Origin of the sequence: Streptomyces sp. NPDC008001 (assembly GCF_042958085.1) — a bacterium.
Classification (GTDB): domain Bacteria; phylum Actinomycetota; class Actinomycetes; order Streptomycetales; family Streptomycetaceae; genus Streptomyces.
This window is the reverse complement of the sequence record NZ_JBIBIZ010000002.1, coordinates 587,884-645,399: the sequence shown is the minus strand read 5'-3', so window position 1 is coordinate 645,399 and position 57,516 is coordinate 587,884. Positions and strand designations below refer to the sequence as shown.

The window sequence follows — 57,516 nt, the reverse complement described above, 5'->3', positions numbered from 1 at the left end:
CAGCGTGGGGTCGAAGCGGTCCCGCAGGCCGTCGCCCAGGAGGTTGAGCCCGAGGACCGCGGCGGCGATGGCGAGGCCCGGCCACAGGCACAGCTCGGGCTTGGAGAACAGCAGCTCCTGGGAGTCGAGCAGCATCCGCCCCCAGGAGGGGGTGGGCGGCGGCGTCCCGAGGCCCAGGTAGGACAGCGCGGCCTCGGCGAGCACGGCTGTCGCGAAGGCCACCGACACCTGCACGATGACGACGTCCCGGATGTTCGGCAGGACGTGCCGCACGGCGATGGCCGCGCGGGTGCGCCGGGCGAGCCGCGCGGCGTCGACGTACTCGGCGGCCATGACGCGCAGCGTCGCGGCGCGGGCCACGCGCGCGAAGCCGGGGGCGGAGGCGATGCCGATGGCCACCATGGCGGTGAGGGTGCTCGTGCCGTAGACGGCCGCCAGCATGATGGCGAGCAGCAGGGCCGGGAAGGCCAGCAGGAAATCGCTCACTCTCATCAGCAGCGCACTGAGCGGGCCTCCCGACATGCCCGCGGCGATGCCCATCGGCACGCCGATGACGACGGCGAAGCCGACGGCCACGACCCCGACGAAGACGGTCGTCCGGGCCCCCGTCATCAGCCGGCTGGTGACGTCCCGGCCGAACTGGTCGGTGCCCAGGAGGTGTCCGCCGCCGGGTGGCAGCAGGCGCTGTGCCGCGTCCACATGGGTGGGGTCGTAGGGCGTCCAGAGGAGGGACAGCAGAGCGAGCGCGAGGACGAGAGTGACGAGGATTCCGCCGGCGGTGAGGGCGGGGCGGCGGGCGAGCCTACGGACTGAGGTCATCAACGGCTCCGCAGGCGCGGGTCGAGCAGGTGGTAGAGCAGGTCCGTGACCACGTTGACGACGAGCACGGCCACGACCAGGACGATCACCACGCCCTGGACGACCAGCAGGTCGCGGTCGGCCACGGACTGCAGCAGCAGGTCACCGAGGCCCGGGATGACGAAGACCCGCTCGACGACGACCGCCCCGACGAGCACGGTCGACAGCTGCAGCCCCAGGACGGTCAGGACGGGGACGGCGGCGTTGGGCAGACCGTGCCGCCACAGGGCGGGCCACCGGCGGCGGCCCTTGGCCCGTGCCGTGCGCAGGAAGTCCTGGTGCAGGACGGTCAGGACGGCGGAGCGCACGTAGCGGGTGAGGACCGCGCCCTGCACGAGGCCGAGGGACAGGCAGGGCAGGACGAGCTGCCGCGCCCAGGCCGCGGGGTCCTCGGCGAGCGGGGTGTAGCCCCCCGCGGGCAGCGCCCCCGCCCGGACCGCGAAGACGTAGACGAGCAGGATGCCGGCGAGGAAGGCGGGGACCGCGATCCCCGCCTGGCTGACCGCCGACAGCAGGGCGCCCGCGGGCCTGCGGTGCCAGGCCGCGGCGAGCACGCCGGCGGGCAGCGCGAAGAGGACGGCCACGAGCATGCCGCCGAGCGCCAGCCAGCAGGTGACGCCGAGCCGGTCGGCGATGCGGGGCCCGATGAGGTCGCGGCTGACGTACGAGGTGCCGAAGTCGCCGTGCAGCAGGCCCTGCGCCCAGTCCGCGTACTGGACGACGAGCGGCCGGTCGGTGCCGAAGGAGTGGCGCAGCGAGGCCAGCTCCGCCGGGCTTGCGTTCGTGCCGAGGGCGACCTCGGCCGGGTCACCGGGCAGCACGGACAGGAAGGCGAACACGACGAAGCTGGCGATCAAGGCGCTGACCAGCAGCGATGCCGTCCTGCGCAGGAACACCCGCATACCGGACCGCTTCCTACTTCTTCGCCCGGCGGACGTTCGTGAGGTCGAAGCCCTCGCCGACCTGGTTGACCGGCAGACCGGTGATGTTCTTGCCGGCCACCATCAGGTTGGGCATGAGGTAGAGCCAGTCGGCGGCGGCGTCGTCGGAGAGCAGGCGGGCGGCGTCGCGGTAGCGGGCGGCCTCGTCCTCGGGCTTGCCCGCGTCGGCCTCCTTGAGCAGCTTCGCGTACTCCGGGTTGTCGTAGCGGAAGTAGTAGCCGGGGTCGGCGAACGTCCACAGGTCGCGCGGCTCGGTGTGGGCGATGACGGAGAGGTCGTAGTCGGCCTTGTTGTAGACCTCGGACAGCCAGCGCGCGGGGAACTCCAGGGGTTCGATCTCCGCCTTCAGCCCGACCTGTTCGAGCTGGGACTTCACGACCTGCGCCGCGGACATCGCGTACGGCATGTTGGGCACCCGGAACTTCAGGGTGCGGCCCTCGGCGCCCGCGTCCTTCAGCAGCTGCCTGGCCTTCGCCGGGTCGTAGGGGTAGCGGCCGGTCAGGTCCTCGTACCAGGGGTCGGTGGGGGTGGCCATGGTGCCGATGAGCTTGCCGTGGCCGGCCCGGGTGGTGTCCACGAGCGCCTTGTGGTCGATGGCGTGGCGGACGGCCTGGCGGACCCGCTTGTCCTTGAACGGCTCGCGGGAGTTGTTCATCGACAGGACGACCTCGCCGGTGGAGGAGCCCTCGATGATCTGGAAGCGGTTCTTGTCGGAGAAGCGGGAGAGCGACTCGGGGGCCTGGACCGTGCCGATGACGTCGATGCCCTCGGTGAGCAGGGCGTTGTTCATCGCCCCGGCGTCCTTGAAGTACTTCAGGGTGACCTTCGACAGCTCCGGCTTCGTCCCCCAGTAGGAGGCGTTGCGGTCGAGGACGATCCGGTCGCCGCGGCGGCGCTCGGCCAGCTTGAAGGGCCCGGTGCCGACGGGGTGGTTGGCGAGGTCGCCGGTGCCCGTACGGCTGAACATGGCGCCGATGCGGGTGGTCATGGCGTAGAGCCAGCCGTTGCTCGCGCGGTTCAGGGTGATCTTGACCGTGTGGTCGTCGGTCTTCTCGGCCTTGTCGACCACGTCCATCTGGCGGGCCGTCTTCAGCTTCCACTCCTTCTTCACCCGGTCGATGGAGAAGACGGCGTCGTCGGCGGTGAACTCGGCGCCGTTGGTGAACTTGACGCCCTTGCGGAGGCGGAAGGTGTACGTGCGGCCGTCGTCGGAGCGCTCGTAGCGCTCGGCGAGCAGGGGCTGGATCTTCCCCTGCTGGTCGACGCGGACCAGGCCCTCGTAGATGCTGCCGAGCGTGGCCTGCGGGACGGCCGCGCCGTCGGTGGTGGTGAAGTCGAGGCTGGCGGGCTCGGCGATGAGGCCGACGGAGAGCGAGTCGGAGGTGCCGGAGCCGGAGGTGCCGCCGCCGGAGCCGCACGCGGCCGCAAGGGTCCCGGCCAAGAGGGCGCAGCCCGCCGCGCGGGCGGAACGTCGGAGTGCCGGTCCTGGCCCGGCAGTTGACTTGGCCACTGTGTCTCCGTGTCTCTGCGTCCCTGTGTCGCCGTGTCCTCCCGGAAACTAACCACCGGCGCGCGTTCCACACCATGGAGGAGGGCGCGAAGGTGATCGAGTTCACGCGCAATCACGACACTCCGCCCCTGCCGTCGCTCCGTTCCCAACTCCATTGACCGCCGGTGGACTTCGAATCATGATCGGTGTGCCGCGCAACTGCCGCATGCTCAGCGAATACCGAGTGGAGTCCGTATGCCTGCACCGTCCGACGGCACCATCCTCACCGAGCCCGTCTCCGGGCCGTCCGCCTGGACGGCCGCCGACTTCACCGGGGAAAGCGACTGGGTGGTCGTCCTCACCCCGGAAGAAATCGACGATCTGGAAACGGCTCTCGCGGCGGTGAAAGCACGCGGGCTCGCGCTCGGACAGCTCACGGTCGCCGACTTCCCGCTGCCCGTCCTCGGCAAGACTTTCGAAGCAGCCGTCCAGGACCTGGAGTTCGGCCGCGGCTTCACCGTCCTGCGCGGCCTTCCCGTGGAGCGGTGGAGCCTGGAGGACGCGCGCCTGGCGTACTGGGGCATCGCGCTGCACCTGGGCACCCCCGTCTCCCAGAACGCGGCGGGCGAGCTGATCGCCCACGTCAAGGACTACGGGGAGGGCGAGGTCACCGAATCCGCCATCCGCGCCTACCGCACCCGCTCCGAGCTGCCCTTCCACACCGACAGCTCCGACATCGTGGGCCTGCTCTGCCTGCGCCAGGCGGGCGAGGGCGGCGTCAGCACCCTCGCCAGCTCCATGACCGTCCACAACCACCTCCTCGCCCACCACCGCGAGCTGCTCGGCCTGTACTACCGGGGATTCGTCTACGACCGGCGCACGGAGGAGGGCTCGGACGAGCTGCCGTACTACCGCAACGCGGTGTACGGCTATTTCGGCGGACAGCTCAGCTGCCGCTTCTACATGACGCACTACATCGACTCGGCCGTCCCGAAGTCCGGAATCCCGCTGAGCGACGTCGAGAAGCACGCGCTGCAGCTCTTCCAGGACGTCGCGGGAATGCCCGGGCACCGCATCGAGATGACCCTGCGCGCCGGCGACCTCCAGCTGCTGAACAACAACGTCGTCGTCCACGGCCGCTCCGCCTTCCGCGACGAGCCGGACCGCCGCCGCGACCTGCTGCGCCTGTGGCTCAACACCCGCTACGCGCGCGAGCTGCCCGAGGACTTCGCCGCGTTCAGGCGCGGGATGCCGCGGACCCGCTGACGGACGGGCCGCCCGGGGCGCCGGGAGGGGGCACGACGGACGGCGCGGTGGCCGAGGCGGCGGGCGGTGCGGTGGACGGTACGGCGGCCGGGAGGGCGATGGCCGTCACCACCAGGCCGCTGCCCACGGCCCACCGCCCGGCGAACCCGTCCAGGCGGACGCCGCCCACGACCGGGCCGGGGACGAGGAGCCGGGCGGAGAACGTGCGGGCGCCGGGGTCGACCTCCAGCTCCGCCTCCTCGAAGTCCAGCTCCTGCCCGGTCAGCGGATACCAGGTCTTGAAGACGCTCTCCTTGGCGCTGAACAGCAGGCGCCCCCAGTGGACTTCGGGGCGGAGCGCGGTGAGCGAGCGGATCCACGCGCGCTCCCCGGGCAGCGAGACGACGTCGAGGACGCCGTCCGGCAGCGGGCCGTTCGGCTCGGCGTCGATGCCGACCGACGCCAGGGTGCCGGATCGGGCCACGACGGCCGCCCGGTAGCCGTCGCAGTGCGTCATGCTGCCGACCACTCCGGCTGGCCACTGCGGGGCCCCGCGCCGGTTGGGCAGGAGCGGGACGGGCGGCAGCCCCAGCCGCCCCAGCGCCGCCCGCGCGCAGACCCGCACGGCCGCGAACTCTTCCTTCCGCTTGGGCACGGCGCGGGCGACGACCGCGGCTTCCTCGGGGAAGACGGGATGCAGGGAGGCCGCTGCCGGCGACGGGCTGCCGAAGCCCTCCTCCGCCACGGCCTCCGGGGGCAGGAGCTCCTCGATCACCACGCACTCCCCTGCGGGCCCTCGCCGGCCGGCCGGGGCAGGATCTGCCGCAGCGGCTCGCGCGGCGGCCGCGGCTGCCACTCGCGCGGATAGCCGACGGAGACCTCCTCGAACCGCACGCCGTCGTGCCAGGTGACGCGCGGGATGTGCAGGTGGCCGTAGACGGCGGCCGCGGCCCGGAAGCGGGTGTGCCAGTCGGCGGTCAGCTCCGTACCGCACCACTGGGCGAAGTCGGGGTACCGCAGGATCCTGGTGGGCTCGCGGACCAGCGGGAAGTGGTTGACCAGGACCGTCCGGTGCGCGGGGTCGACCGCGGCGAGGCGGCGCTCCGTGTACTCCACGCGCGCGTGGCACCAGGCGTCGCGGCCGGGGTACGGGTCCGGGTGCAGGAAGTGCTCGTCGGCGCAGACGATGCCGGCGTCGTAGGCGCGGCGCAGCGACTCCTCCTTCGTGTGCGCGCCGGGCACGCGGAAGGTGTAGTCGTAGAGCACGAAGAGCGGTGCCACGGCGACCGGGCCGCCCTCGCCGCGCCAGACGGGGTAGGGGTCCTCGGGGGTGGCGACGCCGAGGCTGCGGCACAGCTCCACGAGGTGCAGGTAGCGCTTTTCGCCGCGCAGGTCGACCGGGTCCTGGGGGTGGGTCCACAGCTCGTGGTTGCCGGGCGCCCAGATCACCTTGGCGAATCGCTCGGCGAGCAGGCGCAGCGTCCATTCGATGTCCGCGAACTGCTCGCCGACGTCGCCGGCCACGATGAGCCAGTCGGCGTCGCTCCCGGGCCGCAGCCTTTCGGCGAGCGCGCGGTTTTCTTTGTACGCGACGTGCAGATCGCTGACGGCCAGCAATTTCCCGCCGGTGACCGCGTCGGGCCCGGTGCCGGGCAGTGTGTGGGGCACTGTGTGTCCTTCTCGCCGATTCTCGCCGTTTCCCTGGAATTCCCCGGGCTCCCCCGAGAATCCCCCTTTCAAACCGGAACAGCCGTGTGTTCCGGCGCACTTCGAGCCGGCGCCACGCATTCCGCCCCCTGCGAGGAACCTAATACGGGCGGGGCGCCGGAAGGAACCCCCGGCCGTATCACCCCCCTCCGGCGTATGCCCCGACGTATGCTGCCCGGGACCCGAATGGCGTCAACTGCACGGCACCGAAGGGAAACCGGGACGATGGACGACAAGAAGTGGATTCGCCGATTCCATCCGGCGGAGCAGGCACCGGTGCGCCTGGTCTGCCTGCCGCACGCCGGAGGTTCGGCCAGCTATTTCTTCCCGCTGTCGAAGGCCCTCTCACCCTCGGTGGACGTCCTCTCGGTCCAGTACCCCGGCCGCCAGGACCGGCGGGCGGACCCCTGCATCGACAGCATCGCCGGCCTCGCGGACCGCACCGCCGAGATCCTGGCCCCGGCGGCCGACCGCCCCCTGGCCCTCTTCGGCCACAGCATGGGCGCGGCCCTCGCCTTCGAGGTCGCCCTGCGCCTGGAGGAGCGGGGCACGGTCCCGGTCGCCCTCTTCGTCTCCGGCCGCCGCGCCCCCTCGCGGCACCGCGCCGAGACGGTGCACCTGCGCAGCGACGAGGAGCTGGTCGAGGAGCTCCGCAGGCTGAGCGGCACGGACGCCGGGATGCTGGACAACCCGGAGGTCCTCGAGATGGTCCTGCCGGCCCTCCGCGCCGACTACCGGGCCATCGAGACCTACCGCGCCCGCCCCGGCCTCCGCGTCGGCTGCCCCGTCCACGCCCTGACCGGCGACGCCGACCCCAAGGCCACCACCGACGAGGTCCGGGACTGGGAGCACCACACCACCGGCGCCTTCACGATCAGCGTCTTCCCGGGCGGCCACTTCTACCTCAACGATCACCAGCAGGAGATCGCCAAGATCATCGCCTCGGCGGTCGAGTACGGAGCACCCCTCGGGAGTGTGTAGACTTAGCCGCGCTGCTGAAGCCGGTCAGGACCAGGCAGCATTGCCGCCTTAGCTCAGTTGGCCAGAGCAACGCACTCGTAATGCGTAGGTCTCGGGTTCGAATCCCGAAGGCGGCTCCGAAGAGGCCCGGCCCGGACATTGTCCGAGCCGGGCTTTTCGGTGTGATACCGCTCACTCGCGCCACCTGCGACCGGGGCCTTTCGTGGATGTCGCCGGCGTGGAGCCGGTTGCGGGCGCCGAGGCTGTTCATGATCGAGGCGATGTACCGACGCCCTGCCGTTCGAACGAGGACCTCTTGTGATGCGTATCGCCGTCATAGACGACTACAACGACGCCGCGGCCGGCCTGACCTGCTGGTCGGGCCTTCCCGACGGTGCGGAGGCGGACTTCTTCGCCGACCACCTGGCCGACCCGCAGGACGTCGTCGAGCGGCTCGCCCCGTACGACGCCGTCATCGCCATGCGGGAGCGGACCCCCTTCCCCGCCGCCGTCCTCTCCCGGCTGCCCCGGCTGAAGCTCCTCGTCACCTCGGGCATGCGCAACGACGCGATCGACCTCGCCGCCGCGGCGGAGTACGGCGTCACGGTGAGCGGCACCCGCATGACCCCCTACCCGGCGGCGGAGCTGACCTGGGCGCTCATCCTGGAACTGACCCGCGGGGCCGCCGCCCAGGACGCGCGGCTGCGGGCCGGCGGCTGGCAGGGCGGCGTCGGCACGGGCCTGGCCGGGACCACCCTCGGCGTGCTGGGGCTGGGCAAGCTCGGCAAGCGGGTGGCCGACGTGGGCATCGCGTTCGGGATGGACGTGGTCACCTGGAGCCCCCGCATGACGCCGGAGCGGGCCGAGGAGGCGGGGGTGCGCGCGGTCGGCAAGGACGAACTGTTCGCCGCGTCCGACGTGGTGAGCGTCCACATGAGGCTGGCCGACGCGACCCGGGGTCTCGTGGGCGAGGACGAGCTGCGGCGGATGCGCCCCACCGCGTACCTGGTCAACACCTCCCGCGCCCAGCTCGTCGACGAGACGGCACTGGTCAAGGCCCTCCACGGCGGCTGGATCGCGGGCGCGGGGCTCGACGTGCACGAAACGGAGCCGCTGCCCGCCGGACACCGGCTGCTCGACGCTCCCCGTACGGTGCTGACCCCGCACATCGGTTACGTGACCGAGGACAACTTCGCGCTGTGCTACGGCGATTCGGTCGAGGCGGTCGGCGCCTACGCGGCGGGGGCACCGGTCCGGGTCCTCAACGAGGCCTGACGGGCTGACGTACGGGGACCGGGCCGGCGTACGGGATGGCCGCGCCGGCCCTCTTACGCTTCCCCGTTTCCGGGCGCTCTCAGGAACAGCGCTGCCCCGCCGGGGGCGCGGCCGAGGTCAGCAGGTAGGTGTTGACGGCCTTGTCGACGCAGGCGCTGCCGCGGGTGTAGGCGGTGTGGCCGTCGCCCTCGTAGGTCAGGAGGCGTCCGGAGGAGAGCTGCGAGGCCAGGGAGCGGGCCCAGCCGTAGGGGGTGGCCGGGTCGCGGGTGGTGCCGACGACGAGGATCGGCGCGGCGCCCGCGGCGGGGATGCGGTGCGGGGTGCCGGTGGCGGGGACGGTCCAGTACCCGCAGGTCAGGGCCGCCCAGGCGAGGGATGTGCCGAAGACCGGCGAGGCCTTCCGGAAGGCGGGCTCGGCCGCGCGGACCTCGGTCGGGGAACGGAAGGCCGGGGGGAGGTCCAGGCAGTTCACGGCGGCGTTGGCGGCCATGAGGTTCGCGTAGGCGCCGTGGCCGTCGCGCTCGTAGTAGGCGTCGGACAGCTTCAGCAGGGGCCCGCCGTCGCCCGCGAAGGCGGCCTTCAGCGCAGTGCGCAGCATTCCCCATGCCGCCTCGTCGTACATGGCGGAGATCACGCCCGTGGTGGCGAGGCTCTCGGTCAGCTTGCGGGGCTTGCCGGTGGCGACGGGCGCCGCGTCCGCCTTCTTGAAGAAGGCGGAGAGCCGCTCGCCCGCCCCGGCGGGGTCCGTGCCGAGCGGGCAGTCCTTGCGGCGGGCGCAGTCCCCGGCGAAGGACGCGAAGGCCGTCTGGAAACCGGCGGTCTGATCGCGGTTGACCTGCTCGGCGTTGAGGGCGGGGTCGAGGGCCCCGTCGAGGACGAGGCGGCCGACGCGGGAGGGATAGAGACCGGCGTAGGTCGCGCCGAGGAAGGTGCCGTACGAGGCGCCCACGTACGTCAGCTTGTCGTCGTCCAGGGCCGCGCGGAGGACGTCCATGTCGCGGGCGGCCTCGATGGTGGAGACGTGGTTCAGGAGCTTGCCCGAGCGGGAGGCGCAGCCCTGGGCGAACTTCGTGTACGAGGCGACGAGTTCCGCGGTTTCGGTGGGGTCGTCGGGCGTCTGGTCGACCTCCGTGTAGTGGTCCATCTCGGGGTCGGAGAGGCACGTGACCGGTTCGCTGCCGGCGACGCCGCGGGGGTCCATGGCGACCATGTCGTAGTGGGCGCGGACGGCGGCGGGGTAGCCGATGGCCGCGTAGTGCTGGAGATAGCCGACCGCAGAGCCGCCCGGCCCGCCCGGGTTGACCATGAGGGAGCCGAGGCGCTTGGCGTGGTCGGCGCCGGTGGCCTTCTTGCGGGAGACGGCGAGCTTGAGGTCGTCCGCCTCGCGGGGGTGGTCGTAGTCCAGCGGGGCCTTGAGGGTGGCGCACTCGAAGCCGCTGGTGCCGCAGGGGCGCCAGGCGAGCTTCTGGGCGTAGTAGCGCTGCAGGGCCGGGGGGATGGCCGCCGGGAGGGGGGCGAGGGTGCCGTTACTCGTACCGCCCGCACCGCCCGTATCGCTCGCGTCGTCCGCCTTGCTCGCCTCGTACGCTCTCGCCGCTGCCGTCGCCCGGGGCGAGGTGTTCCCGAGCGCACAGCCCGAGATCAGCAGCGCCGCGGTCGCGATGACAGTGCCGGAGGTACGGAGCAGGCGGCTGGAATCCATACGGCTGGTCCCTCTGCGTGAAGGCGTGGAGCTGCGCGGATGCGTGAGCGAGGTGCGGGGCGGCGACGCGTGGAGTGCAGGGTGGGGCAGGGCGGAGAAGGCAGTGCAGGGCAGGGCGGCGAAGAGCCCGGCATGACGCGGCGTTACGGGAATCGCCATGCCCCGACGGAGCGTATCCGCACTTCCGCGGGCCGCCGCCAGCCGCCGGGCCCAGGAAACCTCATATGAGTGAGAGTGCGTAACCGGCCATGCGCCCGCCTTGCCCATCTGCTCGCCGGCTTCGCACCGGCACCTCGGCTCAGCCCGCCCGCAGCGCCATCGTCATCGCCTCGACCGCCAGCAGCGGCGCCACGTTCCGGTCCAGGGCGCGGCGGCAGTCGATGATCGCCTCGATGCGGCGCAGCGTCCGCTCCGGGCCCGACGCCGCCGCGACGCGCTCCAGGGCGTCCTGCGCGTCCGCGTTGGCGATCTCCACGCGCGAGCCGAGCTGCAGGGCCAGGACGTCGCGGTAGAAGCCGGTCAGGTCGACCAGGGCCAGGTCCAGGCTGTCGCGCTGGGTGCGGGTGCTGCGGCGCTTCTGGCGGTCCTGGAGCTCCTTCATGGCGCCGGCCGTGCCGCGCGGGAGACGGCTGCCCGTGCCGGCCGCGGCGCCGAGCGCCGCCCGCAGCTCCTCGGTCTCCTTGGTGTCGACCTCCTCGGCCACCTGCTTGGCGTCCTCGGCGGCCGCGTCGATGAGCTCCTGGGCCGCCTTCAGGCAGCCGCCGACGTCGTCGACGCGCAGCGGCAGCTTGAGCACGGCCGCCCGGCGGGCGCGGGCCCGCTCGTCGGTGGCCAGGCGGCGGGCCCGGCCGATGTGGCCCTGCGTGGCGCGGGCCACGCGCGCGGCCAGCTCCGGCTCGATGCCGTCGCGCCGGGCCAGGATGCCGGCCACGGCGGCCACCGGCGGCGTGCGCAGGGTGAGCAGGCGGCAGCGGGAGCGGATGGTGGGCAGCACGTCCTCCAGGGAGGGTGCGCACAGGAGCCAGACCGTACGGGGCGCGGGCTCCTCGACGGCCTTCAGCAGGACGTTGCCCGCGCCCTCGGTGAGCCGGTCGGCGTCCTCCAGGACGATCACCTGCCAGCGGCCTCCGGCCGGGGAGAGCTGGGCGCGGCGGACCAAGTCACGGGTCTCCTTGACGCCGATCGACAGCTGGTCGGTGCGGACGATCTCCACGTCGGCGTGCGTGCCCACGAGCGTGGTGTGACAGCCGTCGCAGAAACCGCAGCCGGGGACCGCGCCGGCGGCCCGGTCGGGGCTCAGGCACTGCAGCGCTGCGGCGAACGCGCGGGCCGCGGTGGCCCGGCCGGAGCCGGGGGGCCCGGTGAAGAGCCAGGCATGGGTCATCGACCCGCCACCGGCAGCGGTACCGGCCGCCGCGACCGGCACCGGCCCGGACGGCGACGCCGCGGCAGTGACCAGCGCATCGGCATCCCGCGCGGCCGCGGAAAGCTGCTCCGTCACCCGCTCCTGCCCGACCAGGTCGTCCCACACCGCCATGGCTGTCCTCCGCACTGGTTGCCCTGCGCTCCCCATTGTGGGCCACGGCACCGACAACGAACGCCGACCGTCGGTGCCGGCGGCTGCGGGGCCGGCTGCCGGGGCCGGTGCGGGGCTTCCCGAGGGCGCCGGCTGCCCGGCACCGCCGGTCTGCGCCGCGACGGCTGAGCGCCGTCGCGGCGGATTCTCCGCCTGACGGCAAGAGAGCCGTGGGGTGCCCCCCGTGCCAGGTCCGGCACCGTCGGAACCCAACCGGTTCCGAAGAGGCCCCGCCTCTTCATCCCGCCGCAGCGGCGCTCAGCCACCACGGCGTGGGCCGGCGGGGCCGGCACGACCCGGGCCCGCGACAGGCCCCCACCCCGGAGGGGTCAGGGCTCAGTGGTCGCGGCCCCGGCCGCGCCGGTCGTTTTCGTTGCCGTCGCGGGTGTCCTTACGACGCGGCCGCGGTCCCAGGAGCTCGTCCGCCAAGGTGGGCCGGTCGTCGTCGGAGGAGGTCTCCTCCGCCCAGCCCGGCCGGCGGCGGCCCTTGGCGGCGTCCTGGGCGCTCTCGTCCACCCGCGGCATCTCCCGCGTCCGCTCGGCGTCCGTGTCCGCGCGCTCCTCCGGCCGGAACATCCAGTCCGGCACCCGGTCCGCCGGGTCCTCGGACCGCGGCTCCGGCCGTACCGGAGGCAGAACCTCCGTCACGTCGGAGTCCTCGGACCGCGGCTCCGGACGCACCGGAGGCAGAACCTCCGTCACGTCGGTGTCCGCGTCCGCAGCCGCGCCGCCACGGCTCCCCGCGACCGGAGGCTGCGGCAGGACCGCCGTCTCCTCGGACTCCCGCGAGGGCGCGGGCGAAGGCGAAGAGGCCGCCTCCGGCTGCTGCGGCTCCACGCCCCACGTCACCCGCTGCGGCGCAACAGGAGGCGTGGCGGGCCACACCGGCGGCAGCACCTCCGTGTCGTCCGAGGCCGAAGCCGGGGCAGGCGCCGACGCGTCGGCACGCGGCCGCTCCACCGTAGGCGTCGTGTCCGGGCCGAGCCCCGCGGTCAGGTCCTCGTTCCGCGGATCGGGCCGGTGGACGGACGGTGACTGCACCGTCTGCGTCTCCTCGGAGCTCTCCGGGGCCACGGCCGCCTCCTTACGGAACGAGGGCCGCTCGACCGTCGGCGCCTCGGACGCCGAGGCCCCGGTCGAAGCCGAGGACACAGCCCGGGACGCAGCCGAAGCGGCAGCCGCCGCCTCCGCCGCGACCCGCGCCCGCTCCGCCTCCAGCAGCGCTTCCTCCGCCTTCCGCTGCTTCTCCAGGCGCCGTTCCTCCGCCTCGGCGCGCAGCCGGGCCTCTTCCTCGGCCTGCTTGCGGAGCCGCTCCTGCTCGGCAGCGCGCGTGCGCTCCTCCGCCTCGCGGCGCTTGCGCTCCTCCTCGGCCTGGCGGCGGGCCTCCTCCGCCCGCTGCCGGGCCTCCTCGGCGAGGCGCGCCTCCTCGCGCATGCGGGCCTCCTCGGCCTCGCGCCGCTTGCGCTCCTCCTCCTCGGCACGCAGCTTGGCGAGCTGCTCCTGGCGCTCGCGCTCCAGCCGCGCCTCCTCCGCCTTGCGCGCGGCCTCTTCCTCGGCCTTGCGCCGGGCCTCTTCCTCGGCGGCCTTGCGGGCCTGCTCGCGGGCCTCGATCTCGGCCGCGGAGAGCGGCAGGACCTGGTCGAGGCGGTGCCGCACGACGGTGGTGATCTCCTCGGGCGCCTGCCCGGCGTCCACGACGAGGTAGCGCGAGGGGTCGGCGGCAGCCAGCGTCAGGAAGCCCGTCCGCACCCGGTTGTGGAACTCGGCGGGCTCGGACTCCAGCCGGTCGGGCGCCTCGGTGAAACGTTCGCGCGCGGTCTCCGGGGAGACGTCCAGCAGCACGGTCAGATGGGGGACGAGACCGCCCGTCGCCCACCGGTTGATGCGGGCGATCTCGGTCGGGGAGAGGTCCCGCCCGGCGCCCTGGTAGGCCACGGAGGAGTCGATGTAGCGGTCGGAGATGACGATCGCGCCCCGCTGCAGGGCGGGCTGCACGACGGAGTCGACGTGCTCGGCGCGGTCGGCCGCGTAGAGGAGCGCCTCGGCGCGGTCCGACAGGCCGGCCGACGCGACGTCCAGGAGGATCGCGCGCAGCCGCTGCCCGATCGGCGTGGCGCCGGGCTCGCGGGTGACCACGACCTCGTGGCCCTTGGAGCGGATCCACTCGGCGATGGCCCGCACCTGGGTGGACTTGCCGGCGCCGTCGCCGCCCTCGAAGGCGATGAAGAAGCCGGTGGCGGCGGGGGCCTGGTCGGGGTCGCCGCCGCGCAGCACGTCCATCAGGTCGCGCCGGAACGGGACGCCGTGGCGGTCGTCGGTCTTGCCGAGCACGAGGGCGCCGACGGGCAGCAGCAGCGCCCCGACCAGCATCAGCGTGAAGGCCGCGCCGCCGTGCGCGAACACGAAGCTGCCGCGCTCCAGCCGGTGCGGCCCGATGCCCGCGGCGAGGAGCGGCGCGGCGACCGCGCCCAGCGCCGCGGTGACGCGCACGACGGCGTGCAGGTGATCGGTCGTGCGGGGCCGGCGGGCCTCCTCCGTCTCCTGGTCCAGGAGGGAGTGACCGGTGTTGGCGGCGATGCCCGCGCAGACGCCGGCGAGCAGCACGAGCAGGAGCACCGTCGTGGGGTCGGGCACGAGACCGGCCGCGAGCAGCGCCAGGCCGGTCAGCGCGATCGACAGCGCGAGCAGCCGGCGCCGCGAGAAGCCGGGGAGCACCTTGACGGCGCTGCGGATGCCGATGACGGGACCGCCGCTGAGCGCGAGCACGAGCAGCCCGAAGGCGACGGGCCCGCCGCCGAGGTCGACGGCCTGGAGGGCGGCGACGCCGACGGCCGCGGCGATCGCCCCGGCGACGGCCGCGCAGGCCAGGACGAGCACCGGGATGGCGCCCGTGCGGCCGGTGTCCGGGCCCTGGGCGTTCCGGGGGCGGCGCAGGCCCTCCAGCGGGGAGCGCACGCGCGGCGACTTCGCTCCGGGCAGCTCCAGGAAGTAGAGGATGGCGGCCGAGGTGGCGAACAGCGCGGCCGCGAGGAACGAGCCGAGGGCCGCCTGGTGCCGGTGGAACCAGTCGATGCCGGTCCCGAGCAGATTGCCGATCAGCGTGACGGCGAGGAGCGCGGCCGCGGCGAAGGGCAGCGACACGAAGCTCGTCCGCAGCGAGAGCCGCCGCAGCGCGTCGTAGTGGTCGGGCAGCGGCCGTACGGCGGAGCCCTCCAGGGCCGGCGCGGGCAGGAGCGCGGGGGCCGCACTGTCCTTGACGACCGTCCACACGCGCTCGGCGACTCCGATCACGAAGGCCGAGATCAGCAGCAGGGAGCTCGCGCGGCTGCCCGTCCAGCCGAGCCACAGGGGCGCGACGACCAGCAGCCCGATGCGGACGCCATCGGCGCCGATCATGGTCCAGCGGCGGTCGAGCGGGCCGCTGGGGGCGATGAGCGAGGAGAGCGGGCCGAGGAGCACCGCGCCGAAGAGCAGGGTCGCCAGCAGCCGGGCCGCTACGACCGCGGCGACGGCGAGGGCCGCGCCCCGGTAACCACCGCCGAAGGAGCCCTCCGCCACGGCGGCCTGCAGCGACAGCAGCAGGAGCACGAGGAGGGCGAGGGAATCTCCGACACCACCGGCGAACTGGGCGTTCCACAGCCGCCGCAGCGGGGGGAAGCGCAGCAGGGACCGGACGGCACGCTCGCGGGAGTCCGCGGCTAGGGCGCCGGAGGTGGAGGTCACCACGGTTGGCTGCTCGGCTCGCGTCATCCTGCCAGCCTATCCGGCTGTGCAGGGCTTCCGCGTTTTCGCCCGAACATACGCCCGAACGAATGGATGCCTCATCCGGGCTGACGGAACCGCCCGGCGCCTCCGGGCCACCGGCCCCCGCCCCGGGCGACCAGTCCGGGGCGACCAACCCCAGGTGACAGGCCTCGGGTGATACGCCTCGGGTGACCGGCCCCGCCTCCCCCCCCCCCCCCCCGGCAGGATCCGGAGGGAGGCGGGCAGGCAGGTCACTCGGCGGCGGCCTCGGCGGCCGCGGCCACCTTCTTCGCCGTCGTCTTCTTGGCCGTGGTCGTCTTCTTGGCGGCCGTGGCCTTCTTCGCGGTCGTCGTCTTCGCCGCGGTCTTCTTGGCCGCCGTCTTCTTGGCGGCGGTCTTCTTCGCCGGCGCCTTCTTCGCCACGGCCTTCTTGGCGGTCTTCTTCGCCGGGCCCTTGGCGCGCTTCTCCGCCAGGAGCTCGTAACCGCGCTCCGGCGTGATCGTCTCGACGTCGTCGTCCCGGCGCAGCGTCGCGTTGGTCTCGCCGTCCGTCACGTACGGGCCGAAGCGGCCGTCCTTGACGACGACGGGGCGCTCGCTGACCGGGTCGGTGCCCAGCTCCTTCAGCGGCGGCTTGGCCGCGGCGCGCCCGCGCTGCTTGGGCTGGGCGTAGATGGCGAGGGCCTCGTCCAGCGTGATCGTGAAGAGCTGCTCCTCGGTCTCCAGGGAGCGCGAGTCGGTGCCCTTCTTCAGATAAGGACCGTAGCGGCCGTTCTGCGCGGTGATCTCCACGCCCTCGGCGTCCTTGCCGACGACCCGCGGCAGCTCCATGAGCTTGAGCGCGTCCTCGAGCGTGACCGTGTCGAGGGACATGGACTTGAAGAGCGAGGCGGTGCGCGGCTTGACCGCGTTCTTGCCGGTCTTCGGGGTGCCCTCGGGGAGGATCTCGGTGACGTACGGGCCGTAGCGGCCGTCCTTGGCGACGATCTGGTGACCGGTGCCCGGGTCGGTGCCCAGCTCGAAGTCGCCGCTCGGCTTGGCGAGCAGCTCCTCCGCGTACGCGACGGTCAGCTCGTCGGGCGCGAGGTCGTCGGGCACGTCCGCCCGCTGGTGGCCCTCGGAGTCCTTCTCGCCGCGCTCGACGTAGGGGCCGTAGCGGCCGACGCGCAGCACGATGCCTTCGCCGACGGGGAAGGAGGACACCTCGCGGGCGTCGATCGCACCGAGGTCGGTGACGAGCTCCTTGAGGCCGCCGAGGTGGTCGCCGTCGCCGTTGCCGGCCTCGGCGGCGCCGCCCGCGGCGCCTTCGGTGCCCTCGCCGAAGTAGAACCGGCGCAGCCACGGCACGGCCTGGGCCTCGCCGCGGGCGATGCGGTCGAGGTCCTCCTCCATGGAGGCGGTGAAGTCGTAGTCGACGAGCCGGCCGAAGTGCTTCTCCAGCAGGTTGACGACGGCGAAGCTCAGGAAGGACGGGACGAGCGCCGTGCCCTTCTTGAAGACGTAGCCGCGGTCGAGGATGGTGCCGATGATCGACGCGTACGTCGACGGGCGGCCGATCTCCCGCTCCTCCAGCTCCTTGACCAGCGAGGCCTCGGTGTAGCGGGCGGGGGGCTTGGTGGCGTGGCCGTCGGCCGTGATCTCCCGGGCGGCCAGCGGGTCGCCCTCGGTGACCTGCGGCAGGCGGCGCTCGCGGTCGTCGAGCTCGGCGTTCGGGTCGTCCGCGCCCTCCACGTAGGCCTTCATGAAGCCGTGGAAGGTGATGGTCTTGCCGGAGGCGGTGAACTCGGCCTCCCGGCCGTCGCTCGCCCGGCCGGCAATCCGGACGGTGACCGAGTTGCCGGTCGCGTCCTTCATCTGGGAGGCGACGGTCCGCTTCCAGATCAGCTCGTAGAGCCGGAACTGGTCGCCGGTCAGGCCGGTCTCGGCGGGCGTGCGGAAACGATCACCCGAAGGCCTGATCGCCTCGTGCGCCTCCTGGGCGTTCTTGACCTTGCCGGCGTACGTACGCGGCTTCTCCGGCAGGTAGTCGGCGCCGTAGAGCTGCGTGACCTGCGCGCGGGCCGCGTTCACCGCCGTGTCGGACAGCGTCGTGGAGTCCGTACGCATGTAGGTGATGAAGCCGTTCTCGTACAGCTTCTGGGCCACCTGCATGGTGGCCTTCGCGCCGAAGCCGAGCTTGCGCGAGGCCTCCTGTTGCAGCGTCGTGGTGCGGAAGGGGGCGTACGGCGAGCGGCGGTACGGCTTGGACTCGACCGAGCGCACCGCGAACGACGTGTCCGCGAGGGCGGCGGCCAGTGCGCGGGCGTTGGCCTCGTCCAGGTGGAGGACCTGGGAGGCGTCCTTCAGCCGGCCGGTCGACCCGAAGTCGCGGCCCTGGGCGACGCGCTTGCCGTCGACCGAGGCCAGCCGGGCCGTGAGGGTGGACGGGTCGCTGTTGTCACCGGGGCGGCCCGTGTCGAAGGTGCCGGTGAGGTCCCAGTACTCGGCGGAGCGGAAGGCGATGCGCTCGCGCTCCCGCTCGACGACGAGGCGGGTGGCCACGGACTGCACGCGGCCGGCCGACAGCCGCGGCATGACCTTCTTCCACAGGACCGGCGAGACCTCGTAGCCGTAGAGGCGGTCGAGGATGCGGCGGGTCTCCTGGGCGTCGACGAGCTTCTTGTTCAGCTCGCGCGGGCTGGCGACGGCGGCCTGGATCGCGTCCTTGGTGATCTCGTGGAAGACCATCCGGCGGACGGGGACCTTGGGCTTGAGGACCTCCTGGAGGTGCCAGGCGATGGCCTCGCCCTCGCGGTCCTCATCGGTGGCGAGGAAGAGCTCGTCGGACTCGGCCAGCAGCTCCTTGAGCTTCTTGACCTGGTCCTTCTTGTCGTGGTTCACGACGTAGATCGGCTGGAAGTCCTTGTCGACATTGACGCCGAGCCGGGCCCAGGACTCGCCCTTGTACTTCGCCGGGACCTCGGCGGCCCCGTTCGGCAGGTCACGGATGTGCCCGACGCTCGCCTCGACGACGTATCCGGGGCCGAGGTAGCCCTTGATCGTCTTCGCCTTGGCAGGCGACTCGACGATGACGAGTCGGCGGCCGCCCTTTGCGGTCTCGCTGGTCGGGGACAACTTCGCTCTTCTTCCGGTCGGCACTCGGTGTGGGCGCTGCGGTGACGCTGCGGAGTGTGACGGTACATCCCGCCCCCGTGTCAAACGGAAAAAGTCCGCAACGCCACTCGAACGGTAACCCGATGTACGTTCTAACCAGCACGGTATCCAACATCACACTCTTAGGGTCGTAATGAAGGCTACGTCCACTCCGCCCCCGGTGCCGCGCTTCACCGGTCCCTGACGGCCCTGGCCAAGGGTCCGACAGCGGAGGGGCGGACGGCGGGCCGCGCGCCGCGGGGACGCGGGCTTGGACCCGAAAGAGTTCGCCGGAGCCCCAGGACGGTCGATCCTTGACATGGCCCTGCCCGAGGCGTCGGACGCATAAGCGTCCGCGGGCCGCGGGCAGCAGGTTGTCCAGAAAACGATGTCCGGAATTGCGGTCCGCAAACACGGGCGGTGCGTGGGGCTCGTCACGTGACCCCGGAAACGCCGCAACCGGAACCGCCAGGACCGGAAACACCGGCGCCGGAAATACCGCGGCCGGGACCGCCGTGACGGAAACGCCCCCGGCCCGCCCGTAGGACCTACTCCCCCGCCGGCGTCAGGAAGCCCTGCTCGACGAGCAGCCTGATCGCCTCCGGCGTCCGGTCCCGCAGCAGCACCGGGTCCTCGCCGACCAGCTGGGCGATGGCGTCGAGGATCCGCCCGGCGGTCAGGGTGCCGTCGCACACGCCCGCGAAGCCCGCGCCGACGGTGTCCACCTTGGTGGCGCGCCGCATGCCGCGGTTCTGGCGCAGCACCACGTGCTCGGGGTCCTCCGCGCCCGGCAGGCCGACCTGCTCCTGCACGACCTCGCCGGCCAGGACGAACCGCGAGGCCAGCAGCGCGGCGTCGTCGTGCGTCCGCAGGAAGTCCTGCCGCTCGAAGTGGGACAGGACGGTGGGGCCGAGCGGCTGCTCGACCGGGTGCGGCCACTCCTCCACCACGACGGACGGCCGGTCGGCTCCCGACTTGCGCAGCGTGATCCAGCCAAATCCGATGCCCCTGGTCTTGCGCGCCTCGAACTCGTCCAGCCACGCGTCATAGCGGGCCGCGTACTCGGCCGGGCCGGCGCGGTGGTCGCCCGCGTCGCGCAGCCACAGCTCGGCGTACTGGGCGACGTCCTGCACCTCGCGCTGGACGATCCAGGCGTCGCAGCCGCGCGGCACCCAGGAGGACAGCCGCTCGCGCCAGTCCTCGCCCTCCACGTGCTGCCAGTTGGCGAGCAGCTGGCAGTAACCGCCGTCGTTCAGCCGGTCGGCCGACTGCTGGACGAGGGTGCGGCACAGGTCGTCGCCGCCCATGCCGCCGTCGCGGTAGGTGAGGCGTGCGCCGGGCGAGATGACGAACGGCGGGTTGGAGACGATCAGGTCGAAGGTGTCGCCGGCGACCGGCTCGAAGAGCGAGCCCTCGCGCAGGTCCGCCGGGGCGACGCCGGACAGCTCCAGCGTGAGCCGCGCGATGTGCAGGGCGCGCGGGTTGAGGTCGGTGGCGGTGACGCGCGTGGCGTGCGAGGTGGCGTGCAGGGCCTGGATGCCGGAGCCCGTGCCCAGGTCGAGGGCGCTCCCGACGGGCCTGCGGACGGTGATCCCCGCGAGGGTGGTCGAGGCGCCGCCGACCCCGAGGACGAGCTGGGAGCGGTCAACCCCGGAGGGGCCGGTTCCGCCCCCGGCGATGCCGCCGGCGCCGCCGACCGCACAGCCCAGGTCGGAGACGATCCACCAGTCCTCCCCGTCGGGACCGCCGTAGGGGCGGACGTCCACGGTGGCGCGGACGTCGTCCCCGTCGCGGACGAGCCAGCCCCCGGCGAGGCAGTCGTCGACGGGCAGCGCGGCGGCGGCCCGCGCGTACGGGGCCGGGCACTGCAGCAGGAAGAGGCGGACCAGCGTCTCCAGCGGGCCGTCGCCGCGCGTGGCGCGCAGGGCCGGGACGGTCTCGCTGCGGGCGAGGGCGGCGTAGGCGGGGGCGCCCAGCAGGTCGAGGAGGCCGTCGGCGGTGAAGGCGGCGGCGAGCAGGGCGTCGCGCAGCCGGGAGCTGCGCGCGCGGTCGGCGGCGGGAAGGAGCGTACTCACGGGACCATTGTCGGGGGCGGCACCGGCAAACGCCGAAAGCGGCCGGGTGCGGCGCCGCGCCCCCGAGGACGCGGGCGCGCCACCCCGCCGGCTGAGCTCTTCGGTCAGCTCTTCGCCGGCGACGGGGAGAGCGAGTTCTTCTGGCATCCCGGCTGCTTGGCCATGGCCTTGCCGACGTCGCCCGCCTGCAGCTTCTTGAGCGCCTCGGAGCTCTGGCCGCTCAGCTTGGAGATGTCCCCGCTGATGCCCCTGAGGCCCTCGCCGAACTTGTTCTTGTCACCGGTGTCGAGGGCGTCGCTCCGCTTCTTCAGGTTCGCGTACGCCGTGGAGAGGTCGTTGAGCGCCTTGACGGCGTCCTTCTGGCTGGTCTCCCCGTCCTTGACGGGCGGAGCACCCGCGTCCTGCACCGCGTTGGCGAGCGACTTGTACGCGTCGACGCTGACCTGGAAGCCCGCGGAGTCGGTCTGCTGGACCTTCTTGGAGTCCTCCTCCGTCTGGACGCTCGCGATCGACTTGTTGGCGTCCAGGATCTTCTTCACCTGGGGCTGCATCTGGTCGCAGACCTTCTTGGCCCAGTCGTCCAGCTTCTTCTTGCTCTGGTCGTCGTCGCCGCTGCAGCCGGTCAGCGCCAGCAGGAGCGCCGTACCGCCGGACAGTGCGGCCGCGAGCTTCTTGTTCACCGGTTCGGTCCCTTCGATGGCTCTCGGCCCGGAACTTACACGTCCGAGCGGGACCGCCCGCGAGGCGAGTACCCCGTACGACCCCTTTTGAAGCCATTTGCACCAAGCGCAGCGTGTCATTCACCGCACCTGCGCACCCGGGCCGGCGACGCGAGCGTCCTGCGTGCCGCCGGCCCGGGGGACCGAACTGCCGGAGCGTCAGTTCCTTACGGCGCCGCCCGTTCTCACGGCACCACTTTTCACGACACCACCGCCGGATCAGCGGACTTCGCCGTCCGTTCGGCGTTCCCGTCGTCGCCCACGGCGACGCCGCGCCGCTTGGAGACGTACACCGCCCCGACGATGACCACGATCGCCAGCACCGCGACGCCGATCCGCAGGCCCTTGTTGGCGTCGACGCCGTAGGAGAACTTGACCACTGCAGGGGCGATCAGCAGTGCCACCAGGTTCATCACCTTCAGCAGCGGGTTGATGGCGGGGCCGGCGGTGTCCTTGAACGGGTCGCCGACCGTGTCACCGATGACCGTGGCGGCATGCGCCTCGCTGCCCTTGCCGCCGTGATGCCCGTCCTCCACCAGCTTCTTGGCGTTGTCCCAGGCGCCACCGGAGTTGGCGAGGAAGACCGCCATCAGCGTGCCCGTGCCGATGGCGCCCGCGAGGTACGAGCCGAGCGCGCCGACGCCGAGCGAGAAGCCGACCGCGATGGGCGCCATGACGGCCAGCAGGCCGGGCGTGGCGAGTTCGCGCAGCGCGTCCTTGGTGCAGATGTCCACCACGCGCCCGTACTCCGGCTTCTCGCTGTAGTCCATGATCCCGGGGTGTTCGCGGAACTGCCGCCGCACCTCGTAGACGACCGCGCCCGCCGACCGGGACACGGCGTTGATCGCCAGCCCGGAGAAGAGGAAGACGACCGCGGCCCCGAGGATCAGCCCCACGAGGTTGTTGGGCTGCGAGATGTCCAGACTCAGGCCCAGCTCGCCGGACTTCGCGTGCACGTCCCGCACGGCGGTGGCGATCGCGTCGCGGTACGACCCGAAGAGCGCCGATGCCGCCAGGACGGCGGTGGCGATGGCGATGCCCTTGGTGATGGCCTTGGTGGTGTTGCCGACGGCGTCGAGGTCGGTGAGCACCTGCGCGCCGGCGCCCTCGACGTCACCGGACATCTCGGCGATGCCCTGGGCGTTGTCGGAGACCGGGCCGAACGTGTCCATCGCGACGATGACGCCGACGGTGGTCAGCAGGCCGGTGCCCGCGAGGGCGACGGCGAACAGCGCCAGCATGATGGACGTGCCGCCGAGCAGGAACGCCCCGTAGACGCCCAGCGCGATGAGGACGGCCGAATAGACGGCGGACTCCAGGCCGACGGAGATGCCCGCGAGGACCACCGTCGCCGGGCCCGTCAGCGACGTCTTGCCGATGTCGCGCACGGGGCGCCGGCTGGTCTCCGTGAAGTAGCCCGTCAGCTGCTGGATGAGCGCGGCCAGGACGATGCCGATGGCCACGGCCACGAGGGCGAGCACCCTCGGGTCGCCGGAATGGGCGCGGATGGCGTCGTCCCCGATGCCCTTCAGGTCGGCGTAGCTGGAGGGGAGGTACGCGTAGACCGCGACGGCCACCAGGGCCAGCGAGATGACGGCCGAGATGAAGAACCCGCGGTTGATCGCGGACATCCCGCTGCGGTCGGCGCGGCGCGGTGCGACCGCGAAGATGCCGGCCATCGCCGTGAGGACGCCGATCGCCGGGACGAGGAGGGGGAAGGCGAGGCCGGCGTCGCCGAAGGCGGCCTTGCCGAGGATCAGCGCGGCGACCAGTGTCACGGCGTACGACTCGAAGAGGTCGGCGGCCATGCCCGCGCAGTCGCCCACGTTGTCGCCGACGTTGTCGGCGATGGTGGCGGCGTTGCGCGGGTCGTCCTCGGGGATGCCCTGCTCGACCTTGCCGACGAGGTCGGCGCCGACGTCGGCCGCCTTGGTGAAGATGCCGCCGCCGACCCTCATGAACATGGCCAGCAGCGCCGCGCCGAACCCGAATCCCTCCAGCACCTTGGGCGCGTCGGCCGCGTAGACGAGGACGACGCAGGCGGCGCCCAGCAGGCCGAGGCCGACGGTGAACATCCCGACGACGCCACCCGTCCGAAACGCGATCTTCATGGCCCGGTGGGAGACGGCCGTCAGGTCCTTCTCCGGCTCGCCCGGTGCCGGAGTGGCCTCGCGCGCCGCCGCGGCGACGCGCACGTTGCTGCGCACGGCGAGCCACATGCCGATATAGCCGGTGGCCGCCGAGAACAGCGCTCCGATCAGGAAGAAGACGGAACGTCCGATGCGCTGCGACCAGTTGTCGGCCGGCAGGAGCATCAGGAGGAAGAACACCGCCACGGCGAATACGCCGAGCGTGCGCAGCTGACGGGCGAGATAGGCGTTCGCGCCTTCCTGCACTGCCGCCGCGATCTTTCTCATGCTGTCGGTGCCCTCGCCCGCCGCGAGGACCTGCCGCACCAGGGCGACGGCGACCACGAGCGCCGCGACTGCGACGGCCGCGATCACGATCACCATGGTGCGGTTGCCCCGGGTGAGTTCGGCTGCGAGATGCTGAGTGAAGTCCACCTGTTCAGGGGTGAAGGGCCCCGCCATTCGTCCTCCCTAGACGTTTGGCACATGGGCGCGCAACCGCTCCGCGAGATGCCCCCGATCACGGAACAGCCGCCACGCTCAGGCGTCCTGAGCTCAAGATGGACGGATTGTAGGGAGCGCGGCGAGATCAAAACAGAGCGCAGCAAAGCGAATTGGTCTGCGCAAGTGAAGATCGAGTGAATGATCCGCCGGATAAACGATCTCGATCGTAGATCGAAAAGGGAGATCCATTCCGGCGCGCCGAAATGATCAGCGAAAAGATCGCGGAATTACTGCTGATCAATGAGCGGAAAACCGGAGGGGGCGGGAAAGAGCCGGTGGGCACCGGTGAGGGCCGGCCGGCGGTGCGCGGTCCCGTCGAGATCCGGCGCAGCCGGGAGTTACGGCCGTTCGGGGAGGGCCGTCTACGGCAATATGCCCGGACGGGCTACGGCAGGACGGCCGCGGGGGCGATCGGCCAGCTCATACGGATCAGTCCGCCGTGCTCGTCGGCGGTCACCTCGACGTCGTCGACCAGGCCGCTGATGACGGCGAGACCCATGTCGTCCTCGCTGTCGGCGCCGGCGTCCTCATGGCCGGGGGCGTGGCGCTCGGAGCCGTTCGCGGAGGTGAGGTCGAGCGGGGCGGCGCGTGGGGCGTCGTCGCCGACCTCGATGGAGAACTTCTTCTCCTCCTCGATCAGCGTCACCCGCACGGGGGTGGCCACCTCATTGCTGATGTGCAGGCCGACGGCGCGCGAACAGGCCTCGCCCACGGCTAGCCGGAGCTCGTCCAGCACGGCCTCGTCCACGCCCGCACGGCGCGCCACCGCGGCTGCCACCAGCCGAGCGGTCCGGACATGCTCGGGAAGGGCACTGAAGAGCAGTTCGACGGTGGCCATGCCATCCCCCTCGGTCGTACGTGCCCTCTCCCCCTCATCCGGGAAAGGGCGGGCTCACGAGGGGGCCGGACCCACGGGCCCGGGTGCCCCCCGCGTGACGGTCTTCCCCGGCGACCTCAGTCGGTCGCCTGCACCGCATCCTCCACCGAGGTGTGGATGGGGAACACCTTGGTGAGACCGGTGATACGGAAAATCTTGAGAATGCGCTCCTGGTTGCAGACCAGGCGCAGCGAGCCCTCATGGGCACGCACCCGCTTCAGCCCGCCGACCAGGACGCCGAGCCCGGTGGAGTCGAGGAAGTCGACGCCCTCCATGTCCACGACGAGGTGATAGCTGCCGTCGTTGACAAGCTCGACCAGCTGCTCACGCAGCTTGGGCGCGGTGTACACATCAATCTCGCCACCGACCTTGACAACCGTACGGTCGCCAACGGTCTCGGTCGACAGGGACAGGTCCACGGATCCTCCAGCACCTTGCATCGAGCGGTCGCCCCCCATGGATCGGCAGCCGCGATGGCATTCAATCACTTACCGGCAGGCGCGCACGACGCCTTGACGCCATTGTCCGTCACGCCAGTGACACACTCGGTGCCGATGGCCAACGATCAACTCCCGCCAGAGGTGGGCGTACATCCCGCTCCCCGGACAGTCCTCGACCGACTGACCGCCGGGGCCGACCGGGCTGCACGCATCACTCATACGGAGCACTTGCCCCCGCGTCCCGGGCGTCATGCCCCCTGGCCTGAGGAGATCCGGCCGGAAGTCGTCGAGGCCGTCCGGGCGGCCGGCATCGACCGGCCGTGGGCCCACCAGGCGCTCACAGCGGCGCACGCGCTGCGCGGCGAGTCGGTGGTCGTGGCCACCGGCACCGCCTCCGGGAAGTCCCTCGCGTACCTGGCACCGGTCCTCAGCGCCCTGCTGGACGGCTCGGAGGCCCCCAACGGCCGCGGCGCGACCGCCCTGTACCTCGCCCCCACCAAGGCCCTGGCCGCCGACCAGCGGCGCGCCGTACGCTCCCTCGCCGAGCCCCTGGGCAAGGGCGTCCGGCCCGCCGTGTACGACGGGGACACGCCGGTGGAAGAGCGCGAATGGGTGCGTCAGTACGCCAATTACGCGCTCACCAACCCCGACATGCTCCACCGCTCCATCCTGCCCGCCCACCCCAAGTGGTCCTCCTTCCTGCGCGCCCTGCGCTACGTCGTCATCGACGAGTGCCACACCTACCGGGGCGTCTTCGGCTCGCACGTCGCCCAGGTGCTGCGCCGGCTCCGGCGTGTCTGCGCCCGCTACGGCTCGGAACCGGTCTTCCTCCTGGCCTCGGCCACCGCCTCCGACCCGGCCACCGCGGCGACCCGGCTCACGGGCGTCCCGGTGGCGGAGATCACCGAGGATGCCTCCCCGCGCGGCGAACTGGTCTTCGCCCTCTGGGAGCCCCCGCTCACCGAGCTCCACGGCGAACGCGGGGCCCCCGTGCGCCGCACCGCCACCGCCGAGAGCGCCGACCTCCTCACCGATCTCGTCGTCCAGGGCGTCCGTACGGTCGCCTTCGTGCGGTCACGGCGCGGCGCCGAGCTCATCGCCCTGATCGCCCAGGAGCGCCTCGCCGCCGTGGACCGCTCGCTCCCCGGGCGTGTCGCCGCCTACCGGGGCGGCTACCTCCCCGAAGAGCGCCGCGCCATCGAGCGCGCCCTGCACTCCGGCGAACTGCTCGGCCTGTCCGCCACGACCGCCCTGGAGCTCGGCGTCGACGTCGCGGGCCTCGACGCCGTCCTCCTGACCGGCTACCCGGGCACGCGCGCCTCCCTGTGGCAGCAGGCCGGCCGCGCGGGCCGTACGGGCCGGGGCGCCCTGGCCGTCCTGGTCGCCCGCGACGACCCGCTGGACACCTACCTCGTCCACCACCCGGAGGCGCTCTTCCGGCAGCCCGTGGAATCCACCGTCCTCGACCCCGACAATCCCTACGTCCTCGCCCCCCATCTGTGCGCCGCGGCCGCCGAGCTGCCGCTCACCGAGGCCGACCTGTCCCTCTTCGGGCCGGCGACCCCCGGCCTGCTCGCCCAGCTCGAAGCCCGCAAGCTGCTCCGCCGCCGCGGCACCGCCTGGCACTGGACCCGCCGCGAGCGCGCCGCCGACCTCACCGACATCCGGGGCGGCGGCGGCAAGCCCGTCCAGGTCGTGGAGGAGGGCACCGGGCGCCTGCTGGGCACCGTGGACGCGGCCGCCGCCCACGCCTCCGTCCACGAGGGCGCGGTCCACCTCCACCAGGGCCGCACCTATCTCGTCCGCCGCCTCGACCTGGAGGACTCCGTCGCCCTCGTCGAGCAGGCCGACCCGCCGTACTCGACCACCGCCCGCGACACGACCGCCATCTCCGTCCTGGAGACCAGCGCCGAGATCCCCTGGGGAGAGGCTCGGCTGTGCTTCGGCTCGGTCGAGGTCACCAACCAGGTCGTCTCCTTCCTGCGCCGCCGGCTGATCACCGGCGAGGTCCTGGGCGAGTCCAAACTGGACCTGCCGCCCCGTACGCTGCGCACCCGCGCCGTGTGGTGGACCGTCACCGAGGACCAGCTCGACGACGCCCGCATCGACCCCGAGGCCCTCGGAGGGGCCCTGCACGCCGCGGAACACGCCTCCATCGGCATGCTCCCCCTCTTCGCCACCTGCGACCGCTGGGACATCGGCGGCGTCTCCGTCCCCCTGCACCCCGACACGCTCCTGCCGACCGTCTTCGTCTACGACGGCCACCCCGGCGGCGCCGGCTTCGCCGAGCGGGCCTTCCACACCGCGGCCCGCTGGCTCACCGCCACCCGGGAGGCGATCGCCGCCTGCGAGTGCGACACCGGCTGCCCGTCCTGCGTGCAGTCCCCCAAGTGCGGCAACGGCAACGACCCCCTCGACAAGCGAGCCGCGATCCGCATCCTCACCCGGCTCCTCAGAGACGCCCCCCGAGAGGAGGCGAAGGAGGCGAAGGAGGCGAAGGAGGCGAAGGAGGCGAAGGAGGCGGAGGCGCCTCCAGGCCCGCCGGAAGGCTGAGGCCCGGGAGGCGGAGGTCCGGGAGGCGGAGGTCCGGGAGGCGGAGGTCCGGGAGGCCCTGGAGGCCCGCGAGGCCTGGAAGGGCGCGGCCGGCGGGGGAAGACACGACCGGCTCGGCCCCGGGCGCAAGCCCGGCCGCCTCCGGGGGCCCTGCCCGCGACCGCACCCGTACGGCATACGGGCCCGCCCTCGTCTCGGCCGCCACTTCGGCGATCTCACCGCTCACGGCACAGCGCACCACCCTCGCCCGCTGAGCGGCGGCCACCCGCCGGGCGAGGCCGCACGCGACGTCCTCCCCCTCAAGGGCGTGGTCCGCCGCTGCCAGCGCCGCCAGGTCGGCCGCGCCGCCCGCGCGGTGGCGGACCACCACGGCCTGCCCCATGGCCAGCAGCGCCGCGAACACCGCGCAGAGCGCTGCGATCGCGACCGCCACCCACACCGTGGCCATTCCCCGGTCATCGCACCGTCTCCTCAGCAAGGGCCACCGCCTCTCCGCCCAGCCGCACGGCAAGCGGCCCCGCCGCGCGGGCCTCGACCCGTACCCGTACGAGGTCGCCCTCCCGCGCGACCGCAATCCGAGCTCCCTGCGGCGCGGCGGACCGTGCCGCCGCGACCGCCACCGCCTCCGGATCCGACCGGGCAGCGGCCCGAGCGCCCGCCCGGGCCGCATCCACACACTGGATCTGCGCGGCCGCGGCCATCAGCCCCCAGATCAGGGCCATGCCGAACAGCACCAGCGCCGGAAGCACCATCGCGGCCTCAGCGGTCACATAGCCGCCGTCACCACCGCACCGGCGAGGCCACCGGCGCCTCAGGACACGCTGCCGGTGACCGCCCGCCGGTGCGGCGGAGGGAAGCCGCCGCACCGGTCCACGGGCGGAGCCTGCGAGGACGGCCTCGCCGGACTCGCCGTCAGGGCTCCTGCCGCCGCAGCCTCCTCTGCCGGGACACCACCCCTGGGAGGGCCCACCGGACATCTCGTCAGAACGGCGCATTGAGCGCCCTCCCGATGAGCCCCTGCAGCGCCGCACTGACCGCCCCGCTGGTGACCACCTTGTACAGCACGGCAGCCAGGGCACACGCCGCCACGGTGCCGACGGCGTACTCAGCGGTCGACATGCCCGCATCACCGCCCGCGAGGACCCACGGCCGGCCGCCCTGCCATGCCGCCGGCAGGCGGCGCGGCCAGGACCACCCGCCGGGCCACCAGCGGCCCCGCGCCCCGCTCGGCGACCAGTTCCTCACCCGGACCGGCGATCCCGTGTGTGCACCGCACGAGCGCCGCAGCCCGGGCGCCATCCGTACTGCCGGCGTCTTCCCCACAGTCCTCTCCCCCGTCTTCATCGCCGCTACGAACCGCATCTCACTCACCGTCAATGTCCTTTCGTCAGACCACTCGCCAGACCGATCACCACGGGCACCACGCCGACCGTCAGGAACGCGGGCAGGAAGCACAGCCCGAGCGGTGCCGTCGCCAGGACGCCCGCGCGCCGGGCCCGTATGCCCGCCGCTCTGCCGCGCTCGGCCCGCAAGCGCCCCGCGAGCCGCGACATGGGCTCCACGGCAGGAACTTCCGTCGCCTGCGTCCGCTCCAGACAGCGGGCGAGCCCCCGGGCGCCCGGAAGGCCGCCCAAGCGGCTCCAGGCCGTGGCGGGATCGCCGCCGAGCCGGACTTCCGCCGCGGCACGGGCGAGCCGCTCGCCCACCGGACCGCCCAGGGACATGCCGACCGCTTCCGCCGCCGCACTGGGCCCGGCACCTGCGGCCAGGCAGGCCGCCACGAGGTCGGCGGCCAGCGGAAGTTGCCTCTCGGTCTCCTCCACGGCAGCCGAGGCCGATGCGTCCGCGGCCCTGCCGTCCGTGCCGGACCGCTTCCGGTGCCGCTGCCACCGCCACATGCCGTACGCGGCGGCGAGTCCCGCCGCGCATCCGGCGATTCCTCCGAGGAGGATGATCCCGGCGGCTCCGGCCCCGGCCGCCGGCAACCAGTCCCGGGCGGCGGGGAGCCGGCCTGCGAGGGCCCGCAGCTTCTGGGTCTTCGCGGGTGCGGCCGGTCCGCGCTCGAACAGTGCCGCGGCCCGGCGGCGTGCCGCCCGCCTCCTCCGGAGCCGGACCGCCACGCCCGCCGCGCCAGTGAACACGGCTCCCACGAGAATTACTATCCACAGGCTGTGGATAACATTTGGGTTCACAAAAGCTTCCCTTCTTCCGAGGGGGCCGGTCCGGCCGGCGTTTTCGTCTCCCCCGCGGCTGCCCGCACGATCCGCCCGGTCCAGGCGATGCCCGCGCCTTCCAGAAGCCCGCCGAGGAGCAGGCAGCCCAGCCCGGGCGGGGTGTGCAGCAGCACTCGCAGGGGCGCCGCTCCCAGCGCGCTGCCCATGAGGAGGGCGAGCACGGGCAGCAGGGCCAGCATCACGGCGGTGGACCGCGCGCCCGCCAACTGCGCTCGCAGCTCCTCCCGTTGGTCCCGTTCGGCGCTCAGCGCGGCGGCCACCCGTTCAAGGCCCGCCGCAAGGCCGGCTCCCCCGTCCACGGCCACGCGCCAGCAGGCCGCCACACCGTGCAGTCCCTCGGCCCCCGGGCGGCTTGCCACGGCCCGCAAGGCCTCCGGCACGTCACCGCCGAACCTCGCGGCCGCCGCAACGGCCGCCCATTGCGGCCCCAGGCCCCCTGGCGACACACCGGCCAGTGCCTGACCGGGCTGACGCCCGGCCCGCAGATCGCCCGCGACCGCCCCGCACAGCTCGATCACTGCAGCCTCGCGGCACTCCCGTTCGCCCCGCTCGCGCCGGGCAGCCAGCCATTTCCGCACGAGCGGCACGGCCACCAGCGCCGCCAAGAGCGGCAGCACCGAGGCCCCCAGCAGGGCAACCGCAACGCCGGCCGGAAGGCACACCAGCTCCCGCCGGGCCCGCGCCCACTGCCCGAGCCGTACGCCCCACTCGCGCACCCGGGCGGACGGCCACGTGCCGACGGGCACGGCGGACCCGCCACCCGCGAACAGCAGCCGGGCACGGCGCAGCTCCCGGCCGGGGCCGGTCAGCGGCCGGACAATGAGCAGCGCAGCGAGCGCGGCCTCCGTGAACGGCACCGGCGGCATCGCCCCCGCGGCGATCACAGCGCCGCTCCGCCCCGCTCGCACAGCCCGGCCAGCCGGCCCCATCCACGCGCCCGCTCAAAGCCCCCGGCGCCCCGGACGACCGCCGGCACCGTCGTGACGAACCCGGCAGCGTCCCGGTCGAGCACATGCACCTCGGCGACCCGCCGCCGCCCGCCCCGGTCCCGTACGAGGTGGATGACCACCGACAGGCCCGCCGCCAATTGGCTGTGCAGCGCGGCCCGGTCGAGCCCGGCAGCCGATCCCAGCGCCTCCAGCCGGGCCGGCACGTCCGCCGCGGCATTCGCATGAACCGTCCCGCAGCCGCCCTCATGACCGGTGTTGAGAGCGGCCAGCAGGTCCGTGACCTCCGGCCCGCGGACCTCGCCCACCACCAGCCGGTCGGGGCGCATGCGCAGGGCCTGCCGGACCAGGTCCCGCAGGGTGACCAGGCCCATGCCCTCCTGATTCGCCGGGCGGGTCTCCAGCCGGACCACGTGCGGGTGATCGGGGCGCAGTTCGGCGGAGTCCTCGGCGAGGACGATCCGCTCGTCCGCCGCCACCAGCCCCAGCAAGGTGGTCAGCAAGGTGGTCTTGCCGCTGCCCGTCCCGCCGCTGATGACGAAGGACAGCCTCGCTTCGAGCACCGCCCGAAGCAGCCGGTCCCCGCCCGGCGGCACCGTCCCGGCGGCCACGAGGTCGTCCAGGGTGAAGGCGCGGGGGCGCACGACGCGCAGCGAGAGACAAGTGGACCCGACGGCGATCGGGGGCAGCACCGCATGCAGCCGGGTACCGTCGGGCAGCCGGGCGTCGACCCAGGGGCGGGCGTCGTCCAGCCGGCGCCCGGCGATGGCGGCGAGCCGCTGGGCGAGCCTGCGCACGGCCGCCGCATCCGGGAAGGCGACGTCTGTGCGCTCCAGGCCCGCACCCCGGTCGACCCAGACCTGATCGGGAGCGGTGACGAGGACGTCGGTGACGTCGGGCTCGGCCAGCAGGCGTTCCAGCGGGCCGGCGCCGATCAGCTCGGAGCGCAGCCGGGCCGCGACTCCGAGGATCTCGGCGTCCCCCAGGAGCCGGCCTTCTTGGCGCAGTGCCTCCGCGACCCTGGCGGGGGTGGGGTCGGCGCCGCTCTCGGCCAGCCTCAGCCGTACGGCCTCCAGCAGGGCGGTGCTCATGACGGCACCCCTTGAGCGGCCTCGAAGCAGGCCCAGAAGTCGGTGCAGAACCGGGCCAGCGGGCCGCGCTCACCGCCCGGCGGCCTGCCCGCTGCGAGGGCGGGCCGCAGCCGGGCTTCCGGAGGAAGCTCCCCGGCGAGGGGCAGGCCGAGGAGACGGGAGACCTGCTCGCCGTCGAGGCCGGGGGAGCGCGGAGCGCGAACGACGACTCGTAGGTCACCGAGGACGGCTGCGACGGTGGCGGCGACACGGTGCGCCGCGGCCACGGCCCGCAGCTCCGCCGGCACCACCAGCAGGGCCGCGTCGAGCTGGCCGAGGGCTTCGAGGGCCGCTTCGTCGAGCCGGCGCGGCAGATCGACGACCACCGCGCCTCCCCGGCGGCGCGCGGCCGCCAGGACGGCCTTCATTGCTTCGGGCGGCACGGCCGTGCAGGGCCCGCGGTCCCAGCTGAGCAGGCGCATCGAGTGGAGCTCGGGAAGGGCTTCCTCCAGCGCCTGGCACGCCACACGGCCGCGGGAATCCGCGAAGGCCGGCCAGCGCAGCCCTTCGGCCCTTTCTCCGCCGAGCAGGACGTCGAGACCGCCGCCCAGCGGGTCGCCGTCGATGAGCATGGTGCGCCGCCCTGCAGCGGCCGCACTGACGGCGAGGGCGCAGGCCAGCGTGCTCGCGCCCGCGCCGCCGCACCCGCCGATCGCCCCGACGGTGAGGGCGGGCCGCCCGGCGCCCTCGACGGCATCGGCGATCCGCTCGACGAGCCGGCCCTCCCAGCCGGGCAGCAGCACCACATCACGGGCGCCGATCTCCATGGCCAGCCGCCACACGCCGGCATCGCCTCGGTCCCGGCCGACGAGCAGCACCGCATCCCCGTGGGCTGCGAGGCGCGAGCCGCGCAGCCGGGGCGCGCAGTCCTCCCCGACCAGGATCAGCGGTGGATCCAGCCCCGCGCCCCGGCGTGCGGGGGCGCTGTGCGCCACTTCGGGCACGGCGCCGGCCGCCGCGCACAGGCGCAGCAGGTCGTCGAGCAGCCCCTCGTCCTCGGCGATGATCAGTGGTCCGCGCTGCCTCCCGGCGGCAGCGGGCGGCCATTCGGATGCGCTGGATCCGGACACGGCGTCCTCCCCGTCTCAACTGCGCTCTCTCGCCTCCGCGGACATCGCGGAAGAGCGCGGGGAATCACCGTGCAGCGAACTGAAAAATAATGTGGATCTTGGTCGAAAACTGTGGACAACCCAGCCGCTGTGAATATCCCGGTCACCTATACCGGTGACTTCCGGAGAGCAGCATGCCGATTACGCTGCGTAGCGTGTATGAAGGGAGGGAGGCAGCCGCCGGACGGGCGGCGCGGGAGGGAGGAAAGCCGGATGGGGAGCCCCGAAAAGCATCCGGACATGCGACGACCCCCGCCGGGGGGGAGAGCGGGGGTCGTCCCCACGGCCGACTCGGGGGGGGGAGGAGTCGGACCGGGTTAGACACGGTCGCGAACGATCCGTGACTTCCATGGTGTACCCGAGAGCCTTCTCAGGCAAACCCACACGCCTCAGCTTACGCCGAATGGAGGGCGCCTATGCTCGGCCCCGTGGAAAACCACTCGTTGCCCCGGACAGCCGCGTTCTTTGATCTGGACAAGACGGTCATTGCGAAGTCGAGCACGCTCACCTTCAGCAAGTCGTTCTACCAAGGTGGCTTGATCAACCGGCGAGCAGTGCTGCGCACCGCCTACGCGCAGTTCGTCTTCCTCGCCGGAGGAGCCGATCACGATCAGATGGAGCGGATGCGTGAGTATCTCTCGGCGCTCTGCAGGGGCTGGAATGTCCAGCAGGTCCGCGAGATCGTCGCCGAGACACTGCACGAACTCATCGACCCGATCATTTACGACGAAGCCGCCTCCCTCATCGAAGCACACCACACCGCCGGGCGCGACGTGGTGATTGTCAGCACCTCGGGCGCCGAGGTCGTCGAGCCCATCGGCGAACTCCTGGGCGCGGACCGTGTAGTCGCCACCCGCATGGTCGTCGAGGACGGCGCCTTCACCGGCGAAATCGAGTACTACGCCTACGGCCCCACCAAGGCCGAAGCCATCAAGGAGCTCGCCGAGTCGGAGGGATACGACCTCTCGCGCTGCTACGCGTACAGCGACTCCGTCACCGACATCCCCATGCTCGAAACCGTCGGCCACCCGCACGCGGTCAACCCCGACCGGGCGCTGCGCAAGGAAGCAGCCGCCCGCGACTGGCCGGTTCTCACCTTCAACCGTCCCGTCCGGCTCAAGCAGCGAGTGCCCGGTCTGTCGATGCCTTCGCGCCCCGCTCTCGTCGCGGCAGCCGCCGTCGGTGCCGCCGCAGCCACGGCGGGACTGGTCTGGCTGGCCGGACGACGCCGGGAGCCCGGAGTCCGCATCGCCCCGATTTAGCAGTAAATACAAAGAATTACGGCCCGGCCTTCCGCTTCAGCGGCGACAGGAGTAGAAAGGACTTAACGGCCCGCGAGACCAGGGACATCCGAGAGGACGCCCTTCACGCACCACGGCCCCACGGACCGAAGCATGAACGCCGGGCACCCACGCGACGCCGACCCGTCGATTACGGGCCAGCCGCACCAGGTGACGGGCAAAGTCCCCGGCCTGATGGGCGAACATCGTGCACGCATGGTAACCCGGCGAACATGCCAGCGGCGGTACCGGAATTGACCGGTGCCGCCGCAACCCTGTCCGGGACTTTCCTCACTTCAGGCAGGCCCGGCGCAGGAAGTTCCGCGCGCCGGGCGCCCCGTCAGGCGGCTCCGCGCTGGAGCGCCTCGCACACCGCCGTGCTCTCGCGCACGCCCAGCTCGACCGCCCGGCCGCAGTGCGCGATCCAGGCTCCGACGCCCTCCGGCGTCCCCGACGCATAGCCGTCGAGCGCCGCCAGATAGGCCTCCTCGCCCAGCTCGGCGTGGCCGACCTCGGCCGGGCAGACCGCCTTGGGATCGAGCCCGCTGCCCACCAGGACGATGCGTTCGGCGGCCCGCGCGACCAGGCCGTTGAACGACCCGAAGGGGCGCAGCGCGAGCAGTTCGCCGTGCACCACGGCCGCCGTCACCAGCGCGGGCGCCTCCGTGCCCGCGAGGAGCAGCCCCGCCAGGCCCTCCAGCCGGCCCGCCACCTCCGACGCGCCGGGCACCGCCAGCCGGACCAGCGGCTCGTCGACCGGCTCGCCCGCCAGCCGGGGCCGGCCGACCGTCTCGTCCGGCCGAGTCCCGCCCGCGGCCACCAGGTGCAGCCTGGCCAGCACCCGCAGCGGCGACTGCCGCCACACGCTCAGCAGCTGCCCCGCCTCCGCGGTCAGCCGGAGGGCCGCACCCACGGTCCGCGCCTCCGTCTCGACACCGAAGTCGGTGCGGCGGCGCACCTCTTCGAGCGCCCAGTCGGCGCCCGACAGCGCGGCCGAGCCGCGCGCGCCGCGCAGCGCGGCCTCGGAGGTGATCTCGTTGCTGCGGCGGCGCATCACCCGGTGCCCGTAGACGCGGTCCACCGCCTTGCGCACGGAGTCCACGGAGTCGGCCACGCCGGGCAGCGAGGCAAGAGCGGCGAGCGGATCGGCAGTCGTACTCATGCGTAAGACAGTACGCACTTCGGGTCTACACCCCTCGAACGAGTGGTCTTCTTCACTCAGCGCTCTCACTCCGTGCACCCTCCCACCTACGCTTGGTGAACATGAAGATCGCTTTCGTAGGGAAGGGCGGCAGCGGGAAGACCACGCTGTCCTCGCTGTTCATCCGCCACCTCGCCGCGGACCGCGCCCCCGTCGTGGCGGTGGACGCCGATATCAACCAGCACCTCGGCGCGGCGCTCGGGCTGGACGAGGAGGAGACCTCCGCACTGCCCGCGATGGGCGCTCACCTGCCCCTGATCAAGAACTATCTGCGCGGCAGCAACCCCCGCATCACCTCCGCCGAGACAATGATCAAGACGACGCCCCCGGGCGAGGGCTCGCGCCTGCTGCGGATCGGCGAGGACAACCCGGTCTACGCCGCGTGCGCCCGCCCCGTCGAGCTCGACGGCGGCCCCGTACGGCTGATGGTGACCGGCCCGTTCACCGAGTCCGACCTCGGCGTCGCCTGCTACCACTCCAAGGTCGGGGCGGTCGAGCTGTGCCTCAACCACCTGGTGGACGGCCCCGGCGAGTACGTCGTCGTCGACATGACCGCCGGCAGCGATTCCTTCGCGTCGGGGATGTTCACCCGGTTCGACATGACGTTCCTGGTCGCCGAACCCACCCGCAAGGGCGTGTCCGTCTACCGCCAGTACAAGGAGTACGCACGCGACTTCGGCGTCTGCCTCAAGGTCGTGGGCAACAAGGTGCAGGGCCAGGACGACATCGACTTCCTGCGCGACGAGGTCGGCGAGGACCTCCTGGTGACCTTCGGCCACTCCGAGTGGGTGCGCGCGATGGAGAAGGGCCGGCCGCCTCGCTTCGGCCTGCTCGAGGAGCACAACCACCGGGCGCTGCGCACCCTGCGCGAGACGGCCGACGGCTCGTACGAGCTGCGGGACTGGCAGCGCTACACCCGCCAGATGGTCCACTTCCACCTGAAGAACGCGGAGAGCTGGGGCAACGCCAAGACGGGCGCCGACCTGGCGGCCCAGGTCGACCCGTCCTTCGTCCTGGACGAGCGCTGGGCGTCTACTCCGCAGCCCGCCTGACGCGCCGGGCGGCGGGGAAGCGTTCCCAGCCGCCCTCGGGGGCCTGGCCGACGTCGAGCCCGCGCAGCGCCGCAAGGAGCCTGCTGTCCTGCGCGTCGAGCCAGTCGGCCAGCTGCTTGAAGGACACGCAGCGCACTTCCTCCTTCGTGCAGACGGTCTTGATGGTGTCCTCGACCGCCCGCATGTACGTGCCGCCGTTCCAGGACTCGAAGTGGTCGCCGATGAAGAACGGCGCCCGGTTGCCGCGGTAGGCGCGGCGGAAGCCGGCGAGGAGGCCGTCGCGCATCTGGCGGCCCCAGGCGCGGTGGAGGGCACGGTCGCCCCGGGTCGTCCCGGACTGGTTGGCGAGGAAGTTGTAGTCCATCGACAGGGTCTCGAAGTCCCGCCCGGGGACGGGCACGTCCTGCAGCGGGAAGTCCCAGAGGCCGTTGAGCTTGCGGGGCCAGACCTGGCGGCCGCCGACGGAGCTCGCGTCGTAGCGGAAGCCCATGTCCTTGGCGGCCCGGACGAGGTTGCGCTGGCCTTCGAGGCAGGGGGCGCGGCCGCCGACGAGCTCCTTGCCGTAGTCGAACGGGAGCGGGTCCTCTTCCTTCAGGCCGGCGTTGGTCTTCCACTTCCCGACCAGCGAGCGCGCCTGCCGGATCTCGCTCTTCCACTCCTTGGGCGACCAGGTCCCGACCCCCTGGCCGGGGCCGCAGAAGTGGCCGTTGAAGTGCGTGCCGATCTCGTTCCCGTCCAGCCAGGCGCCGCGGAGCTGCTCCACCGTGTCCCTGACGCCCTTCACGGTGTTGAAGCCGATGTCCGAGGCGCCGCGCCGGTGCCTGGGCGGTGCGTACACGCGCCGTTTGCCGGCGGGCAGCATGTACACGCCGCTGAGGAAGTACGTCATGGTGGCGTGGTACTTCCTGCCGACCTCGCGGAAGCGCGAGAACAGGTGCTGTCCGTCCTCGCCCGCACCGTCCCACGAGAAGACGACGAACTGCGGCGGCCTGTGCCCGGGCTGCAGCCGGTCGGCCGCCGGCTGTCCGGGCTGGGGGCCCGTGTCGGCGGTGGAACCGTCGCCGATGAGGCGGACCGGACGGCGGCCGGCCTCGGGGTCGGCGGAGCCGCGCAGCGTGCCGGGCGCGGCATCGCCCGAGCAGCCCGCCGAACCCGTCGCCAGGGCAAGGGCCGTGAGGCCGCCCAGCGCCACTTTCCACCCAGCGGCCATCAGCCACCTCTGCCTTCGCTGACTGCCCGATCCGGCACCTCAACCTCGCACGGCCGGACCTCATTTATCGGAATGACAAGCGGATAAAATGACGAATTCACTCAATAGGCGGAACCGCGCCTTTATTCGAGCCGCCGCCCTTCCCCGGCTCTTTACTCTCCATTACGATCCGTTTACCGAGAGTTGAGTTAACCCCCGCCACCGCAGCCGCTTCCGCCGCTGCGCGCCGTGACCACGGCCGCCTCTCCTGCGCGTCCGCGCCGCCCCGACGAAGACGGGAACGCCCATGCAGCCTCAGCCACCATCGCCGCACCACCCCCAACCGGCCCCCGGCGGCAGGCCCGCCGCCGACCGGTCGAGCTGGCACCGGGATCTTTCCGCTTCCTTCGTCATCTTCCTGATCGCCGTGCCGCTCTCCCTCGGCATTGCGCTGGCCACCGGGGCGCCGCTCCAGGCCGGGCTGGTGGCGGCAGCGGCCGGCGGCATCGTGGCGGGGCTGCTCGGCGGCGCGCCGCTCCAGGTGAGCGGCGCCGCCACGGGCCTGGTCGTGGTGACCGCCGAGCTCGTGCAGCGGTACGGCTGGCGGGCCACCTGCGCGATCACCGCGCTCGCCGGGCTGACCCAAATGGCCCTCGGGGCGGCCCGGGTGGCCCGCAGTGCGCTGGCCGTCAGCCCGGCGATCGTGCACGGTGTGCTCGCCGGCATCGGTGTCACGATCGCCCTCGGTCAGCTCCACGTCGTCCTGGGCGGCACCCCTAACAGCTCCGCTCTGGAGAATCTGGCCGACCTTCCTTCGGAGCTGGGTCACCCGCATCCCCCGGCCCTGCTGGTCGGGGCCGTCACGGCGGCGGTGCTGGTGGGCTGGCCCCGGCTGCCCGGCCGGGCGGGGCAGTGGCTGCGTACGGTCCCCGCCCCGCTGGCCGCCGTCGCCATCGCCACCGGCGTCAGCACCAACATGCCCGTGCCCCGCGTCTCCCTTCCCCAGTGGCAGTTGCAGGCGCTGCCCGCCCTGCCGGACGGGCCGGTGCTGGGCGTCTTCGCTGCGGTGCTGACGGTCACGCTCGTGGCGAGCATGGAGTCGCTGCTGGCGGCCGTCGCCGTCGACAGGCTGCGCGCGGAGCGGGCGGGCCTGCAGCAGGAGCCGGCCGGGCTCGACCGCGAGCTGGCCGGCCAAGGAGCGGCCAATGTGGTGTCCGGGCTCCTCGGCGGCCTGCCGGTCGCCGGCGGCGCGATCCGCGGGTCGGCGAACGTGGAGGCGGGCGCCGCCTCCCGTAAGTCCACCGTCCTGCACGGCCTGTGGGTGCTGCTCTGCGCCGGCCTTCTCGCGACGGCCCTGGAGCTGATCCCGCTGGCGGCCCTCGCCGCGCTGGTGATGGTGGTCGGAGTGAAAATGGTGAGCTTCGCGCACATCAAGCACGTCCAGCGACACCGCGAGTTCCCGATGTACGCGTCCACGCTCGGGGCAGTGGTGCTGTTCGGCGTCCTGCAGGGCGTCGCCGTCGGCATCGTGGTCACAGCGTTCCTCTCCCTGCGCCGCCTCGCCCACACGCGCATCACCGTGGACGAGGAGGACGGCGGCCACCTGGTGCGCGTCAGCGGCCAGTTGACGTTCCTGGCGGTCCCCAAGCTGAGCCGGGCGCTCGCCCAGGTGCCGCCGGGGGCGGGTGTCGTCGTGGAGCTGGGCGGCTCCTTCATGGACCACACCGCGTACGACACCCTGCAGTCGTGGACGAACGCCCATCGCGCGCGAGGCGGATGGGTCACGCTCAGGGGGCGCGGCGGGCGGCCCATCGCCCAGCCGGCCGGCACGCACGCGTGCCGCCCCTGGACGCCCTGGCGCAACCACCACTGCACCCGGCCCACTGCACCGGCCGGCACCGTCGCGCCGGCCGGCGGCCGGCAGCTCCTCGGCGGCGTCAGCGCCTTCCAGCGCAATACGGCCCCGCTCGTACGGGACGAGCTGGCGCGGCTCGCCCGCGAGGGCCAGTGCCCGACCCAGCTCTTCCTCACCTGCGCGGACTCCCGGCTCGTCACCAGCATGATCACGTCCAGCGGCCCGGGCGACCTCTTCACGGTGCGCAATGTCGGCAATCTCATCCCGCCGCCCGCCACGGACGGCTCGTGCGACTCCGTCGGCGCGGCCGTGGAGTACGCGGTGGAGGTGCTGAAGGTCAGCAGCATCACCGTCTGCGGGCACTCGGGATGCGGGGCGATGCAGGCGCTGCTCGACTCCGAAGGCACGGACCCCGGCCCGGCGGAGACCACGCTCACGCGATGGCTGCGGCACGGCCGCCCGAGCCTGGCCCGCACGCGGCGGATCGGCAGGCTCGGCCGCGGCGAGGTGGCGGTGGCCGACCGGCCCGTGGCGGACGCCCTGGAGCGCCTGGCGCTGGTCAATGTGGTGCAGCAGCTCGACCACCTGATGGCCCACAGCTGCGTCGCCCGCCGCGTGGCCGAAGGAACGCTCCAGCTGCACGGCATGTACTTCCACGTGGGCGAGGCCCAGGCCTATGTGCTGGACCCGCCCTCGCGCACCTTCACGGCCGTACGGCCCGAGGTTCCCGAGGCCGTCCGTATCCCCTCGTGATCGCGCTCCGGACCCCACTACAGGTCTAAACCATTTTTATCAACAGCCCTTGTCAGGGTGTGCCCCGGGCTGGTGAGCTATGCCCCGGGACACTACGGGCACCCACGGGCACAGCACGATCACCCAACGGGCACCCTGAGAAAGGGAGATGTCGTGAGCAACGAGAGCCTGGCCAACCTCCTGAAGGAGGAACGCCGCTTCACACCGCCTGCCGCCCTGGCCGCGAGCGCCAATGTCACCGCGGAGGCGTACGAGCAGGCGAGGGCTGACCGGCTGGGCTTCTGGGCGGCGCAGGCCCGCCGGCTGAGCTGGGAGACGGAGCCGACCGAGACCCTCGACTGGTCGAACCCGCCGTTCGCCAAGTGGTTCGCCGACGGCAAGCTCAACGTCGCGTACAACTGCGTCGACCGCCATGTGGAGAACGGCCTGGGCGACCGCGTCGCCCTGCACTTCGAGGGCGAGCCCGGCGACACCCGCACCATCACCTATGCCGACCTCCAGCGCGAGGTCTCCAAGGCGGCCCACGCCCTCACCGAGCTGGGCGTGCGGGCCGGCGACCGCGTCGCCATCTACCTGCCGATGATCCCCGAGGCCGTCGTCTCGATGCTCGCCTGCGCCCGGATCGGCGCACCGCACTCGCTGGTCTTCGGCGGCTTCTCCGCCGACGCCCTCGCCACGCGCATCAACGACGCCGACGCCCGCGTCGTCATCACCGCCGACGGCGGCTACCGCCGGGGCAAGCCCTCCGCCCTGAAGCCCGCCGTGGACGAGGCCCTCACCCGCCCCGGCACGGAGAACGTCCGCAGCGTCCTCGTCGTCCGCCGCACGGGCCAGGACGGCATCGGCTGGACCGAAGGCCGCGACGTGTGGTGGCACGACCTCGTCGACCGCCAGCCCGAGCAGCACACGCCGCAGGCGTTCGACGCCGAGCACCCGCTCTTCATCCTCTACACCTCGGGCACCACGGGTAAGCCGAAGGGCATCCTGCACACCACCGGCGGCTATCTGACCCAGACGTCGTACACCCACCACGCCGTCTTCGACCTCAAGCCGGAGTCGGACGTCTTCTGGTGCACCGCCGACGTCGGCTGGGTGACCGGCCACTCGTACATCGTCTACGGCCCGCTCAGCAACGGCGCCACCGAAGTGCTCTACGAGGGCACGCCCGACAGCCCCCACCAGGGCCGCTGGTGGGAGATCGTGCAGAAGTACGGCGTCACGATCCTCTACACCGCGCCGACCGCGATCCGCGCCGCCATGAAGTGGGGCGACGACATCCCGGCCAAGTTCGACCTGAGCAGCCTGCGCGTGCTCGGCTCGGTCGGCGAGCCCATCAACCCCGAGGCCTGGGTCTGGTACCGCAAGCACATCGGCGGCGACCGCACCCCGGTGGTCGACACCTGGTGGCAGACGGAGACGGGCAGCATCATGATCAGCCCGCTGCCCGGGGTCACCGAGACCAAGCCGGGCTCGGCGCAGGTCCCGCTCCCCGGCATCGCGGCCACGGTCGTGGACGACGAGGCCCGGGAGGTGCCGGACGGCTCGGGCGGCTATCTCGTCCTCACCGAGCCGTGGCCGTCGATGCTCCGCACCATCTGGGGCGACGACCAGCGCTACCTCGACACCTACTGGTCCCGCTTCGAGGGCAAGTACTTCGCGGGCGACGGCGCCAAGAAGGACGACGACGGCGACATCTGGCTGCTCGGCCGCGTGGACGACGTCATGCTCGTCTCCGGCCACAACATCTCCACCACCGAGGTCGAGTCCGCGCTGGTCTCGCACCCGAAGGTCGCCGAGGCGGCGGTCGTCGGCGCGGCGGACCCGCAGACCACCCAGGCCATCTGCGCCTTCGTCATCCTCCGCGGCGGCGCCGACGCCACGGAGGAGGGCCTGGTCGAGGAGCTGCGGGCGCACGTCGCCAAGCAGCTCGGCCCGATCGCCAAGCCCAAGCGGATCCTGCCGGTCGCCGAGCTGCCCAAGACCCGCTCGGGCAAGATCATGCGCCGCCTCCTGCGCGACGTGGCCGAGAACCGCACCCTGGGTGACGTGACCACCCTGACCGACTCCTCGGTCATGGACCTCATCCAGTCCCAGCTCCCCTCGGCTGCCTCCGAGGACTGAGCAGGGAAGGACCGAACACCCGGTCATAAGGACCGAACACCTGGTCATAAGGAAGGGCGCCCGGCAAGCAGCCGGGCGCCCTTTCACCCTTTCCGGTTAAGGTAAGTGGTGGTCGCGTAAAAATCGCGACAAGAATCAGAGGCGCGCCGGGAAGTCTGGTCGGCACACAGCACACGTGTATCCGACGCCCAGGAGGTCCCCCGCCGTGGCCGCGCCCAAGAACCGCCGTTCCGTATTCCTCGGCCGGTTGCCGCTGCCCGAGCGGAACTTCCTCGCCGACGCCCTGCGTACCGAGACCGTCGGCGGTGTGCTCCTGCTCGTCGCCGCCGTGGCCGCGCTGATCTGGGCGAACACCCCGCTGCGCGACGGCTACGAGGCCGTGCGCGACTTCCACTTCGGTCCGGGCTCCCTGGGGCTGAACCTCTCCGTGCAGCACTGGGCGGCCGACGGCCTGCTCGCCGTCTTCTTCTTCGTCGCGGGCATCGAGCTCAAGCGCGAGCTGGTGGCCGGCGAGCTGCGCGACCCGAAGGCGGCGCTGCTTCCCGTCATCGCCGCGATCTGCGGCATGGCCGTGCCCGCGCTCGTCTACTTGACCGTCGCGACCAGCGGCAACGGCTCGCCGGCCGGCTGGGCGGTCCCCACCGCCACCGACATCGCCTTCGCCCTGGCCGTCCTGGCCGTCATCGGCACGGCGCTGCCCTCGGCACTGCGCGCGTTCCTGCTCACCCTGGCCGTGGTCGACGACCTGTTCGCGATCCTGATCATCGCGGTCTTCTTCACGCAGACACTGAACTTCGCCGCCCTGGGCTTCGCCGTGCTGGGCCTGGCCGTCTTCTGGCTCCTGCTGCGCAAGGGGGTCCGCGGCTGGTACGTCTACGTGCCGCTGGCCGTCGTCAACTGGGCGCTGATGTACAACAGCGGCGTCCACGCCACCATCGCGGGCGTGGCCATGGGCCTGATGCTGCGCTGCCACCGTCACGAGGGCGAGCGGCACTCCCCGGGGGAGCACATCGAGCACCTCGTGCGCCCCCTCTCGGCAGGCCTGGCGGTGCCGCTCTTCGCCCTGTTCTCGGCGGGGGTGGTGGTCTCCGGCGGTGCGCTGTCGGACGTCTTCACCAAGCCCGAGACGCTGGGCGTCGTTCTCGGTCTGGTGGCCGGCAAGACGATCGGCGTCTTCGGCGGGACGTGGGTCGCCGCGAGGTTCACCCGGGCCGAGCTCAATCCGGACCTGAAGTGGCCCGACGTGCTCGCCGTCGCCTCGCTCGCGGGCATCGGCTTCACGGTGTCCCTGCTCATCGGCGAGCTGGCCTTCGGCACGGACCTGCTGCTCGCCGACGAGATCAAGGCGGCCGTGCTCGTCGGCTCGCTGATCGCCGCGGTCGTCGCGAGCGTGCTCCTCAAGCTGCGCGACAACAAGTACAAGAAACTGTGCGCGGACGAGGACCGCGACGAGGACCAGGACGGCATCCCCGACATCTACGAACAGGGCAACCCGGACTACCACCTGCGGATGGCGGCAATCCTGGAGGCGAAGGCCGCCGAGCACCGCAGGCTGGCCGAAGTCGCCTCCGGGCCCACCACCCGGGACGATGGTCCGGCATGATCTGAGAGTCTTTACATCCGCTGAAAGCCCGCGGATGACGTGGCGACGAAGATGAGGGAGCAGCCGATGAGCGCAGCCGACGACGGTGCGAACGGTGCGAACCGCACTCTCGGCCAGCTGGTGGCTACGGCCACCACCGAGCTGTCCGCGCTGGTGCACGACGAGATCGCACTGGCCAAGGCCGAGCTGCGGCAGGACGTCAAGCGGGTGGGCATCGGCGGCGGTGCGATCGGTGCGGCCGGGACGCTCGCGCTGTTCTCGCTGCCCGTGCTGAGCTTCGCGGCCGCGTACGGCATCCACAACCTCGGTCTCGGGCTCGCCTGGTCGTTCCTGATCGTCGGCGGCGCGTACCTGCTGATCGCGGGGCTGCTGGGGCTGCTGGCGGTGACCAAGTTCAAGAAGGTCAGCAAGCCCGAGAAGAGCATCGCCTCGGCGAAGCAGACGGCCGCCGTGCTGGGCACCGTCAAGCCGCATCCGCGCCCTCTGACGGACACGAGCCCCGCCGACGCATCTGTGACACGCTCGACCGTATGACGGTGCCCGAGACCTCCGCAGTGACCGAGTCGCCCGACCCCGATCTTCCGGCCGCCGCCGTGCCGGAGCCCGCCCCGGCGGGCACCCCGGGTGGCTCCGCCGCTTCGGTCGTCCGGCCCGAGGGGCCCTGGGCCCACCGGGACGTCGCGGCGAACGGCGCGCGGTTCCACATGGCCGAGATGGGCGACGGGCCGCTGGTGCTGCTCCTGCACGGCTTCCCGCAGTTCTGGTGGACGTGGCGGTACCAGCTGCCGGCGCTCGCGGAGGCGGGCTTCCGGGCGGTGGCCATGGATCTGCGCGGGGTGGGCGGCAGCGACCGTACGCCGCGGGGCTACGACCCGGCCAACCTGGCCCTCGACATCACCGGCGTGATCCGTTCCCTGGGCGAGCCGGACGCCGCCCTGGTCGGCCACGACCTCGGTGGCTACCTGGCGTGGACGGCGGCCGTGATGCGGCCCAAGCTCGTGCGCAGGCTCGCGGTCTCCTCCATGCCGCACCCGCGCCGCTGGCGCTCGGCGATGCTCGCCGACCCCAAGCAGAGCTCCGCCGGCAGCCACATCTGGGGCTTCCAGCGGCCGTGGATCCCGGAGCGCCGGCTGGTCGCCGACGACGCGGCCCTGGTGGGACGCCTGGTGCGCGACTGGTCGGGGCCGCGGCAGCCGGACGACGAGGCCGTGGACACCTACCGGCGGGCGATGTCGATCCCGTCGACGGCGCACTGCTCGATCGAGCCGTACCGCTGGATGGTGCGGTCGATGGCCCGGCCGGACGGCCTCCAGTTCAACCGGCGCATGAAGCGGCCCGTCCGGGTGCCCACGCTGCACCTGCACGGTTCCCTCGATCCGGTGATGCGCACGCGCAGCGCGGCGGGTTCCGGGAAGTACGTGGAGGCGCCGTACCGCTGGCGGCTCTTCGACGGGCTCGGCCACTTCCCGCACGAAGAGGATCCCGTGGCCTTCTCGACCGAGCTGATCAACTGGCTCAAGGATCCGGAACCGGACCGGTAGCACTGGCCGAAAGGCCTCGGGCCGACGGGACACGGGGCGTGCCACGCTCCGTAAACCGAAGGGGAACGTCCGTTCTTCGAACGGCCAATTGCCCGGCGCATAGGCCAACCGAGCGACCCCCGGGCGATTACCGACCTTTCCGCCCGGGCACAGAGCACGGTATGGGCTGGACGCACGACTACCGTGACGTGACTCAGGAGCGGGGCGCCGAGGGCGACGCCGCGCTGATCGTGAGCGAGATGCCGGAGAGGGCCGGGAGGGTCGAGCACCGGCCATCCGCCGGGCACGATCCGCGCATCGGCATTCCGCGCATCATCCGGCGGCGTGCCCGATGGGTGTCCGCGCGGCTGCGCCATCACCCGCGCGGCCGCTGATCCGCACAGGGCCGGCCTCGTCAGTCGCCAACCCCTGCAGTCGCCGACCCGGTAGCGCCGGGAAGCCCGGGAAAGCCCCCGGAAGGGCCCCCGAAGGCCTCAGAGGGCGCAGCCCTGGGTGTTGACCCGCTCGGTCGCCCGGCGGCCACTGGCGGCGTCACCGCGGACCTCGTCCGCCGTCAGGGCGTAGCCGGTCTCGGCGTCGTCGAGGGACTTGGCGAACACCACTCCGTAGACGCGGCCGTCCGGCGTGAGCAGCGGCCCGCCGGAGTTGCCCTGGCGGACGACGGTGTAGAGCGAGTAGACGTCGCGGCGGACGTTGCCCCGGCGGTAGATGTCCGGGCCGTTCGCCTGGACGCGGCTGCGGACGCGCGCGGCGCGCACGTCGTAGGAGCCGTTCTCCGGGAAGCCGGCCACGATCGCGCCCTTGCCGCTCTCCGCGTCGCCCGGGGCGAACCGCAGCTCGGGCGCCTCCAGGGCCGGGACGTCCAGCACGGCGATGTCGCGCTTCCAGTCGTAGAGGACGACCTTGGCCTCGTACTGCCGGCCCTGGCCGCCGACCTGCACGGTGGGCTCGTCGACGCCGCCGACGACGTGGGCGTTGGTCATCACCCGCTGCGGGGCGAAGACGAAGCCGGTGCCCTCCAGGACCTTGCCGCAGCTGGGCGCGGTGCCGACGACCTTGACGATGCTGCGCTGGGCCTCCGTGGCGACGGGGCTGCCCGCGAGCCCGGGGTCGGGGGCGGGCACGTTGGTGATGGGTTCGGTGGAGAAGGGCGCGAAGACCTGCGGGAAGCCGTTCTGCGCGAGGACCGTGCTGAAGTCCGCGAACCACGTGTTGGCCTGCGGCGGCACCACCCGGGCGACGCCGAGCAGCACCTTGGAGTTGCGGACCTCCTTGCCGAGCGTCGGCAGGGACGTGCCGGCGAGGGCGGAGCCGATCAGCCAGGCGACCAGCAGCATCGCCAGGACGTTGACGAGGGAGCCGCCGGTGGCGTCCAGGGCGCGGGCCGGGGACCAGGTGATGTGGCGGCGGAGCTTGTTGCCCAGGTGGGTGGTGGCGGCCTGGCCAACGGAGGCGCACACGATGACGATGACGACGGCCGCTATGGCGGCGGCCATGCCCGGAGTGGCCTCGTCGGTGGCGCTGTCCCAGATGACGGGCAGGACGTACACCGCTACGAGGCCGCCGCCGATGAATCCGATCACCGACAGCACGCCGACCACGAAGCCCTGGCGGTAGCCGACGACGGCGAACCACACGGCGGCGATCAGCAGCACGATGTCCAGCACGTTCACCGGGTATGCCTCGCAATGATGTCGTCTGCGGTGTCGCCGGCCCGGGGGACGGCGGGAGCCGGGATCACCGTCTCATGCCCCTCAGGCCCGCCGGTCCAGCGGTACCTGCCGATCGCGGTCCCAGGGGCGCTCCCAGCCCGCGTAGTGCAGGATCCGGTCGATCACGCCGGCGGTGAAGCCCCACACGAGGGCCCCCTCGACCAGGAAGGCGGGTCCGGTGTGGCCGCTCGGGTGCACCGCGGTGGCCCTGTTCTCCGGGTCGGTCAGGTCGGCCACGGGCACGGTGAAGACGCGGGCGGTCTCGGCCTCGTCGACCGGCTGGACGGGGCTGGGCTTGTGCCACCAGCCGAGCACGGGCGTGACGACGAATCCGCTGACCGGGATGTACAGCTGCGGCAGCACGCCGAAGATCTGGACGCCCGAGGGATCGAGCCCGGTCTCCTCCTCGGCCTCGCGCAGGGCGGCCCGGACGAGCCCGCCGGCGGCCGGATCGCCGTCCTCCGGGTCGAGGGCGCCGCCGGGGAAGGACGGCTGGCCCGCGTGCGAGCGCAGCGTCCCGGCGCGCTCCAGGAGGAGCAGCTCCGGGCCCCTGGGGCCGTCGCCGAAGAGGACGAGCACGGCGGACTGCCGGCCGCCGGTCTCGGGCGGCAGGAAGCGGCTGAGCTGGTGGGGCTCGATCGTCTGCGAGGCGCGCGCCACCGGCTCCAGCCACTCGGGCAGGCCCTCCGCGGTGACTGCGGCACCCCGGCCGTAGGTGCTCGTCATGCGTCGCCTCCCAGCGGCGGGGCCGGCAGGCCCGGGTAGTCGGGCGGGGGCTTGAGCCGCTGGCCGGGCTTGCCGCCCTTCTCGTACTTCAGGAGCTTCTTGGCCTTCTCGGGATCGGTCTCCCCCTCCCCGTACGAGGGGCAGAGGGGGGCGATCGGGCAGGCGCCGCAGGCGGGCCTGCGGGAGTGGCAGATGCGGCGGCCGTGGAAGATCACGCGGTGCGAGAGCATGGTCCACTCGCTCTTGGGGAAGAGCGCGCAGATCTCCGCCTCGACCTTCTCCGGGTCGGTGGCCTCGGTCCACTTCCAGCGCCGCACGAGCCGCCCGAAGTGGGTGTCCACCGTTATCCCCGGCCGGCCGAATGCGTTGCCGAGGACCACATGGGCGGTCTTGCGACCGACGCCGGGGAGGCTGACGAGGTCCTCTATGCGGCCGGGCACCTCTCCGCCGAAGCGGTCGCGGATCGCGGTGGACAGGCCGATGAGCGACTTGGCCTTGGCGCGGAAGAAGCCCGTGGGCCGGATGAGCTGCTCCAGCGCCTCGGGGTCGGCCGCGGCCATGTCCTCGGGCGTGGGATAGGCGGCGAAGAGGGCGGGAGTGGTCTGGTTGACGCGCAGGTCCGTCGTCTGGGCGGAGAGGACCGTGGCGACCAGGAGCTCGAAGGGATTCTCGAAGTCGAGCTCGGGGTGGGCGTAGGGATAGACCTCGGCGAGCTCGCGGTTGATCCGGCGGGCGCGGCGGACGAGGGCCGTGCGCGACTCCGGTTTGCCGGCGGCCTTCACGGCGGCGCCGCCCCCCGCGGCCTTGGCCGCCTTTGCGGAAGATGGCTCTCCGCTTTCCTTTTTGGCCTTCTTCGCGGCTTTCGCCGCCCCCGCAGGCGCGCGTTCGCCCACAGCGGAATTACGAGGCGGAGTCACCCTTCCGGCCCCCTTGCCCTGTGCTCTCACCGGCGTATTGGACACCCGGCCAGACTAAGGCCCGCCACTGACATCATGCCCTCACGCAGAAAAACCACAGCCCAATCGGACCCCTGCCGTAGGGCTTCGGGCGACGATGCGCGACACTTGTGTTTGATCACACAGTTTTACCGACGGGCATCATGGGGACCACGGTCCCCTGTGCATGTCGACAAGGAGAGAACTCGTGGACGACGTTCTGCGGCGCGCCCCGCTTTTCGCGGCGCTCGATGACGAGCAGGCCGCTGAGCTGCGCGCCTCCATGGGCGAGGCCACCCTCGCGAGGGGCGACGCCCTGTTCCACGAAGGGGACCCCGGCGACCGCCTCTACGTGGTGACCGAGGGCAAGGTGAAGCTCCACCGCACCTCCCCCGACGGCCGCGAGAACATGCTGGCCGTGCTGGGCCCCGGTGAGCTCATCGGAGAGCTGTCGCTCTTCGACCCCGGGCCGCGCACCGCCACCGCCACCGCCCTCACCGAGGTCAAGCTGCTCGGCCTCGGCCACGGCGACCTGCAGCCGTGGCTCAACGCCCGCCCGGAGGTGGCCACCGCCCTGCTGCGCGCCGTCGCCCGCCGGCTGCGCCGCACCAACGACTCGATGTCGGACCTCGTCTTCTCGGACGTCCCCGGCCGCGTCGCCAAGGCCCTGCTGGACCTCTCGCGCCGCTTCGGCGTGCAGTCCGAGGAAGGCATCCACGTGGTGCACGACCTCACCCAGGAGGAGCTGGCCCAGCTGGTCGGCGCCTCCCGCGAGACGGTCAACAAGGCCCTCGCCGACTTCGCCGGCCGTGGCTGGCTGCGTCTGGAAGCCCGTGCGGTGATCCTCCTCGACGTGGAGCGGCTCGCGAAGCGCTCTCGCTGACGCGCCGCGTGCGGGGCGTGCACGCCGCACGCCCCGGGCGCACGGCCCGACGGAAGCGCCCTCCGGCGCGCCCACGAGCTCGGAAGGCCCCTGCCACGCATGGCAGGGGCCTTCGGCATGCACGCGCGGAGCCGCCGGGGGCTACCGGGCCCCGAGACCACCGGGGCTACGAGCCCCGGGGGCTACCGGCTCACTGGATCAGCCCGTGCTCGCCCAGGTACTCCAGCTGCGCCCGTACGGACAGCTCCGCTGCCGGCCACAGCGAACGGTCCACGTCCGCGTAGACGTGGGCGACCACCTCCGACGGCGTGCGGTAGCCGTTCTCCACTGCGGTCTCCACCTGCGCGAGCCGCTTCGCCCGGTGCACGAGGTAGAAGTCGACCGCACCGCGCGCGTCGTCGAGGACCGGCCCGTGGCCCGGCAGCACCGTCTCCACTCCCTCGTCCACGGTGAGCGCCCGCAGCCGGCGCAGCGAGTCGAGGTAGTCGCCGAGCCGGCCCTCGGGGTGGGCGACGACCGTCGTGCCACGGCCCAGCACCGTGTCTCCGGTGAACACCGCCCCGTCGGCGGGCAGGTGGAAACACAGAGAGTCCGCGGTGTGGCCGGGCGTGGAGATCACGTGCAGCTCCAGGCCGCCGGTGGTGACCACGTCCCCGATGCCCAGCCCCTCACCGCCCAGGCGCAGCGCCGGGTCGAGGGCCCGTACGTGCGTACCGGTCAGTTCGGCGAAGCGGGCGGCCCCGTCGGAGTGGTCGGGGTGGCCGTGGGTGAGGAGAGTGAGCGCGATGCGCTTTCCGGCCGCCTCGGCGGTCGAGACGACGGCCTGAAGGTGCGTTTCGTCCAGCGGTCCGGGATCGATGACTACGGCGAGGTCGGAATCCGGCTCGGCGACGATCCAGGTGTTGGTGCCGTCGAGCGTCATCGGGGACGGGTTGGGCGCAAGGACACAGGTCGCGCGCGCCGTCGCGGGGCCGCCGAGGGCCCCTCCGCGGGGCCGGCCGGGAAGTTCGGTCGCGGATGTCATGAGTCGGCCTCCGAAGGTCCCGAGGGTTTCATGGCGACGTGCCGGGTGAATTCGTCGTGTCCGGGCCAGCTCAGCACGATCTCCCCGCCTTCGAGCCGCGCCCTGGCCAGGACGGGGGTGAGATCCCTGTCACGCGCGGCGGTCAGGGCCTCGGCGACGCTGCCGTACGGGACCAGCTCGCGCAGCGTGGAGATGGTGGGCGGCATCATCAGCAGCTCCCCGCGGTCGAAGCCGGCGGCCGCCTCCGCAGGGCGGATCCACACGGTCCGGTCCGCTTCGGTGGAGGCGTTGCGGGTGAGCTGTCCCTCGGGCAGCGCGGCGACGAAGAACCAGGTGTCGTAGCGGCGCGGTTCGAACTCGGGCGTGATCCAGTGCGCCCAGCCGCCCAAGAGGTCGCTGCGCAGCAGCAGGCCCCGCCGTACGAGGAGGTCGGCGAAGGACAGCTCACGGCTGACGAGGGCGGCCCGCTCGGCCTCCCACTCGGGCCCGGTGGTGTCCGCGACGACCGTGCCGGGGGTGGGCCCGGCGAGCAGCACCCCCGCCTCTTCGAAGGTCTCCCGGACGGCGGCGCACACGACGGCCTGTGCGGAAGCGGCGTCGACGCCCAGGCGCCGGGCCCAGTCAGCGGGGGCCGGTCCGGCCCAGGGCACGTCCCGCTCGTCGCGCGGGTCGACGGAGCCGCCCGGATACGCGTACGCGCCTCCGGCGAAGGCCATGGAGGCGCGTCTGCGCAGCATGTGGACGGCGGGGCCGCCGGATCCGTCGCGCAGCAGCAGGACGGTCGCCGCACGGCGGGGAGTGACGGGCTTGAGCTCGCCCCGCGTGAGCGCTCTGATCCGGTCCGGCCACTCCGGCGGATACCACTGGCCGTTCGAAGTCGACATGGCCGGATGCTATGCGCTCACGGGCGGATGTTCGAGGGCCCGGAGCCCGCGGTGGGCGAGGCGGCGCCACCGGACAGGAGTGAACGGATTCCGGCCGAAGCCCGATCAGTCCGGCTTCAGCTCAGTCCTGGGCTCCGGTTCGGTCCTGGGCCTCGGCTCAGTCGCAGACCTCGGCTCGGCCCTGGACGTCAGCTCAGTCCCGGACGTCAGCTCAGTCCCGGACCTCGACCACGAGCTCGACCTCGACCGGCGCGTCCAGCGGCAGCACCGCGACGCCCACGGCCGAGCGGGCGTGCACGCCCTTCTCGCCGAGCACCTCGCCGAGCAGCTCGCTGGCGCCGTTGAGGACGCCCGGCTGGCCGGTGAAGTCGGGGGCGGAGGCGACGAAGCCGACGACCTTCACCACGCGCACGATGCGGTCCAGGTCACCGACGACCGACTTGACGGCCGCCAGGGCGTTCAGCGCGCAGGTCGCCGAGAGCTCCTTGGCCTGCTCGGCGCTGACCTCGGCGCCGACCTTGCCCGTCACCGGGATGGAACCCTTGACCATGGGCAGCTGGCCCGCGGTGTAGACGTACGAACCGGAGCGCACGGCCGGCTGGTAGGCGGCCAGCGGCGGCACGACCTCGGGCAGGCTCAGGCCGAGCTCGGCGAGCCTGCTCTCGACGGCGCTCACGGCTTCGGCCGCTTGAGGTAGGCCACCAGCTGCTCGGGGTTGTTCGGCCCCGGGACGACCTGGACGAGCTCCCAGCCGTCCTCGCCCCAGGTGTCCAGGATCTGCTTGGTCGCGTGCACGAGCAGCGGCACGGTGGCGTATTCCCATTTGGTCATAGGCCGACTGTAATGCCTCTCGCCGGCGACGAATGACCTCATGTCGCCACCTGGCGCCGCAAGGGCGTTGCCGACGAATTAGGCTCCGATTCATGAGCAGGCTCCATGTCGTCAGCGGCAAGGGCGGAACCGGCAAGACCACGGTCGCCGCGGCACTCGCGCTTGCCCTCGCCGCCGAGGGCAAGCGCACTCTCCTGGTGGAGGTGGAAGGCCGCCAGGGCATAGCCCAGCTGTTCGAGACGGAGGCGCTCCCGTACGAGGAGCGCAAGATCGCGGTGGCGCCCGGCGGGGGCGAGGTGTTCGCCCTGGCCATCGACGCCGAGCGGGCGCTCCTCGACTACCTCCAGATGTTCTACAAACTCGGCAGCGCGGGGCGCGCTCTGCGGAAGATAGGCGCCATCGATTTTGCGACAACCATCGCGCCCGGACTGCGCGATGTCCTGCTGACCGGAAAGGCCTGTGAGGCGGTCCGCCGCAAGGACCGCACGGGCCGCTTCGTCTACGACCACGTGATCATGGACGCCCCGCCCACCGGCCGCATCACCCGCTTCCTCAACGTGAACGACGAGGTGGCCGGGCTCGCCCGGATCGGCCCGATCCACAATCAGGCGCAGGCCGTCATGCGGGTGCTCAAGTCGCCGGAGACGGCAGTGCACTTCGTGACGCTGCTGGAGGAGATGCCCGTCCAGGAGACGTGCGACGGCGTTGCGGAGCTCCGCGCGGCGGGCCTTCCCGTGGGCGGCGTCGTCATCAACATGGTGCGGCCGGAGATACTGGACGCGGCGGCCGTGGAGGCCGCCGCGAACGGCCGGCGGACCGCCGTCGCCCAGGCCCTCTCGCACGCCCTGGAGCGCACCGGCTTCGGCGGAGCGCGCGGCCCCGGCCTCACCGAGCAGCTGGTCGGCCCCCTGCTGACCGAGGCCCGCGAGCACACCGAGCGGCTCGCCCTGGAGCACCGCGGCCGCGCCGGCATAGCGGCGCTCGGCCTGCCCACGTACGAACTGGAACTGCTCGGCGACGGCGTTGACCTGGCGGGGCTGTACCGCATGGCGCGCGAACTGCGGAAGCAAGGAGTGGCGCAGTGACAGCAGAATTGCCGGCCCAGCGGAAGGGCCTCGACACCGCCTCCGTCCTCGCCATCGACCCCGTCCTGGACAACCCCCGCACCCGCATCGTGGTGTGCTGCGGCTCCGGCGGCGTCGGCAAGACCACCACCGCGGCGGCCCTCGGCGTACGGGCGGCGGAGCGCGGCCGGAAGGTCGTCGTGCTGACGATCGACCCGGCGCGCAGGCTGGCGCAGTCGATGGGCATCGAGGAGCTCGACAACGTGCCCCGCCGGGTGCCCGGGATCGACTCGTCCGCCGGGGGCGAGCTGCACGCCATGATGCTCGACATGAAGCGGACCTTCGACGAGATCGTGGAGGCCCACTCCGACAAGGAGCGCGCCGCGGCGATCCTGGAGAACCCCTTCTACCAGTCCCTGTCGGCCGGTTTCGCGGGCACGCAGGAGTACATGGCCATGGAGAAGCTCGGCCAGCTCCGCTCCCGCGACGAGTGGGACCTGATCGTCGTGGACACCCCGCCCAGCCGCTCGGCGCTGGACTTCCTGGACGCTCCCGGGCGGCTCGGGTCGTTCCTGGACGGGAAGCTGATCAAGCTGCTGGTCGCGCCGGCGAAGCTCGGCGGACGGGCCGGGATGAAGTTCCTGGGCGTCGGCATGTCCGTGATGAGCGGGCCGCTGAACAAGCTGATGGGGGCCCAGCTCCTGCGGGACGTCCAGACGTTCGTCGCCGCCATGGACACCATGTTCGGCGGGTTCCGCACCCGGGCGGACGCCACGTACCGCCTGCTGCAGGCACCCGGTACGGCCTTCCTGGTCGTCGCGGCCCCCGAGCGGGACGCCCTGCGGGAGGCGGCGTACTTCGTGGAGCGGCTGGCCGCGGAGCGGATGCCGCTGGCGGGCGTCGTCCTCAACCGCGTGCACGGGAGCGCGGCCGACCAGCTGACGGCCGAGCGGGCGCTGGCCGCGGCGGAAGCGCTTTCATCGGAAAATCTTGCCGATGGCGGCATTGTGGATCGTGACAGCGGGCAAGCTGGCTCACGTACCGCCCGCGTCGCAGGCACCGACGCTCCCACGGTTCCGTCCCCTCCCGAGAGCGGCCTCCCCCAGCCGGCGTCTTCGGGAGAATCGAGCGACGCTTCACAGAGCAGCGGGGCTTCACGGATCAGCGGCGCTTCACGGATCAGCGATGCTCCGGAGATCTCAGCGGCTTCCAGCGAGACCTCAGAGGCTTCCAGGACGGCGGCCGGTCTGCTGCGGCTGCACGCCGAGCGCATGCAGGTGCTCGACCGCGAGCGCCGCACGCGCGACCGCTTCACCTCTCTGCATCCGGAGGTCGCGGTGGCGGAAGTGGCCGCCCTGCCCGGTGATGTGCACGACCTGGCGGGACTGCGGGAGATCGGCGAACGCCTCGCCGCCCAGCCCGCTGCCCCCGCCTCCGCGCACGGCTCGGCCCGCGCGAACGTATCCGCCCCGCGCCCGTGAACACTTCGGCCCGTGAACGCTTCGAGGGGCCCTGCCGGGACTGACTAAACCGCCAGGACTACTAACCGCCGGGACTGACTAACCGACAGCCGCGTACTCGCCGTACTCCTCGTCGCCCAGCGACAGGATCCCCGCCCCGCGCTCGTATTCCGTCCGGGCGGTCTCCAGGAGCCTGCGCCACGAGGTGACCGTCGGCCTGCGCCGCAGCAGCGCCCTGCGCTCGCGCTCGGTCATCCCGCCCCACACACCGAACTCGACGCGGTTGTCCAGCGCATCGGCCAGACACTCGGTGCGCACCGGGCACCCCGTGCACACCGCCTTGGCCCTGTTCTGCGCAGCGCCCTGAACGAACAGTTCATCCGGATCGGTAGTGCGGCAGGCGGCCTGCGCACTCCAGTCGGTTACCCAGCCCATGCTGGCGCCGTCCTCTCCCGAATCGGGGCTCCCCCACGGCGGCAGCGGCATATTCACCGTTGCCAGTTGAGGACGTTACGGAAGGCGGGCAGGGGGCAACACCCCCTTCGGGCCCAATCTTGGATGGCCCGAACGGACTATGCGTACGCGGCAGATCACCCAACGGAGTGACCGGGCGACATTAACGGCCAATCAGCCATATCAGGTCGGATCACCCGGGTCGCAAGACTCAGAGAGTGACACGGACGGCAATACGGACACCTCTCATCACCCACAAGAGTGAAGGCAGAGGTGGTGCTGAACCGCATCGCAGTGACTGGCGTGAAACAGCGTAGGCGAACACACGGGCGTCTGTCCGCCGAATGAGAACGTAGGCTTCCCTCCATGGGTAAGAAGCGCTCGGGCGAGGGGTCCAACAGGACCCGGATGGCCGCCAAGTTCCTCGGTGTCAGCGTGCTCTCCGGAGCGGTTCTGGCGGGCCTGGCCCTGCCTGCCGTCGGGGCCTTCGGGCTGGTGGCCAAGGAGTCCGTCGAGGGGTTCGACGAGATTCCGGCCAGTATGAAGACCCCACCGCTCAGCCAGCGCACCACAATCCTGGACGCCGAGGGCGGCGAAATAGCCAAGGTCTACTCGCGGGACCGTACGGTCGTACCGCTGAACGAGATCTCCCCGTACATGCGGAAGGCGATCGTCGCCATCGAGGACGCGCGCTTCTACGAGCACGGCGCGGTCGACCTCAAGGGCGTGCTCCGCGCGCTCAACAAGAACGCCCAGTCCGGCGGCGTCTCCGAGGGCGCCTCCACGCTCACCCAGCAGTACATCAAGAACATCTTCATCGAGGAGGCGGGCGACGACCCCGACAAGGTCGCCGTGGCCACCCAGCAGACCCTCGGCCGCAAGGTCAAGGAGCTGAAGTACGCCATCCAGGTGGAGAAGGAGCTCGGCAAGGACCGGATCCTCAACAACTACCTGAACATCACCTTCTTCGGGCAGCAGTCCTACGGCGTCGAGGCCGCCTCCCAGCGCTACTTCAGCAAGCGCGCGAAGGACCTCACCCTGGCCGAGTCGGCGATGCTGGCCGGCATCGTCCAGTCGCCGAGCCGCTACGACCCCGTCAACGCCCCGAACGAGGCCGTCAAGCGCCGCAACACCGTGCTGCAGCGCATGGCCGAGCTCAAGGCCGTGACCCCGGAGGAGGCGGCCGCCGCCAAGGCCGAGCCCGTCAAGCTGAAGGTCACCCGGCCCAAGAGCGGCTGCATCACCGCCGTCAGCGGCGCGGGCTTCTTCTGCGACTACGTCCGCGAGGTCTTCCTCAAGGACCCGGTCTTCGGCAAGACCAAGGAGGCGCGGGCCAAGCGCTGGAACGAGGGCGGCATGACGATCCGCACCACCCTCGACCCGCAGACGCAGAAGTCCGTCCAGAAGTCGATCACCGACCACGTCTACCAGTCGGACTCGGTGGCCACCGCGATCTCGATCGTCCAGCCCGGCACCGGCAAGGTGCTCGGCATGGGCCAGTCGCGCCCGTACGGCTTCGGCGACCACCAGACGCAGATCAACCTCTCGGCCGACAAGAACCGGGGCGGCTCGAACTACGGCTTCCAGACCGGCTCGACCTTCAA

At 72.3% G+C, this 57,516-nt stretch carries 47 protein-coding genes and 1 tRNA gene (2 of these 48 cut by a window edge); 17 read left to right on the top strand and 31 right to left on the bottom strand.

Annotation, left to right across the window (positions count from 1 at the left end; translation table 11 throughout):
- The 3 genes in view from ACFZCD_RS07910 to ACFZCD_RS07900 are tightly spaced (at most 13 nt apart) and all read right to left on the bottom strand, a layout consistent with a single transcriptional unit that may run on beyond the window.
- Positions 1-819, bottom strand: partial view of an ABC transporter permease gene (locus ACFZCD_RS07910; protein ID WP_391828899.1) — the 5' portion only. Its footprint begins 15 nt before the window's first position; the window shows 819 of its 834 coding nt (coding positions 1-819); the start codon lies at positions 817-819; the stop codon falls past the left edge of the window.
- Complete coding sequence (locus tag ACFZCD_RS07905) at positions 819-1,760, bottom strand: ABC transporter permease (protein ID WP_391828898.1); 942 nt, start codon at positions 1,758-1,760, stop codon at positions 819-821. The genes ACFZCD_RS07910 and ACFZCD_RS07905 overlap by 1 nt, the downstream gene beginning before the upstream one ends.
- A 13-nt stretch (positions 1,761-1,773) precedes the next feature.
- Positions 1,774-3,240, bottom strand: a complete 1,467-nt coding sequence (locus ACFZCD_RS07900) for an ABC transporter substrate-binding protein (RefSeq protein WP_391828897.1) — start codon at positions 3,238-3,240, stop codon at positions 1,774-1,776.
- A gap of 303 nt (positions 3,241-3,543) precedes the next feature.
- Between ACFZCD_RS07900 and ACFZCD_RS07895 the strand changes: the two genes are divergently transcribed.
- On the top strand, positions 3,544-4,554 hold the full coding sequence (locus tag ACFZCD_RS07895) for a TauD/TfdA family dioxygenase (protein ID WP_391828896.1): 1,011 nt from the start codon (positions 3,544-3,546) through the stop codon (positions 4,552-4,554).
- Here ACFZCD_RS07895 and ACFZCD_RS07890 read toward each other — a convergent pair.
- Complete coding sequence (locus ACFZCD_RS07890; protein ID WP_391828895.1) at positions 4,526-5,308, bottom strand: 4'-phosphopantetheinyl transferase; 783 nt, start codon at positions 5,306-5,308, stop codon at positions 4,526-4,528. The genes ACFZCD_RS07895 and ACFZCD_RS07890 overlap by 29 nt on opposite strands.
- Positions 5,305-6,201: a metallophosphoesterase family protein gene (locus tag ACFZCD_RS07885; protein ID WP_391828894.1), complete on the bottom strand. Its 897-nt coding sequence runs from the start codon at positions 6,199-6,201 to the stop codon at positions 5,305-5,307. The genes ACFZCD_RS07890 and ACFZCD_RS07885 overlap by 4 nt, the downstream gene beginning before the upstream one ends.
- Before the next feature lie 264 nt (positions 6,202-6,465).
- On the opposite strand from ACFZCD_RS07885, the gene ACFZCD_RS07880 reads away from it, so the two are divergent.
- The 3 genes from ACFZCD_RS07880 (at position 6,466) to ACFZCD_RS07870 (ending at position 8,475) form a co-directional block, all read left to right on the top strand.
- Positions 6,466-7,221, top strand: a complete 756-nt coding sequence (locus ACFZCD_RS07880; RefSeq protein ID WP_391828893.1) for a thioesterase II family protein — start codon at positions 6,466-6,468, stop codon at positions 7,219-7,221.
- Between the two features lie 42 nt (positions 7,222-7,263).
- Positions 7,264-7,337: transfer RNA gene (locus tag ACFZCD_RS07875), tRNA-Thr, on the top strand.
- A gap of 184 nt (positions 7,338-7,521) precedes the next feature.
- Entirely contained in the window at positions 7,522-8,475 is a 954-nt protein-coding gene (locus tag ACFZCD_RS07870; protein ID WP_391828892.1) for a D-2-hydroxyacid dehydrogenase family protein, read from the top strand.
- Positions 8,476-8,554: 79 nt separating this feature from the next.
- Here ACFZCD_RS07870 and ACFZCD_RS07865 read toward each other — a convergent pair whose 3' ends face one another.
- The 9 genes from ACFZCD_RS07865 to bldG all read right to left on the bottom strand — a co-directional run bounded on the left by ACFZCD_RS07865 (position 8,555) and on the right by bldG (position 25,351).
- Positions 8,555-10,177, bottom strand: a complete 1,623-nt coding sequence (locus ACFZCD_RS07865) for an alpha/beta hydrolase (RefSeq protein ID WP_391828891.1) — start codon at positions 10,175-10,177, stop codon at positions 8,555-8,557.
- 298 nt (positions 10,178-10,475) lie between these two features.
- On the bottom strand, positions 10,476-11,714 hold the full coding sequence (locus ACFZCD_RS07860; protein ID WP_391828890.1) for a DNA polymerase III subunit delta': 1,239 nt from the start codon (positions 11,712-11,714) through the stop codon (positions 10,476-10,478).
- A 375-nt stretch (positions 11,715-12,089) separates the two neighbouring features.
- Positions 12,090-15,503: a dTMP kinase gene (gene tmk, locus ACFZCD_RS07855; RefSeq protein WP_391828889.1), complete on the bottom strand. Its 3,414-nt coding sequence runs from the start codon at positions 15,501-15,503 to the stop codon at positions 12,090-12,092.
- A gap of 245 nt (positions 15,504-15,748) precedes the next feature.
- A complete protein-coding gene (gene topA / locus ACFZCD_RS07850; protein WP_391828888.1) occupies positions 15,749-18,610 on the bottom strand; it encodes a type I DNA topoisomerase in 2,862 nt (953 codons plus the stop codon).
- A 566-nt stretch (positions 18,611-19,176) separates the two neighbouring features.
- Positions 19,177-20,703 (bottom strand): methyltransferase, encoded by a 1,527-nt coding sequence (locus ACFZCD_RS07845; protein ID WP_391828887.1) that lies wholly within the window; start codon positions 20,701-20,703, stop codon positions 19,177-19,179.
- A 104-nt stretch (positions 20,704-20,807) separates the two neighbouring features.
- Positions 20,808-21,383, bottom strand: a complete 576-nt coding sequence (locus ACFZCD_RS07840) for a small secreted protein (RefSeq protein ID WP_391828886.1) — start codon at positions 21,381-21,383, stop codon at positions 20,808-20,810.
- A gap of 239 nt (positions 21,384-21,622) precedes the next feature.
- Positions 21,623-24,013: a sodium-translocating pyrophosphatase gene (locus ACFZCD_RS07835; protein ID WP_391828885.1), complete on the bottom strand. Its 2,391-nt coding sequence runs from the start codon at positions 24,011-24,013 to the stop codon at positions 21,623-21,625.
- Positions 24,014-24,440: 427 nt separating this feature from the next.
- A complete protein-coding gene (locus tag ACFZCD_RS07830; RefSeq protein ID WP_391828884.1) occupies positions 24,441-24,893 on the bottom strand; it encodes an ATP-binding protein in 453 nt (150 codons plus the stop codon).
- 116 nt (positions 24,894-25,009) lie between these two features.
- Positions 25,010-25,351, bottom strand: coding sequence for an anti-sigma factor antagonist BldG (bldG, locus tag ACFZCD_RS07825; RefSeq protein ID WP_391828883.1), 342 nt, complete (start codon positions 25,349-25,351; stop codon positions 25,010-25,012).
- A gap of 54 nt (positions 25,352-25,405) precedes the next feature.
- Between bldG and ACFZCD_RS07820 the strand changes: the two genes are divergently transcribed.
- On the top strand, positions 25,406-27,925 hold the full coding sequence (locus ACFZCD_RS07820; protein ID WP_391828882.1) for a DEAD/DEAH box helicase: 2,520 nt from the start codon (positions 25,406-25,408) through the stop codon (positions 27,923-27,925).
- On the opposite strand, the gene ACFZCD_RS07815 is transcribed toward ACFZCD_RS07820, so the two are convergent.
- The 7 genes from ACFZCD_RS07815 to ssd form a co-directional block, all read right to left on the bottom strand.
- Positions 27,825-28,373 carry an Rv3654c family TadE-like protein gene (locus tag ACFZCD_RS07815; protein ID WP_391828881.1) on the bottom strand — a complete coding sequence of 183 codons (549 nt, stop codon included), beginning with the start codon at positions 28,371-28,373 and terminating at the stop codon, positions 27,825-27,827. The genes ACFZCD_RS07820 and ACFZCD_RS07815 overlap by 101 nt on opposite strands.
- A gap of 7 nt (positions 28,374-28,380) precedes the next feature.
- Entirely contained in the window at positions 28,381-28,740 is a 360-nt protein-coding gene (locus tag ACFZCD_RS07810; protein ID WP_391829020.1) for a TadE family type IV pilus minor pilin, read from the bottom strand.
- A 166-nt stretch (positions 28,741-28,906) separates the two neighbouring features.
- Positions 28,907-29,101, bottom strand: a complete 195-nt coding sequence (locus ACFZCD_RS07805; RefSeq protein ID WP_391829019.1) for a DUF4244 domain-containing protein — start codon at positions 29,099-29,101, stop codon at positions 28,907-28,909.
- A 197-nt stretch (positions 29,102-29,298) separates the two neighbouring features.
- The gene (locus tag ACFZCD_RS07800; protein ID WP_391828880.1) at positions 29,299-30,066 is read right to left on the bottom strand and encodes a type II secretion system F family protein; all 768 of its coding nucleotides are present in this window, start codon (positions 30,064-30,066) and stop codon (positions 29,299-29,301) included.
- A 47-nt stretch (positions 30,067-30,113) separates the two neighbouring features.
- Positions 30,114-31,025, bottom strand: coding sequence for a type II secretion system F family protein (locus tag ACFZCD_RS07795; protein WP_391829018.1), 912 nt, complete (start codon positions 31,023-31,025; stop codon positions 30,114-30,116).
- Positions 31,026-31,039: 14 nt separating this feature from the next.
- Positions 31,040-32,197 carry a TadA family conjugal transfer-associated ATPase gene (locus tag ACFZCD_RS07790; RefSeq protein WP_391828879.1) on the bottom strand — a complete coding sequence of 386 codons (1,158 nt, stop codon included), beginning with the start codon at positions 32,195-32,197 and terminating at the stop codon, positions 31,040-31,042.
- On the bottom strand, positions 32,194-33,306 hold the full coding sequence (ssd, locus tag ACFZCD_RS07785; protein WP_391828878.1) for a septum site-determining protein Ssd: 1,113 nt from the start codon (positions 33,304-33,306) through the stop codon (positions 32,194-32,196). Before ssd ends, ACFZCD_RS07790 begins: the two co-directional genes overlap by 4 nt.
- Before the next feature lie 455 nt (positions 33,307-33,761).
- On the opposite strand from ssd, the gene ACFZCD_RS07780 reads away from it, so the two are divergent.
- Entirely contained in the window at positions 33,762-34,607 is an 846-nt protein-coding gene (locus ACFZCD_RS07780) for an HAD family hydrolase (RefSeq protein ID WP_391828877.1), read from the top strand.
- A 358-nt stretch (positions 34,608-34,965) separates the two neighbouring features.
- Here ACFZCD_RS07780 and ACFZCD_RS07775 read toward each other — a convergent pair whose 3' ends face one another.
- On the bottom strand, positions 34,966-35,787 hold the full coding sequence (locus tag ACFZCD_RS07775) for an oxidoreductase (RefSeq protein WP_391828876.1): 822 nt from the start codon (positions 35,785-35,787) through the stop codon (positions 34,966-34,968).
- Between the two features lie 101 nt (positions 35,788-35,888).
- Here ACFZCD_RS07775 and ACFZCD_RS07770 point away from each other — a divergent pair, with 101 nt between their 5' ends.
- A complete protein-coding gene (locus ACFZCD_RS07770) occupies positions 35,889-36,878 on the top strand; it encodes an ATP-binding protein (protein ID WP_391828875.1) in 990 nt (329 codons plus the stop codon).
- Here ACFZCD_RS07770 and ACFZCD_RS07765 read toward each other — a convergent pair.
- A complete protein-coding gene (locus ACFZCD_RS07765; RefSeq protein ID WP_391829017.1) occupies positions 36,859-38,091 on the bottom strand; it encodes a hypothetical protein in 1,233 nt (410 codons plus the stop codon). The genes ACFZCD_RS07770 and ACFZCD_RS07765 overlap by 20 nt on opposite strands.
- Before the next feature lie 283 nt (positions 38,092-38,374).
- Here ACFZCD_RS07765 and ACFZCD_RS07760 point away from each other — a divergent pair, with 283 nt between their 5' ends.
- From ACFZCD_RS07760 to ACFZCD_RS07735, 6 genes are all read left to right on the top strand, one after another.
- The gene (locus ACFZCD_RS07760; RefSeq protein ID WP_391828874.1) at positions 38,375-40,675 is read left to right on the top strand and encodes a SulP family inorganic anion transporter; all 2,301 of its coding nucleotides are present in this window, start codon (positions 38,375-38,377) and stop codon (positions 40,673-40,675) included.
- Between the two features lie 153 nt (positions 40,676-40,828).
- Entirely contained in the window at positions 40,829-42,796 is a 1,968-nt protein-coding gene (gene acs, locus ACFZCD_RS07755) for an acetate--CoA ligase (protein WP_391828873.1), read from the top strand.
- 205 nt (positions 42,797-43,001) lie between these two features.
- Complete coding sequence (gene nhaA, locus ACFZCD_RS07750; RefSeq protein WP_391828872.1) at positions 43,002-44,399, top strand: Na+/H+ antiporter NhaA; 1,398 nt, start codon at positions 43,002-43,004, stop codon at positions 44,397-44,399.
- 66 nt (positions 44,400-44,465) lie between these two features.
- A complete protein-coding gene (locus ACFZCD_RS07745) occupies positions 44,466-44,933 on the top strand; it encodes a phage holin family protein (protein ID WP_391828871.1) in 468 nt (155 codons plus the stop codon).
- Positions 44,930-45,940: an alpha/beta fold hydrolase gene (locus ACFZCD_RS07740; RefSeq protein ID WP_391828870.1), complete on the top strand. Its 1,011-nt coding sequence runs from the start codon at positions 44,930-44,932 to the stop codon at positions 45,938-45,940. The genes ACFZCD_RS07745 and ACFZCD_RS07740 overlap by 4 nt, the downstream gene beginning before the upstream one ends.
- A 161-nt stretch (positions 45,941-46,101) precedes the next feature.
- Positions 46,102-46,314: a hypothetical protein gene (locus ACFZCD_RS07735; RefSeq protein WP_391828869.1), complete on the top strand. Its 213-nt coding sequence runs from the start codon at positions 46,102-46,104 to the stop codon at positions 46,312-46,314.
- A gap of 99 nt (positions 46,315-46,413) precedes the next feature.
- Here the strand turns inward: ACFZCD_RS07735 and ACFZCD_RS07730 are convergent, their stop codons facing one another.
- From ACFZCD_RS07730 to nth, 3 genes are all read right to left on the bottom strand, one after another.
- Positions 46,414-47,613 (bottom strand): MarP family serine protease, encoded by a 1,200-nt coding sequence (locus ACFZCD_RS07730; RefSeq protein WP_391828868.1) that lies wholly within the window; start codon positions 47,611-47,613, stop codon positions 46,414-46,416.
- An 81-nt stretch (positions 47,614-47,694) separates the two neighbouring features.
- Positions 47,695-48,378 (bottom strand): NUDIX hydrolase, encoded by a 684-nt coding sequence (locus tag ACFZCD_RS07725; protein WP_391828867.1) that lies wholly within the window; start codon positions 48,376-48,378, stop codon positions 47,695-47,697.
- Complete coding sequence (gene nth / locus ACFZCD_RS07720; RefSeq protein ID WP_391828866.1) at positions 48,375-49,271, bottom strand: endonuclease III; 897 nt, start codon at positions 49,269-49,271, stop codon at positions 48,375-48,377. The genes ACFZCD_RS07725 and nth overlap by 4 nt, the downstream gene beginning before the upstream one ends.
- A 250-nt stretch (positions 49,272-49,521) precedes the next feature.
- Here nth and ACFZCD_RS07715 point away from each other — a divergent pair, with 250 nt between their 5' ends.
- Positions 49,522-50,196, top strand: coding sequence for a Crp/Fnr family transcriptional regulator (locus ACFZCD_RS07715; protein WP_030367278.1), 675 nt, complete (start codon positions 49,522-49,524; stop codon positions 50,194-50,196).
- Between the two features lie 190 nt (positions 50,197-50,386).
- Here ACFZCD_RS07715 and ACFZCD_RS07710 read toward each other — a convergent pair whose 3' ends face one another.
- The 4 genes from ACFZCD_RS07710 to ACFZCD_RS07695 all read right to left on the bottom strand — a co-directional run bounded on the left by ACFZCD_RS07710 (position 50,387) and on the right by ACFZCD_RS07695 (position 52,935).
- Complete coding sequence (locus ACFZCD_RS07710) at positions 50,387-51,220, bottom strand: MBL fold metallo-hydrolase (RefSeq protein WP_391828865.1); 834 nt, start codon at positions 51,218-51,220, stop codon at positions 50,387-50,389.
- Positions 51,217-52,104 (bottom strand): NUDIX hydrolase, encoded by an 888-nt coding sequence (locus ACFZCD_RS07705; protein ID WP_391828864.1) that lies wholly within the window; start codon positions 52,102-52,104, stop codon positions 51,217-51,219. Before ACFZCD_RS07705 ends, ACFZCD_RS07710 begins: the two co-directional genes overlap by 4 nt.
- Before the next feature lie 211 nt (positions 52,105-52,315).
- A complete protein-coding gene (locus tag ACFZCD_RS07700) occupies positions 52,316-52,780 on the bottom strand; it encodes a RidA family protein (protein ID WP_391828863.1) in 465 nt (154 codons plus the stop codon).
- The gene (locus ACFZCD_RS07695) at positions 52,777-52,935 is read right to left on the bottom strand and encodes a DUF4177 domain-containing protein (protein WP_086785308.1); all 159 of its coding nucleotides are present in this window, start codon (positions 52,933-52,935) and stop codon (positions 52,777-52,779) included. The genes ACFZCD_RS07700 and ACFZCD_RS07695 overlap by 4 nt, the downstream gene beginning before the upstream one ends.
- Positions 52,936-53,027: 92 nt before the next feature.
- On the opposite strand from ACFZCD_RS07695, the gene ACFZCD_RS07690 reads away from it, so the two are divergent.
- Together ACFZCD_RS07690 and ACFZCD_RS07685 are read left to right on the top strand one after the other, a co-directional pair.
- Positions 53,028-54,020, top strand: a complete 993-nt coding sequence (locus ACFZCD_RS07690) for an ArsA family ATPase (RefSeq protein ID WP_391828862.1) — start codon at positions 53,028-53,030, stop codon at positions 54,018-54,020.
- A complete protein-coding gene (locus tag ACFZCD_RS07685; RefSeq protein ID WP_391828861.1) occupies positions 54,017-55,480 on the top strand; it encodes an ArsA family ATPase in 1,464 nt (487 codons plus the stop codon). Before ACFZCD_RS07690 ends, ACFZCD_RS07685 begins: the two co-directional genes overlap by 4 nt.
- A gap of 78 nt (positions 55,481-55,558) precedes the next feature.
- On the opposite strand, the gene ACFZCD_RS07680 is transcribed toward ACFZCD_RS07685, so the two are convergent.
- On the bottom strand, positions 55,559-55,894 hold the full coding sequence (locus ACFZCD_RS07680; RefSeq protein WP_235481528.1) for a WhiB family transcriptional regulator: 336 nt from the start codon (positions 55,892-55,894) through the stop codon (positions 55,559-55,561).
- A 384-nt stretch (positions 55,895-56,278) separates the two neighbouring features.
- On the opposite strand from ACFZCD_RS07680, the gene ACFZCD_RS07675 reads away from it, so the two are divergent.
- On the top strand, positions 56,279-57,516 hold the 5' portion of the coding sequence (locus ACFZCD_RS07675; protein WP_391828860.1) for a transglycosylase domain-containing protein. It continues 991 nt past the right edge of the window; 1,238 of the gene's 2,229 nt are visible here — the first part of the coding sequence; it begins with the start codon at positions 56,279-56,281; the stop codon falls past the right edge of the window.

What these genes read in the sequence shown, in the direction of transcription:
- ACFZCD_RS07865 (WP_391828891.1), bottom strand. Translation starts at nt 10,177, where the DNA reads ATGGATTCCAGCCGCCTGCTCCGTACCTCCGGCACTGTCATCGCGACC.
- ACFZCD_RS07870 (WP_391828892.1), top strand. Translation starts at nt 7,522, where the DNA reads ATGCGTATCGCCGTCATAGACGACTACAACGACGCCGCGGCCGGCCTG.
- ACFZCD_RS07895 (WP_391828896.1), top strand. Translation starts at nt 3,544, where the DNA reads ATGCCTGCACCGTCCGACGGCACCATCCTCACCGAGCCCGTCTCCGGG.
- ACFZCD_RS07740 (WP_391828870.1), top strand. Translation starts at nt 44,930, where the DNA reads ATGACGGTGCCCGAGACCTCCGCAGTGACCGAGTCGCCCGACCCCGAT.
- ACFZCD_RS07835 (WP_391828885.1), bottom strand. Translation starts at nt 24,013, where the DNA reads ATGGCGGGGCCCTTCACCCCTGAACAGGTGGACTTCACTCAGCATCTC.
- ACFZCD_RS07795 (WP_391829018.1), bottom strand. Translation starts at nt 31,025, where the DNA reads ATGCCGCCGGTGCCGTTCACGGAGGCCGCGCTCGCTGCGCTGCTCATT.
- ACFZCD_RS07760 (WP_391828874.1), top strand. Translation starts at nt 38,375, where the DNA reads ATGCAGCCTCAGCCACCATCGCCGCACCACCCCCAACCGGCCCCCGGC.
- ACFZCD_RS07880 (WP_391828893.1), top strand. Translation starts at nt 6,466, where the DNA reads ATGGACGACAAGAAGTGGATTCGCCGATTCCATCCGGCGGAGCAGGCA.
- ACFZCD_RS07770 (WP_391828875.1), top strand. Translation starts at nt 35,889, where the DNA reads ATGAAGATCGCTTTCGTAGGGAAGGGCGGCAGCGGGAAGACCACGCTG.
- ACFZCD_RS07780 (WP_391828877.1), top strand. Translation starts at nt 33,762, where the DNA reads ATGCTCGGCCCCGTGGAAAACCACTCGTTGCCCCGGACAGCCGCGTTC.
- ACFZCD_RS07905 (WP_391828898.1), bottom strand. Translation starts at nt 1,760, where the DNA reads ATGCGGGTGTTCCTGCGCAGGACGGCATCGCTGCTGGTCAGCGCCTTG.
- ACFZCD_RS07820 (WP_391828882.1), top strand. Translation starts at nt 25,406, where the DNA reads ATGGCATTCAATCACTTACCGGCAGGCGCGCACGACGCCTTGACGCCA.
- ACFZCD_RS07790 (WP_391828879.1), bottom strand. Translation starts at nt 32,197, where the DNA reads ATGAGCACCGCCCTGCTGGAGGCCGTACGGCTGAGGCTGGCCGAGAGC.
- ACFZCD_RS07710 (WP_391828865.1), bottom strand. Translation starts at nt 51,220, where the DNA reads ATGACATCCGCGACCGAACTTCCCGGCCGGCCCCGCGGAGGGGCCCTC.
- ACFZCD_RS07735 (WP_391828869.1), top strand. Translation starts at nt 46,102, where the DNA reads ATGGGCTGGACGCACGACTACCGTGACGTGACTCAGGAGCGGGGCGCC.
- ACFZCD_RS07705 (WP_391828864.1), bottom strand. Translation starts at nt 52,104, where the DNA reads ATGTCGACTTCGAACGGCCAGTGGTATCCGCCGGAGTGGCCGGACCGG.
- ACFZCD_RS07775 (WP_391828876.1), bottom strand. Translation starts at nt 35,787, where the DNA reads ATGAGTACGACTGCCGATCCGCTCGCCGCTCTTGCCTCGCTGCCCGGC.
- ACFZCD_RS07815 (WP_391828881.1), bottom strand. Translation starts at nt 28,373, where the DNA reads ATGGCCACGGTGTGGGTGGCGGTCGCGATCGCAGCGCTCTGCGCGGTG.
- tmk (WP_391828889.1), bottom strand. Translation starts at nt 15,503, where the DNA reads ATGACGCGAGCCGAGCAGCCAACCGTGGTGACCTCCACCTCCGGCGCC.
- ACFZCD_RS07725 (WP_391828867.1), bottom strand. Translation starts at nt 48,378, where the DNA reads ATGACGAGCACCTACGGCCGGGGTGCCGCAGTCACCGCGGAGGGCCTG.
- ACFZCD_RS07830 (WP_391828884.1), bottom strand. Translation starts at nt 24,893, where the DNA reads ATGGCCACCGTCGAACTGCTCTTCAGTGCCCTTCCCGAGCATGTCCGG.
- ACFZCD_RS07680 (WP_235481528.1), bottom strand. Translation starts at nt 55,894, where the DNA reads ATGGGCTGGGTAACCGACTGGAGTGCGCAGGCCGCCTGCCGCACTACC.
- ACFZCD_RS07860 (WP_391828890.1), bottom strand. Translation starts at nt 11,714, where the DNA reads ATGGCGGTGTGGGACGACCTGGTCGGGCAGGAGCGGGTGACGGAGCAG.
- ACFZCD_RS07745 (WP_391828871.1), top strand. Translation starts at nt 44,466, where the DNA reads ATGAGCGCAGCCGACGACGGTGCGAACGGTGCGAACCGCACTCTCGGC.
- ACFZCD_RS07695 (WP_086785308.1), bottom strand. Translation starts at nt 52,935, where the DNA reads ATGACCAAATGGGAATACGCCACCGTGCCGCTGCTCGTGCACGCGACC.
- ACFZCD_RS07690 (WP_391828862.1), top strand. Translation starts at nt 53,028, where the DNA reads ATGAGCAGGCTCCATGTCGTCAGCGGCAAGGGCGGAACCGGCAAGACC.